This is a genomic window from Psychrobacillus sp. MER TA 171 (assembly GCF_023713305.1).
In the GTDB taxonomy this organism is placed as follows: domain Bacteria; phylum Bacillota; class Bacilli; order Bacillales_A; family Planococcaceae; genus Psychrobacillus.
In genome coordinates this window covers 1-57671 of the sequence record NZ_JAMAWN010000005.1, presented here as the reverse complement: position 1 = coordinate 57671, position 57671 = coordinate 1, and the positions used below count along the sequence as shown (strand labels likewise).

The following is a 57671-nucleotide window of genomic DNA, read 5'->3' as shown; positions in this document are numbered from 1 at the left end:
TACTTCATTTTTAGTTAAAGGCTTCGATAGGATTAGCTGTTTCTCTAATATTTCTTTCGTGTATGTACTGTTGTTTGGATCAAAGGTACCCACTCGCTAACCTCCAATTTCGTAACTTTTTATACCTATTTTAACATAAATATACTTCTACTCTCAGAGTTCAACAAAAAGGAGCAACACCTATTTTGGTGCTGCTCCTTTTTCATTTATTTAATTCTTTTAGTTATTCTCTAAAAGTTTTTTGGCTGTCTGCAAGGTTTTGACTCGTTTCCGCAAGGTTTTAGCCCATCTCTGCAAGGTTAGCTATTCTCCGCAAGGTTGTGACTCATTTCCGCAAGATTTGGGGTCATCTCTGCAAGATTCTGACTCGTTTCCGCAAGGTTTAGAGTCATCTCCGCAAGGTTCTAGCTCATCTCTGCAAGGTTAGCTATTCTCCGCAAGGTTGTGACTCATTTCCGCAAGATTTGGGATCATCTCTGCAAGATTCTGACTCGTTTCCGCAAGGTTTGGAATCGTCTCTGCAAGGTGATCAGCCTTTATCCTCGCAGCTCGGCTCCTGCTTGCTCAGCTAATGCTTTTAGAACTTTGTTATGTGCATTAACTACTTCTTCATCCGTTAATGTACGCTCTGGATCGAAATACGTTAGAGAGAATGCAACTGATTTTTTGCCTGGTTCCATTTTTTCTCCTTCATATAAATCGAATAAATGTACACCCTTAAGCAATTTCCCACCTGATTGTTGAATAATTGCTTGCAGCTCTCCAGTAGCTTTTTCCTGATCCACTACTAATGCGATATCGCGAGTAATAGAAGGGAATTTAGAAACTGGTGAATAATACAATGTTCCAGCATCTTTGTTTAATACCTTCATTAAATTCAGTTCGAATACATACGTATCCTTTAAGTCACGTGCTTTTTGTTCCGCCGGGTGTAATTGACCAATAATACCGATCTCTTCCCCTGCCAATTGGATAGTAGCAGTTCTTCCTGGATGCATTCCTTCCATTACTGTACGTTCAAAGGTTAACTCACTTGTATGACCAAGTAAATCCATTAAACCTTCTACAATTCCTTTTAAAACAAAGAAATCTACTGACTTTTTCTCTCCTTGCCAGCTATGCTCAACCCATTTACCAGCAATAACGCCTGCTAAATGCTCTTGCTCATGAGGTAATCCAGATGCTGTTTCTCCTAAGAAAACAGAACCAATTTCATACAATGCAACGGTATCTGCTTGGCGAGCAGTGTTATACGTTACAGCCTCTAGCAAATGAGGGATTAAGCTTTGACGTAGCGTGCTACGCTCCTCACTCATTGGCATTAATAGTTCCGTTACAGGAGCAGTTTCTAAAGCAAACTTTTGTGCTACTTCTTTAGAAGTTAATGAGTACGTAATTGCTTGGTAAAGTCCTGCACCTTCCATAAAACCACGCACTTGGCGACGTTTTGCTTGGTAGGATGTTAAACCACCTGGTTTAGACTCTTCCACAGGTAACGTCATTGGAATCTCATCATAACCATACATACGAGCTATTTCTTCCACGATGTCCTCCGGAATTTTAATATCCTGACGTCTAGTAGGTGCTTTAATATATAAATATCCATTAGCTGCTTGGAATTCAAATTTCAAACGAGACAGAATAGATGTCATATCCTCTAAAGATATCTTCATTCCTAAACGACTGTTAATGAAGTCTGGAGAAACGATAACTTCAGCTGGAGATTTATCTAACTTATCTACAACTACGGAACCAGCTAGTACTTCACCATTTGCAAGCTCTGCTAATAGGCTTGCTGCACGCTCTGCTGCCATATTTACACGATTTGGATCCACACCTTTTTCGAAGCGAGCACTTGCATCACTACGTAGGTTATGGTCTTTCGATGTTTGACGTACAGATCCAGCTGCAAAGTAAGCTGACTCGATTACAACGGTTGTCGTGCCTTCATGAACCTCTGAATTAGCCCCACCCATTACTCCAGCAATAGCAACCGGCTCTTTACCGTTAGTTATTACTAAATGGTTAGATTTAAGTGTTCGTTCTTGGTCATCGAGTGTAACCATCTTTTCTCCTTCAGCTGCAAGGCGAACAACGATTTCCTTTGTTGCTAAACGGTCATAGTCAAATGCATGAAGTGGTTGACCAAATTCCATTAATACATAGTTAGTAACATCTACTACGTTATTATGAGGACGAATTCCAGCAGCCATCAGACGATTCTGTAGCCATAATGGAGATTCTTTTACTTGTACGTTTTTAACAACCTTAGCAATATACAGAGGATTTTCTTCTATTGCATCCACACGAAGCTTCAAATAGTCCTCTGCCTTTTCATTGCTTTCTGTATAAGCAGCCTCAGGATATTTCATATCCTCTGAAAGAATAGCCCCTACCTCATAAGCAACTCCTAGCATACTTAGTGCATCCGAGCGGTTTGGTGTTAAACCTAGCTCTAGCACTACATCGTCCAGGCCTAATAAAGGAAGTGCACTTTCACCTGGTACAGCTGTTTCAGGAAGAACATAAATCCCTTCTGCATACGCTTTAGCTACTAGGCGACCTTCAATACCTAGCTCTTGAAGAGAACAGATCATTCCATTAGATACTTCTCCGCGTAGCTTTGCTTTTTTAATTTTAATGCCACCTGGTAGCACAGCTCCAGGACGTGCAACGATTACCTTTTGACCAGCGTCAACGTTCGGAGCACCACAAATAATTTGAGTGATTTCATCTCCTACATCCACCTGACAGATGTTTAGCTTATCTGCTTCTGGATGCTTCACTTTTTCCTTTACATAACCGACTACCACATTTGTCATGCCTAGAGAGCGATCAATCACTGCATCTACTTCTATTCCTGAACGAGTAATTTTCTCACCTAAGTCTTTCGGGTCCAACCCTTGTGTGTTTACATATTCTGATAACCATTTCGTTGATACTAACATGTCATTTCCTCCTTACACTTCTGTTCGGTGGAATTGCGATAAGAAACGCACATCATTTGTATAGAAATGACGAATATCTTCCACTCCATATTTCAACATTGCAATACGCTCTGGTCCCATACCAAACGCAAAACCAGAAAGCTTTTTAGAATCATAACCAGCCATCTCAAGAACATTAGGATGAACCATACCTGCTCCTAGGATTTCAATCCAACCTGTTTTCTTACATACGTTACAACCACTTCCTCCACATTTGAAGCAAGAGATATCCATCTCTACAGAGGGCTCTGTGAATGGGAAGAAACTTGGACGCAGTCGAATTTCACGATCTTCTCCGAACATTTTTTTCGCGAATAAAGATAAAGTACCTTTTAAATCACTCATACGAATATTTTCACCGATGACTAAACCTTCGATTTGAGTGAACTGATGAGAATGGGTAGCATCATCATTATCACGACGATATACCTTACCAGGACAAATGATCTTAATTGGTTGCCCTTCTTTTGCTTCCATCGTGCGCGCTTGAACTGGAGAGGTATGCGTACGCAATAGAATATCCTCTGAAATATAGAAGGAATCCTGCATATCACGAGCTGGATGTCCTTTAGGTAAATTCAACGCTTCAAAATTGTAATAATCCTTTTCTACCTCAGGACCTTCTGCAATTTCATAGCCCATGCTTAAAAATAAGTCTTCAATTTCTTCTACTACACGAGTTAACGGATGGTGATTCCCCGTCTTCACTGGTCTCCCAGGTAGAGTTACATCGATAGACTCTTTTGCAAGCTGTTCTTGAATCGCTTGCTCTTGAAGTAATGTCATGCGTGCTTCTAGGACAGCAGTTACTTCCTCACGCACTACATTGACAAGTGCCCCCATCTTCGGACGTTCCTCGGCTGGGAGTTTACCCATACCCTTTAGTAAATCCGTAATCGGTCCTTTTTTCCCTAAATACGCTACTCTCACATCATTTAATTCTTTTGTGTTTTGTGAAGCTTCAATTTTTTGTAATGCTTCTTCTTTTAACTGTTGAAGTTGTGCTTCCATTTGAAAAATCCCTCCTAATTGACAAAATAAAAAATCCCCGCCCCTATAAAAGGGACGAGGACTAATTTCGCGGTACCACCCTGATTATTGCACAACTAAACGTGCAATCACTCAATTCGACTAACGGCTCTACACCGGCACACCTTTACAGTAAACACTGGTCCCGGTGGCAGCTAACGGGGTGAACTTCTATATGAATTCTCCATTTACGCTTCCAGTCTAGGCGCAAAATCCCTACATTCGAATAATCATATATACTTTTCCCGATGACAGCTTTTCTTATTTATCAAATTATTATCTATTATACGGACTTTTAAACATTTCATCAAGGGTATTTATCTCAATGTAAGCCCATAAAGAAGAATTCCTGTTGCGACTGCGACATTTAAAGATTCCGCTTGGCCCAATAAAGGAACAATAATATTTTGGTCCGTTTGTTCTAAAAGACTTGCTTGTATACCGCTACCTTCGTTTCCTACTATTAATGCAAACGCATCACTTTTCTCTACTTCATGAAACGGCGTTGAATTTTCAAATGCCGTTCCATATACTTTTACATTTTTCTCTTTTAGCTGATCGACCCAATAGCTTAAGTCACCTTTTAAAATAGGTATGTGGAAATGAGAGCCTTGAGCAGAGCGAAGCGTTTTAGAATTGTATGCATCAGCTGATCCCTTTCCAAGAATAACAGCGTCTATCCCTGCAGCATCAGCCGTACGGATCATCGTTCCAATATTCCCAGGGTCTTGAACCGCATCGATTAATAAAAATTTACTCCAATTTTCTTGTTCATCTGCTTGAGCGGCACTTTGCTTACAATGTGCAAAAATGCCTTGGGTATGCTCTGTTTCTGCAAGCTCTTTTTTAATAACATCATTAATTTCAACTATTTCTAGATTGTCTACATCCCAACTGGCAGGAATTTCACTTGTATCACTTAACATGATCGTTAAGACAAGTTCTTTTTGTTTGATTGCTTCTTCTACTAAGTGATAGCCTTCAATGATAAATTCACCAGTTTTATCTCTCTCTTTTCGAACACTGAGTAATTTTTTCCAATGCTTCACTAAAGAGTTTTGAGGAGATTCGATTCGTTTCATATTGTGTACCGCCTTTTTCTAAAATGCTGCAAAACAAATAGTTTAGCATCTTTTCTTTGTAGAAGATTATATCATGTTCCTCGATTAGTTCATATGTTCATATTTATCTTCCGTCAATTCAAAAAAATTATGTATAGTTGACGAGACATGGGGAAAGATGAAGACAAGGAGTGATGAAAATGGATTTTCAAATTCGAGAAGCAATAGCAGCTAACCTAAAGGGTAATTCAGCTACTGATATTAAAGAAGTGGTAGAAGATGCAATTAACCGAGGAGAAGAACATTTACTACCTGGTCTAGGCGTAATTTTTGAAAAATGGTGGAAATCGGCTGATGAATCCAGCAAACAAGCAATGCTAAATAATGTTTCTACTGCATTTGCTCAATAAGTATTGGCTAACGGAGACCGTAGATACTACGGTCTCTTTATTAATTCGATTTTAGTACCATGACCAGAGCTTGGTGAGCTTGTGTCCAGGGCATCATACCAAACTTTCACCTTGTCCCCAACCTCTATATTAGAGATTTGTTCGTCAAATCCAAAGGAAGAAGATTGAATAGATTTAGATGTAACTTCCTCCTTTGTTAGAATTCTATCTATTCCTGGTTGCTCTTCATAAATAAAAACATGAGCATCAGACACCTCTGCTACTATCCCTTCCCTCACAAATCGATCTTCCTGACTTTCTTCTTTACAACCCCATAAACTAACAACGGATACAAGTATTATAAGAAACCCCAAATATCGAATCACTGTTAACCTCCCAACATTATTCATACTCTTCTAGAATTTCTACAACTTCTATTTTTCCATCCACTAACATCTCGGGTAGTCCACTGATTACATTACCTTTCCAATACTCTCTTGCCTGCTCTATTTTCTTTGCAAAAGATATACCATCTTCCTTTGGCAAAAAGCTAGCATCTCCCTCAAAGGATTTCCCAAAAACTCGAAGTTTAACAAGCTGTAAGACCTGCCGATTATAGGAATTAAATAAGTCTACCCATTTGAGGGCATCCTCTAAGCTTTTTGTAGCATATAGACAGGATAATCTAGATGGGTAATTCGGATATTCCTCTAATCTAACCATTTCTACTATCGTTTCGCGGATTGCTCTAGTCGTTTGATCCAAATATTTAAGGCCAACCTCTGCATCCTCTTTAGTTAAGTTCACCCCTTCATTTGTATATTGGTTTTGAAAAATTCGAACAAAGTCTTCTCCCTTGGAATTTAATTGTTCTTTTTCAAAAAAGAAGTGATATAACGTATTCTTTTGGTTCTCACTAAAATCAATTATCTGTCCTACTCTCATCTTGTTTCGTGTAACAATATGATATACAACTAGTTCATTCTTCGTCATTTTTTTCTCCTTTTATTAATAAAATAGAAGACAAAACGTTTCAATTCACTAAACTACTAAATTATTTTATTTATTAGATAATTTGTTCTTGATTTATATAATATACTGTATATAATTACTCTATGAGTTTGAATAATTAGAAAAATCATAAAAGTTATACATCTAAATTATAGCAAAGAGGCGAAGCGAATGAAGATTTTAATGGAAAATATTGTGGAAGCATTGCAAGAACACTTAGAGCAAGATCAGATTTCCACCAACCAAACTATCCGAGAATTACATGGAAAAGATGAATCCTACCATTCTATTAGCTTGCCAGACATTGTCGTTTTCCCTAAAAACTCGGCAGATGTCAGCAATATCATGAAGACTGCTAATAAACTTGGAGTTCCAGTCGTACCGTTTGGTCGTGGCACGAGTTTAGAAGGGCATGTGATTCCCTATGATAATGGAATAACTATCGATTTTTCTTTAATGGATAAAATATTGGAAATAAGAGAACAGGATTTACTTGTGATAGTCCAGCCAGGTGTAACGAGAACACAGCTGAACATGGAGTTAAAAAAGTATGGTTTATTCTTTTCGGTAGACCCTGGTGCTGATGCTACTCTTGGTGGAATGGCCGCTACAAATGCGAGTGGGACTACAACTGTAAAGTACGGAGTTATGAGAGATCAAGTTCGAGACCTAGAAGTAGTGCTTGCGGATGGAACAATCATACATACAGGAAACTTGGCAGCTAAATCTGCCTCTGGATTTCACTTGAATGGGTTGTTTGTTGGTTCGGAAGGTACATTAGGCTGTTTTACAGAACTGACTTTAAGGGTGTATGGCATCCCGGAATTCACGACTGCTGCTAGAGCAACATTCCCTACTGTCAAACATGCAGTGGAGGCAGTAACCTCTATTTTACAGGCAGGTATACCGATTGCTCGCGTAGAGCTAGTAGATGAAAGCTCTATTCGTCAGGTAAATCAATTTAGTGAAACTAACTACGCTGAAAAGCCAACTCTTTTTTTAGAATTCCATGGCAATGAAGCTGGACTTGCTCAAGATGTAGAATTTACTCAAGAAATTGTGAAAGACCATGGCAGCGAGGATATTCAATTTGAAACAGATAACGCTGCTCGAAACAAGCTTTGGGATGCAAGACATAATCTAGCCTATGCTTACATTCATGGAAACGTAGGAAAGAAGCTCATGGTGACCGATGTTTGTGTTCCTATTTCCGAGCTAGCTGACGCTGTCATATTTGCACGTAAGGAACTTGATGCTATTGGGTTGATAGGAGGCCTTACAGGTCATGTCGGTGATGGAAATTTCCATGCCCTTATCATGATTGATATGAACAACCCAGAGGAAATACAAAAGGCTGTAACCTATAACGAAAAAATTGTACGTTACGCGTTAGAGCGCAAAGGTACTTGTACAGGTGAGCACGGGGTGGGTGTAGGAAAACAAAAGTACCAAGCCGAAGAACATGGGGAGGCACTTCGAGTTATGGAAAAGATTAAGGTTGCTTTAGATCCCAACAATATTTTAAATCCAAACAAAATTGTAAAACTTGAAAGAGAAGGTGAGTAATATGAAAACATTAGAGAAAATCAGTAGCTTCGCCGGTAAATATTTCGCTTTCCTAGTTATCATCATTGCAGTAATTGCTTTCTTAATACCAGAGGCATTCTTACCTTTTCGTAGCTATATAACCTTACTGCTTGGAGTAGTTATGTTTGGTATGGGACTTACGCTTAAAGCAGTTGATTTTAAGCTAATAATCACTAATCCTAAACCAGTATTAATTGGTGTAGCAGCTCAGTTTATCATAATGCCTTTAACTGCTTTTGCAATAGCCTACATTCTTCAGCTACCTAATGAATTAGCTGCCGGCCTTGTACTCCTAGGCTCTGTACCAGGTGGAACCGCATCGAATGTAATGGTTTACTTAGCGAAAGGAAATGTACCACTTTCTATTACAATGACGTCCTTCTCTACTCTCTTGGCGCCTTTAATGACACCAGTTTTACTTTTATGGTTAGCTGGGCAATGGATGCCAGTAAATGTGATGGATATGTTTATGTCCATTGTACAAGTAATTATCGTTCCGATTGTTCTTGGTCTACTTATTAAAAAATTATTACCGACAGTTGTAGAAAAAAGCGCCAATATTGTACCGTTGATCTCTGTATTGGCTATCATTATCATTGTATCTGCAGTAGTCGCAGGTAATGTTAATAACATCGCTTCTGCAGGATTATTAGTTTTTGTTGGAGTGTTCCTTCATAATGGTGCCGGCCTATTGCTTGGCTATTATACTGGAAAAATGATGAAGCTATCCAGATCTGACTGTCGCGCCATTTCAATCGAGGTTGGGATGCAAAACTCAGGTTTAGGTGTCGCACTAGCCACTGCTCATTTAGGTCCACTAGCAGCCCTACCAAGTGCCTTAGGCGCAGTGTGGCATAACATTTCAGGACCAATCATAGCAACTATTTGGGCAAAGACAGCAGGAGATCATGAGGAAGAAAAGGCTGAAGCTATCCCATTAGAAAGTAAGCCTTCACAGATTTAAAATAGGAATGGCAGTGGATGTTCACACTGCCATTCCTATTTTGATTATCCATTACTTTAGATAGATCTCGATTTGCATTATCCAATGATAGATACATAAGAGAGCACTTACTCTCTGGAAGTACAAGTATCAAAAACTATTTGTCTGGTACCTGTAATTCAAATTCATCATACATAATAGGCTCAGGATATTGGAAGGTAGCTAAGTGTGCTCTTTCTATTTCACTTGCCTTGAATACTTGCTTAAAGCTATTACCTTCTATCCTTTTCGCAAATGGAGCTTCCTCTAGCACTAAACTATTCCCTTGTTCATCCTCTAACCATATCGGATTTCTAGTAAGTCTATTATCGTAAAGAGATTCACTGTTGACATCAAAATATACAATAATCTGCTCTTCATTTGACTGAATCTCTGTAACTGTAATAGCCCCGAAATCTCCTTGACTGAACTTAAATGGGTATTTCTGTCCTTCAAGCGGAATCATAACTTTTTCTAAGGGAAAATTGTTCTCTAGTTTATAAGGAATAACTCTAAGCTTTTTAGCTCCTTCCTTAAGTGGGCTAAAGAGATATCCTACTTGTGTTTCAACCACACCATTTTCCGTTTCACCATGTGCATCTTTTCCTAATTGGTCAAGTACATTTCCACCATCATCCACAACAAAAAATTCTAAGTCAAATGGCTGAAAATCCATTTCTTCTTTAGAATTTACTTGGACAGCTAGATCTGTACCGGCCGGACCAATTTTCAATGAGTTTATTTTGACGTTCGCTCCTTCAATCATTCTAACCTCTTCTGGACGTAAAACCATCACCTGATTCGACTGTTTCACATGGAATTGGAAATTCCAATTACCGGGAATTATTCCTATAGCATCTATCCTCATGTTCAGCTCGAATTCCTCTGGCAGCTCCTCAGTTGGATTGATTTCCACCATTCCTTTATACTTTTGTGGCGTGATAAAGTCCCCTGAATAGCTAGAACTGAAATTGATTTCTCTTCCATTTACCTCTAATGTTGGTCTTTCTAATTCTCCAATTGCAAACAATGATTCTTGTGTATAACCAAAAACAAGTCTTGTTCCGTCATAAAACATTTCAGTAATAGTTAAAGTAATACCACTATCCTTGGATGATTGATCGATTATTTGTGTTAATCCTTTTTGCCCTGCTATTTGTAAACCTTCATCTTGCACATCATTAAAAAATGTGCCAATAAGTGGAACGTGAGAAGCTATTTTAGCCATTGCAGGAGAAACACTAGCTGATCCTACAAAAATGAATAACGCCACCGCAGCTGCACCTGCCGTATAGGACACTATCTTTAGTTTAGATTTTTTCTTTTTCAACTGAGGAGCAGTATTTTGTATGATTTTATCTAGTTTTTCCAGTGGCACTTGTATATTATCCATTTCCTTCTTTAAATCTGGCCATTGCTTACTCATTTACACAATCCTCCTTCATAGTTTTTCTTAAAATCATTAGTCCCCGATGGATATTTGTTTTAATTGTTCCTTCTGGACATTCCAAAATTTCCGCTATTTGCTTAATGGAATAATCCTGATAATACCGCAACACTATTACCGACTTATATTTTTCATCTAGCTCCATAACAGCTTTTAACAAATCGATCCATCGGCACTACCCTACTCTTCTTTTTTATAAGATCTAAGGCAGTATTTATTAGGATGCGAGTCAACCAAGTTGAAAAATAACGTTCATCCTTCAGATTTTTAATGGAAATCAGCGCCTTATAAATAGTTTCCTGAAAAACCTCTAATGCATCCTCTTCATTTTTTACATACATAAACGCTATTTTATATAGCTTTACCTTTTGCTCTTCCATTAGCTCCTGGAATGCTTTATGACTCCCTTTCATGGCTTTTTGTACTTTCTTAATATCCGACAACTGAGTAATCCCCCTTTCGTTCTATACGTTAGATAAACAAGATATGTAAAACGTTTCATTTTTTTATTTTTATGTTATTGAAGCATAAATAGCATTTTACAAATTTAACCCAAACATTTTCTATGTATTGATTGTAGTTCTAGGCGGAGCCACAAGTAGAGGGATGAGTAAGACAAATAAGACATTCACAACCACGCTTGTTGTGCTGTGGTGATGGCTTTTCGCTCACACTGCTGAAAGCGTCCGCCAGAGCGGAAAACAATTTTTACCTCTATTCTTAGAAAGTATATAAGTGTCTTTACTCTCTTTTTATCGTTCGTGTTTATCTTCTTATAAGAATAAAATAGAATTCACCTACTGATGAGGATATAGTTATGCAGGTAAAGATACTGATTTTCAATAGATTTGAGGAGTTCCTGCTGTATAGATTGGAGATGAGAAAGAAGATATATCTGTACTGACCTATATTGGGGTATGGTTGTACATCACTTAGGTTTTAATTTTTGCCCAATAAAATAAAAAGCGATCCCAGCGTCTCCCGGAATCGCTTTTCCTATGTAGCGATGAGGTCATCCTTCTAGATAAGCAACATCGCATATATATATAAACTGTAGGACACACCCTGTCGTTACAGCCTATTCAAAAATTTTAAGCCATCAAAGAAGCAAGTACGGCTTTTTGTGCATGCAAGCGATTTTCTGCCTGCTGGAATATATAAGAGTTAGGTCCATCTATAACAGATGTGGCAACCTCTTCTTCTCGGTGAGCCGGCAGACAATGGAGGAACATGTAATCTGCTTTCGCATTAGCTACTAAATTGTCATTGATTTGGTATTCCTTAAATTCCTCAAGACGCTTAACCGCTTCCTCCTCCTGTCCCATAGAGGTCCAAACATCAGTATAAATTACATCTGCATTCACTGCAGCTTCTAGTGGATCATTAGAAACAAACAAGGAACCTTCGTTTGCAAGAGCAATTGCCTTTGCCTTTGCCATAATCTCTTCATTCGGCTCATAGCCAACTGGCGTTGCTACAGCAATGTGCATGCCCATGTATGCAGCAGCAATCACTAAGGAATGTGCAACATTGTTACCATCACCAATAAAAGCCAGCTTCAGCCCTTTCGTATGACCTTTCACTTCTTGTACTGTTAATATATCTGCTAACGCCTGACATGGATGGTAGAGGTCTGTTAGGCCGTTTATAACAGGTATACTTGCATGCTCCGCAAGCTCTTTAACCATAGCGTGTGAATTAGCACGAATCATAATGCCATCTAGATAACCCGAGAGGACATGTGCTGTATCATAGACAGATTCCCCACGACCAATCTGCAAATCTCTAGCGTTCATGAACATACCATTTCCGCCTAGCTGCTTCATCCCCACCTCAAACGAAATCCTTGTACGAGTAGAGTGCTTTTCAAATATCATTCCTAATGTCTTCCCTTCTAACAATGGAGGACATTTACCAGCCTTTGTTAAAGACTTTAAGTTTGTTGCTAGTTCTAGTAATTCAATCACTTCTTCCTTAGAGTAATCCAATAGTGTTAAAAGATCCTTTCCTTTTAAACTATCAACTAATTTAAGATTTACCCACTCCAATAATTTCATATTCATAATCCCCTTTACCCGTATCTTCTGTAATTGTTATTATAAGTATGAATATTTATAAAGTCAAGAGAATTTATATACATTTTTATACATGAAAAAACTAATGAGGAATACTGCTGTATTCTTCATTAGTTTTGTTTAATTAGTTAAAAGTTATATTGTTTACTGTATCACGATCAAGCTTTTTAATAACTTCAACAATCAATTTAACTGTATTCTCGTAATCATCTCTATGCAGAATTCCTGCATGTGAATGAATATAACGAGTAGCGACACCGATTGACAAGCAAGGTACACCATTTAAGGAAATATGCATTGAACCTGCATCTGTTCCCCCACCAGCAATTGTTTCAAATTGATAAGGGATATTGTTTGCTTCTGCTGTATCCACTACAAAATCGCGTAATCCTTTATGGGATACCATAGATGCATCAAATAGGACGATTTGAGGGCCATCTCCCATTTTACTAGATGATTCTTTTGGAGTGATTCCTGGAGTATCACCAGCAATACCCACATCAACTGCAAAGCCGATATCAGGGTTAATTTTTGCTGTAGAGGTTTTAGCTCCGCGAAGACCTACTTCTTCTTGAACATTCCCGACACCATATACGATATTTGGATGATCCTGGCCTTGTAAATTTTTCAATACATCTATTGCAATAGCACAACCAATACGATTATCCCAAGCTTTTGCAAGTAGAAGTTTATCGTTGTTCATTACAGTGAATTCAAAATATGGAACGACCATATCCCCTGGTAATACTCCCCATGACATAGCTTCTTCTTTAGAGGAAGCACCAATATCAATAAACATTTCTTTAATATCGACAGGCTTTTTACGTGCTTCTGGGCTAAGAATATGTGGTGGTTTAGAACCGATAACACCTGTAATAGTTTCGCCCTTACGAGTAACGATCGTTACACGTTGAGCTAGCATTACTTGTGACCACCAGCCTCCCACTGTCTGAAAACTCAAGAATCCCTTGTCATCAATTTTGGAAATCATAAAACCAACTTCGTCTAAGTGACCTGCAACCATGATTTTAGGTCCGTTAGCATCTCCCACTTTTTCAGCGATTAAGCTACCAAGGTTGTCATATTCAATTTTGTCTGCATAAGGGGCAATATATTTTTCCATTACTTTACGCGGTTCACGCTCGTTACCGGGAATCCCTTTTGCATCTGTAAGTTCTTTTAGCATTGTTAATGTTTCATCTAATTTTGTCATTATTTCGCCCTCCTAAATATACTCACCAGTTAATTATATGATAAATTGAATGCTTATTCAAAATATATTTTTAAAATTCTAAAGATACACAAATACACCTGCATTAATCGGCACCGGCGCCGCCACCACTATCCCCGCTGCCACCTCCGTAGCTTCCTCCGCTATCTGAATATGTAGCGGAGCCTCCAGAAGAACCATCTCCAGAAAATAGATATCCTTTTGTCCATCTCCATGAATCCTCTACATATTTCATAGGGTCTGTGTCTGTTAACAGCAATCCAGCCAACGGGACAGCACGCGCTGTTTCTAGTGGATAAGACTGGCGACTTCGTTTAAACAAATAAGCTCGAATGATCCACTTATCTTCCTTGTGCAATACAGTATGATCTTGTTTGCTTAGTGCTTTTCTAAAAGCCCTTATAGAATCCTTAGCTCTGACTGCATTCATCGATAAAATATTTCTTGGTACAGTAAAATATAAAACAATAAATGCAAGTAACAAATCATTCGTTTGGTGAAGTAATGCTTCATCTACTAAATTTACGCTAGCAAAAAACATGAAACCCATATATAAGAATAATAATCGTTTTGATTTTTTCTTCCACCATAGCATTCCGATATATATAAGAGATACTGTTATGATGCATACAATTCCCCAGATGCTTCTTAAGTCTGCATAATATGCAATAGAAAATAGTATAGCCAATATAATGGTCGCTATACTTAAAATCATAAGTGGGATACGGTTATTTAAGGCACCAGCCTCGATCATCTCTGATTCAACTGCTAGCTCCCATTGCTTCTGCTTTTCTTTAAATATTTTTTTCCGCTGAGCAAAATAGCCATTTTGCCTTTTCTCATCTCTTGCTGCTCCAGCAACATCGTGTAAGTTAAACGTCCATTTGTTTGATCCATTTTTTACTCCAAATAGCCAATCTATCATTGTATTTTCGAAATTGGCATTCACTAGACTTCGATTCACCAGTTGAAACTCTAATGTCTCTCTAGGAGCCTTTGTATCATTTTGAAAACGAACTGCCGCTTTTCCTTTGCTTACCTTTACTGCTCCTTTTTCTACTAATGAAAATAACCCTGCCAAAAAGCTTTTTTTATGAGTATTGCCAATTTGATCAACAAAAAACATATATAAAGCATCCGTCTCTATCACATTTTTTTCAGAGTCAACCCTCCAAAAATGTCTCTGTGGTAATAAAACAATTAATAAGACAGCGACAATAAGCATTCCCATCATAACTTTTGGGATGAGACTCTTTACCATTTCATTGTAATCTAAACGACTCAGCATCTGATTAAATTGTTTTTGCTCTAAAGCAATGGCCCCACTTAAAGTTTGTGCGGACTTAATTTTCGGCATTGCTGTCATTACGGAAGAAGGAAAATAGAAACTAGTCTCCGTAGTAGAATACGCCTCCGATTTAGGAGTCACAAATCGTATACCATATTGGTTTTTTTCTCGATTTCCTGCATGTCGATCAAACATAAATCCATCGAAAGTATCAGGATTTAGTGGTTTCGGAAGTATAAAATCTATTATCACATTCTCGTAAGCTTGATCATGTGCATCCCCGCTAAAGTACGTCACCTTTACCTCACTGTAATTGTCATATGTCTTAACAGCATTCTTTAAGGTATAAGCATAGAAGTAAGATACCTTCTCATTAGTTTTCTTGATGTTTGTTCGAAAATGGCCTTCCTCAAAGGAGACAGTTAATGGAATCATCGATTCTGCTCCCACAAAGCCTGGCTCCATGTCTAAGCTAGTAAGCTCATAGGAATAAAAATCTACTACCCGCTCATTGTATGTATCAGGAAATTCTCTATAAAGGTTATGAAAGGAACCATTAAAAGTATAGGTAAATACCTCATTAACTAATAAGTCACCGTTTGGTTGAATCCATGACTTTATATGTACTTTGTCAATGCTATAAGACTTTGCTTCTCCTATAGGGCTAAAGGAAAGGAAAGCTACCATGAATAACAAGAATGTAATAATAAACTTTTTCATATGACAACCTCCCACTACTTCCAAGATAACTATCGTACGGAAAGTAAAACAAATAAGTTTCAGCTTTAATAAATAAGCTACTACATTTAAAGGCCATAAATAGGTAGGAACACTATAGATTTTCTTTTATTTCGCATATAGAGTTCTCCAAAATCCAAAAAAATACCTCGAAGAATTCATATTCGGGGTATTTTTTATTGTTAAGGAAATTATAAAACTCGGAACCTGTGGATAAATTGATGTCTAGCTCCACCGCCTTGCCCCTCGGGGTCAAATGGATAAAAGCTCCGGTGGCTGAGGAACTGCCTCCTCGCTTTTCTCCATTTGCCTGTCGGGGCAGACATAGGCGCTTGCGCTTTTCTTGTTTAAGCTCTACTTCCCAGATGAACCAAAGCCCCCTCTTCCTCTATCAGATTCGGTTAAGCTTTCCGTTTGCTCTATTTTCACTTGTAAAACTGGAGCTATAATCATTTGAGCGATCCTCATATGTTTTTCTACTGTAAAGTCTTCTAAACCATGATTTATTAATATGACTCTAACTTCTCCCCTGTAGCCCTCATCTATCGTTCCAGGACTATTTAAAACGGTGATGGAATGCTTTAACGCCAAACCACTTCTTGGTCTAACCTGTGCTTCTGTTCCTTTGGGCAGTTCCATCTCAATTCCTGTTCTGATTAATGCTGATTTTCCAGCTTGTATTACCTTTTCTTCAATTGAATACAAATCCATTCCTGCATCGCCTTCATTTGCTCGGTTCGGTACCATTGCATCTTCATGAATTAATTTTACTTTTAACGTTTGTTCCATTTAAATCCTTCTTTCCTTTGTATAGATTTATATGTATTGTGAAAAAATATATTTATTTTCTTTCAAAAAAAATAAATTATTTTGAAACCAAACTACTTCTTCTATCGTATAGCAGGTATCATGTATTTTACAAGGAGGACATTTTAATGGTCCATATTATACGATTACTAATAATTATACTTATTATATATGTATTCTATAGAATATTACGCTATTTATTTGATCCGAGGCGAAAGCTGGACGAAGCAAACGAAAAAGAACAATATTATTTCTATGACGATATAAAAAATGTACGCAAAAATTTCTTTATTACGTATAAAGGTGCCATGTTTGAGGGCGAAAAATATCTTGGTACTACTGATCAGGCTTTCGAGGTAGTATCTATTTTCATTTGGATTAAAGATCCTTCTAAACTACAGGGATTCACAAAAGAGGACTTTTATTTCCTGCAAAATGAAATACGAATGAATTACCCGAACGCTAAAATAAATTGGAAGAGTCCAATTGAACAGTTGATGAAGGAACAGGATTAAAAGCATTTCATTTTTGAAATAATGTCGGTAGATTAAGTAATCAGGACTAAACTACCTTGTAAAAAAATAACTCGACTTTGCTGGTTGCTATCAATCAACAAAGTTGAGTTATTTTAGAGTTAAATCAAAAATTAAATAATGTTGTAATCGCAAAATACACTACGATTCCCAGAATAAATATACCTGCCAATTTCTTAATAGATAATCCCCCTTTTCATCACGAACAACAGTTAAGCTAATCGGACAATTTCTGAAATGACGGTTTGAGCGTCTTCGGTATTCTTAATCACGTATAAATAATCCGCTTCCTCTTCAGATGGATCAGTAACCTCTTCTCCATTTTGACGCATCAAGACTTCCTCAAAATTTAAGGCAGTTCTTAAAATAGAAGTACTTCTCTCACTATTCTTCACTCTTTCTAATAATACCTCTTCTGGTATATCAAAGTTCAAGACAATTGTCGTAAAGCCAAGACTCTTATAATACTCTAAAAATCTTACTCTACCACCAATACCTCTATTAGAGTTACATAAAATTAGATGGCAATCCGTTTCATTTACTGCATAATCAACAATCATTTGGGTTAGTCCATATTTTAAATTATTGGTTGCAGTCTTAGGTAATAAGCTTTTATAATGAGTATTCAGAAATTCCGCATGATTGTCCTGATCAATCACGACTGAGTTTGGTAGATGCACTTCTAATGCCTTGGCAAATGTAGTTTTTCCACTATGTGTTTTTCCAACGGTCATTATAACAATTCTTTTTTTCATATGATTGACTCTTTATCTAATGAGATAAATAAGTTCTCGACGTTAAAAAATGTACTAAGAGGCTCTTTTCTCCCTGCCTCATGCCATTGATTGTATCGTTTAAAGACTTCCAAAGGATTATTATTCGCTTGTTCTTCCACTAGGTATTGGATGGTTAAAAAGCTTCTACAATAATCAAACATGATGCTAGTTATATCTTTAGAATAAGAGTCAGTTCCAAATTGATCTATACTTCTACTTCCAAACTTTTCATTGAAATAGGCCACAACTGCACTTTCTACTTTAGTGATTGTTTCAAACGATTCAGGGGTCATTAAATTTTTTCGAGCAATATAGTCGCACATTCCTTCTTCAAACCAAATACTTTCTCTTTCTTCATCAAACTCATCTGGGAACAAATCGATATGGTGAACCATTTCATGGCCAGCTATTGTCAGAATATCCTCCTCTTTAAAATTCCGATAAAAATCCTTTATAACCTCATTTTCCACGTTCCCATATATATTCATAAAAAAATTTCGCCATTCCATAATATCTGGAGTCATATAGACTAAGTGCCGATTTGTATACGCTGGAATGGGAACATCTGAAAAGACACTGGTTGCTATGTCCCCTGGAGTCCAAATGAATCCTCTCGGAGAATCATTTAATTCATATTCTTTTTCTAATAAGGCTTTAAATTCATTCAGTTTAACTTTAAAGGATTCTATGATTTCTAGATATTTAACTGCTTCATATGGCGTTTCAAATGCATAAATATGCTTCATTTCATCCATCACTCCATTTTATTGTTAATTGAATCAATCATTAATATGATTTTTATAAGAATGTAGAATTGATTTCAGCTATGGCGACGTCTTCTCTATCTCACTACGCGCGTTGCCGCTTATTGCTGCAATCCATAGTTAAATTATATATTAATTTAATTAAAAATTCATATTTTTGTAAAAACCTATATCTCTAGTTATACTTTTCTACCAGCTCTGCGCTCTTTTTTCTGGTTTTTATTATTTTTTCCAATAAAAAAAGAGCCTAACAATCTAGGCTCGTCCCAAGGCTTCTATCATTTCTTACACTCAAAGGAATAATCACTTGTTAAGTTATTATGTATTACCAAAGCCGAAGCTCCCTCTGCTTCAGTGCAACCGCTAGTGAGTAAGTTAATTTCCTTTGTATGAAAATAACTAGATGTAACAATTATTAAAAGGAGTCCTGTTATAGTCACTCCTATTAGACCTATCATAGGTAGCAAATATTTATTGTATTTAGTCATCTTCTCAGTCCTCTCATTAGTTTTATACGATTTACTAAGTGAAAGGTTTCAGGATTATATTTTCTACCACTGAATCTAGAATACTATGGGACTATTATCCGTTAATAGCCAAACTATTAGAAAGACATACACGATCATTAGCATAAGAAAGCCTACACGAAAGCTAGTATGCAATGTTTTATGACGAAATAACTGCATTCCCAAATAAGCACCTATGCCTCCACCAAAGATTGCAAAAGTCCATAATGTTTTTTCCGATATTCGTTGTCCCCTCTTCTTTGCTTGGGACTTATCATAGCCCATCAAAAGGAACGCTGACACCGACATTAATAAAATAAAAATAAGAATCACATTAACCATAATAATCCTCCTTAGAAAAGCATAAGCCCCTATCTCTGCCCCGACAGGCAAATGGGGGAATACGAGGAGGCAGCTCCTCAGCCACCGTAGTATTTTCCCATTTGACCCCGAGGGGCAAGGGGCTGAAGCTAGACAACAAGAAAAGCGTAAGCCCTATGTCTGCCCCGACAGGCAAACTAAATTAGATTGTAAAAAAAGGCTGATAGAAAATCTATCAGCCTTTTCATGTAACTTATTTGTTGATTGCTTTTTTAGCTAAATCAGCGATTTGTGTAAATGCTGCTGCATCAGTTACTGCTAATTCAGCTAACATTTTACGGTTTACTTCGATTTCAGCTAATTTCAATCCGTGCATTAAACGGCTGTAAGAAAGTCCGTTCATACGAGCTGCCGCATTGATACGTGTGATCCATAGTTTACGGAATTCACGTTTCTTTTGACGACGGTCACGGTATGCATACATTAAAGATTTCATAACCTGTTGGTTTGCTACTTTATATAATGTATGTTTAGAACCGTAATAACCTTTAGCTAATTTTAATACCTTTTTACGACGCTTGCGCGTCACTGTTCCGCCTTTTACGCGTGGCATGTTCATTACCTCCTGCTATTCTTTCGAATAATTTGATTTCGTTTAAATTATTTCATGTAAGTAAGTAAAGTTTTGATACGTTTGTAATCGCCTGAAGAAGCTACTTTAGTTTTACGTAGTTTACGTTTAGCTTTAGTAGATTTGTTAGCGAATAAGTGGCTTCCAAAAGCACGGTCATGTTTTAATTTACCTGTACCCGTTTTTTTGAAACGCTTTGCAGCTCCACGGTGAGTTTTCATTTTCGGCATGTCGAATTCCTCCTAAACAATTGTACTCTATTACTGTTTTTCGTTCTTCGGTGCAAGCACCAAGAACATACTGCGGCCGTCCATTTTCGGTTTTGACTCGATAGTGGATACTTCCGCACAAGCTTCTGCAAATCTATCTAAAACTCGTTGTCCGATCTCTTTATGAGTAATGGCACGACCTTTAAAGCGAATAGATGCTTTCACTTTGTCTCCTTTTTCAAGGAACTTGATCGCGTTTTTCAATTTCGTTTGGAAATCATGCTCATCGATAGTCGGGCTCAAGCGAACCTCTTTCATTACGATAACTTTTTGATTTTTACGAACTTCACGATCTTTCTTTTGCTGCTCAAATTTGAATTTACCATAGTCCATGATACGAGCGACCGGTGGCTTGGCTTGAGGAGCCACAAGGACAAGATCCAAATTTACACGACCTGCTATTTCAAGTGCTTCGTTACGTGTTTTTAAACCTAATTGATCACCATTTTGATCAATAACGCGTAGTTCGCGTGCTCGAATGCCATCGTTCACATACATGTCTTTGCTAATAATGATCCACCTCCAGATAGTGTCGCGAATACATGGTTTGGGCATAAATTCCGTAGAAACGAATCAGTCACGCCGTTTTCGATCCAATAAAAAAGCGAGCAGACATCTGTTAATGTCTGCCCGCCGATATGAGAAATATGTAGCAACTACATATTACAGTCGATCGTGTGCTTACCAGTCAACAACCAATGTGTCGAGCAGGTGAGAAGCGGGCAGCCTCTTCTTATACCACAAACTTGTATTCAATAACCTAAATAACTATACCATCCACAAAACTATTTGTCAACAATATAATTATATAATTAATTATGTGCTACTTCTTCTTGCAGACGAGCTAAAAATTCGTCGAACGGAATACTTTCGGATTTTTGCTCTCCATATTTACGAACGTTTACATTACCTGATTCTAACTCTTTATCTCCTAGCACTAGCATATAAGGAATCTTTTGCATTTGTGCTTCGCGAATCTTGTAGCCAAGCTTTTCTTCACGGTCATCCATTTCTACACGGAACCCAGCTGCAACTAATTGCTCTTCAATTTGCTTAGCATACTCGAAATGTACTTCATTAGAAACTGGAATAATCTCAACTTGCACTGGTGCCAACCAAGTCGGGAAAGCTCCTTTGTATTCTTCTATTAGGAATGCAACAAAACGTTCCATAGTAGAAACTACTCCACGGTGAATAACGACAGGACGATGTGGTTTTCCATCTTCCCCTACATATGTTAGATCAAAGCGCTCTGGTAGTAAGAAGTCTAATTGAACTGTTGATAATGTTTCTTCCTTACCAATAGCAGTTTTTACTTGAACATCTAGTTTTGGACCGTAGAATGCAGCTTCGTCTTCTGCTTCAATATAATCTAATCCTAATTCATCCATAGCTTCTTTTAGCATGCTTTGAGCTTTTTCCCACATTACATCATCATCAAAGTACTTTTCTTTATTGTTAGGATCTCTGTAAGATAAACGGAATGAGTAATCTTTCAAGTCAAAGTCTTTATAGACAGAGATGATTAATTCAACAACCTTTTGGAATTCCAATTTAATTTGATCTGGACGTACAAATAAATGGGCATCGTTCAACGTCATCCCACGTACACGTTGAAGTCCTGATACTGCTCCAGACATTTCATAGCGGTGCATTGTTCCTAGCTCCGCGATTCGTAGAGGAAGGTTACGATAAGAATGCATACCGTTTTTGAATATCATCATATGGTGAGGACAGTTCATTGGACGTAATACTAGTGTTTCGTTATCCATCTCCATAGGAGGGAACATAGAGTCTTGGTAATGCTCCCAATGTCCTGATGTCTCATAAAGTTCTTTAGACCCTAAAACTGGTGTGTAAACGTGTTTGTAACCAAGCTTTAGCTCCTTGTCTACGATATAACGCTCAATTACGCGTCGGATAGTTGCACCGTTTGGTAACCATAGAGGTAAACCTTGTCCAACCTTTAAAGAGTTAGTGAAAAGCTCTAGCTCCTTACCAATTTTACGATGGTCACGTTCTTTTGCCTCTTCCAACATTTTAAGATGCGCTTGAAGGTCCTCTTTTTTAAAGAAGGCAGTTCCGTAAATACGTTGAAGCATTTTATTGTCACTGTTACCTCTCCAATATGCTCCTGCAATGCTTAGCAGTTTAAACTCTTTTAGCTTTCCTGTAGAAGGAACATGAACACCACGGCAAAGGTCAAAGAAATCTCCTTGCTCGTAAATCGAAACTTGTTCTCCAGCTGGTATCGCTTCAAGCAGCTCTACTTTATACTCATCATCCTGAAACTTTTCAAAAGCTTCTTCACGAGAAACGTCATGACGAATAATTTCGATGTTTTCATTAATAATTTTTTTCATTTCTTTTTCTATTAAAGGTAAGTCATCAGCTGTTATTGGTTCTGGTGAGTCAATATCATAGTAGAAACCATTTTCAATGACTGGTCCAATTCCTAGCTTAACATCTTTAAATAGACGCTTTACAGCTTGTGCCAGTAAGTGAGCTGAACTATGACGCAGAATTTCTAACGCTTCATCTGACTCAGGAGTAATAATCGCAATCTCTCCATCCTCAGTAATCGGTGTTTTAAGATCGATCAGCTGACCGCTTAATTTACCTGCTAAAGCTTTTTTTCGAAGCCCTGGACTAATAGATTGTGCTATTTCTTCTGTAGTTGTTGATGAAGGAAACTCTTTTACTGCTCCATCTGGAAATTGTAACTTAATAACATCTGCCACTTTGAACACTCCTTAATAATTTTGGATTAAGTATCAGCCTAAAATCGCTCTTCCCTTGAGCAGATTAGCTGGTTTAGGTAAGACGATTATTTTAGACAAAATAAAAAACCCCGTCCCGGTAAAGGGACGAGGTTTAAATCGTGGTTCCACCCTTCTTCTATCTATACGAATATAGACGAAGCTTTGCATCGGTTAACGGACCGGTGACCGGCAAGCTGCTACTACAATTTCACAGCTGCTGCTCGGAGGTGGTAAATCGATTGCCGGTACTTAAGAAGCTTTCAGCCAAGGCTTCTCTCTCTAAAAAGTCGTACAAACTGATTATTATCCTCTTCAACGCATCTACTTGTTCTTATGAAAATGATTATACGCCACGACTTTAGCATTTGCAAGTAGTTATTTATGCTCTCTCCAGTTCTTCCCTTGAAGAGCAACTGGGATAGTCAGCGCTTTGATCCGTTCCATAATACGTCCTGCTTTTACTACCTCTTTTTCTCCTCGTTGAGTATAAGAAAGATGATGCTGTAATTCATCATAGTTAAAGTTAGAAGACATAAAGGTTGGAAGCTGTTCTGACATCCTGTAGTGGAGAATAGTTCCTATAATTTCATCACGCGTCCAGCTAGACATTGTTTCTGCACCAATATCGTCTAGCATAAGCACAGGTGCTTTTTTTACAAACTCTACTTTTTCAGGAAGAGATTGATCTTGTATAGCCTGTTTCATTTCGCGAAGAAATTCAGGGACGTATACAACTACTGAATGAATATGTCTAGCTGCTAGTTCGTTTGCTAGTGCGCCCAATAAGTAGGACTTACCGACTCCAAACTTTCCGTAAATATAAAGTCCTTTTGCAGGTAATTTATTTGTTCTTTCCCATTCATTTAAGAAGTCCTTAGCAGCTCGAACTGCTACAACACGACTATCATCTTGTAAGTCTAAGCTTGAGAGACTAGCCTCCATCACCTCTTTAGGCATATGAATACTGTCTATCATAGAGGTCACTTTTTTACGCTCATCCTCTATAACCCCTCGTTTACACCTTACATACTCAACATCTATTAGGCTTCGGTCTAACACTAGCTTCGGCTCATAGCCCTTCATAAAATTCGCACATTCGTCTAAGGAAGGACAGCCCTTGCAATCATGAGACTGTGATTTATATTCATATAACTTACTCAAGCTCCGATTGATTACCTGTTTAGATATTTCATCTGAGTTTTCCTCTATAAATGCTTGTATATTTGGTTCCTCTAATACTTCCTGCTGCAGCTCATCCAATCGAGAAGTAAATTCAGGAGTGACTACTCTTTTGAGCGTTTCATTAATCCGTTCCATTTCCTTCACCTACCTTTTCATCATTCCTAGTTCTTCTAATAGCTTTTGTCTTTCAGCATCTATATCTTGTATGCCATTCGTTTCTTTTCCTGTACGCTTTAACTCGTCATCTTTTTTATAAAACCAATCTGGCACCTTTTCTTCTCTAGTCGGTTTTTTCGAATATGTCTTTTGCTTAGATCCTTCGCTTTTCCATTTCATGTACTGCTCGTGCTCGTTTCTTGCTAATTCCATAGCTTCCTTAGCTGTCTTAACGTCCTTACGCATCCAGTGAGAAGCAATCTTTTCAGCATAATTCTTCGTCAGCTTCATGTCTGTACGAAGAAGCACATACTGTAACAGAACATTAACTACCCCGATCGGCATTTTATAATGCGTGACAAAATAATTGGCTAACTGAACGTCTGCAAGTATAGGTTCTTTCCCATTAGCAATATCCTTCAAGACCTTTGCAGGAGCAGTCGTTTCCAAATATTGAATCAGCTCTTCTTCTTTGGTTAGTTTCTTTTCGTCTGTTTGTACTACTTTCGAAGCTGGTTCTATTTTTTGAATAACTGGGGCAGTGCGAGAGACCGTTAGCTTATAATACTCTGCACAAGCTTTTTTCAATCTAGCATCCGAAAGACGAAGTTCATCATCCAAAGCTAGAATAACGACCTTTTGCATTTCTACTGGCGATAGATTATACAAAAATGCAAGCTTTGCAATTACTTCCTTAGCTTCTGTTGTCATGGCAGACTTCGGAACTAGTTGCTCAGATAGGCCATCTTGCAGCAAGGAGAAATCGAAATCCTCGTAATAGAAAGGTACAGAACTATTTCGTGTCTTTGACTGGAAATTTTCTTCCGTTGATGCAGGTAAACCTGTTTTAGTAGTTGGTTTAAAAACATCCACAAAGGTTCTTGAGACGTCTGTATACTCATGTTGCCAGTTAGACGTTTGAATGTAACGGCTTCTAAGCTGTTTATATGCACTTTCCCCAATTTTGTTTAGTAGGAACATGGATAACAAAGGATCCTTTAGAAAAGATTCCGCATCTAGAGGAGCTTCAAGTTCATAGCAGAAGCTGCGTCCATCTCCATTGGGCTTTTGCCAAGTGCGCAGCAGACCAATTGCTTCTAATGCTATTCTCGCTTGAAAAACTTTTCCCAATGATAAGCCAAGAACATTTAATAAATGATAATGTGTCCATTGGTTTTCACTTTGCATTTCTCCATCAGCCCATAACGTCAAATAAAGGCTCATGCTTTCTGCTCCGACTAGTGGCTGATAAAATAACGTTAGCAGCTGACGATCATAATCAGAAAAAGAATACGGCAAGCGAATCATATATGTATCTGTCGAGTGTAGCTCCTTATATAACATCACTTGTTTACCTACTCCTTAAATAATTGCTTATAATGAAGGATTCTTTTTTAAGATTTCCTTTAACTCATCAATGAAAACATTTATGTCTTTAAACTGGCGATATACGGAAGCGAATCTTACATAGGCAACCTCATCAATCTCAGCAAGCTTGTCCATGACCTTTTCGCCAACTTCCTCTGATTTAACTTCAGAGTTACCTGTTCTTCTTAGTTCCTTTTCAATATAAAACACAACTTCCTCTAATTGGTCAAGTGCAACAGGTCTCTTCTCACATGCACGTATTAGCCCTCGCAATATTTTCTCTCGGCTGAATTCTTCACGAGATCCATCTTTCTTTACGACAATTAAAGGAGTTTCCTCTACCTTTTCAAAGGTCGTGAAGCGAAACCCACAATCCTCACACTCTCTCCTTCTTCTAATTGCCTTATTATCATCTATCGGTCTGGAATCGACCACTTTAGTGCCATTAAATTGGCATGCTGGGCATTTCATAGAACCTCTCCTAAACGTTTGCTTTAATTTTGTATACCTATTATAACAACTTTTCCTCATAAAATCGAAAAAGCAGAGGAATAAATTCCTCTGCTCACTCAGTTTTGTTCATGTTTCATTACACTTGAACTGTCATGCGTTCTTTGGGTGCCTTGACTGGACCCATTCCACGTGGCATTTCGAGCGTTTCGCGTGTTCCAGCATTAAGAGCATCTGCAATATAGTTAGCCGCGATTGATGGATCTAAATCACCACAAGTATACACATCAATGCTTGCATAACCGTGCTCTGGAAAGCTGTGAATCGTTAGATGCGACTCGGAAATTATAACGACTCCACTTACACCTTGTGGTGCAAATTTGTGAAATGCAACTTCTCTAACTTCTGCACCTGATTTTAGTGCAGCATCAACAAATGTTTGTTCGATAAATTGCATATCGTTAAGTTTGTCGAAATCGCACTCCCATAGTTCTGCAATAATGTGACGTCCCATTGTCTCCAATGTCCGTTTCCCCCTTTGATAAGTTTTATTTTTAACATCAAAGTTGACTACCACGGGGGAAAGTTAGTCCTAAGAGGTCCTAACCCTTTAAGTAGTCTATGTACTAGAAGTACACGATTTCCATTATAAAACATTTTAACTAATAGTGCAATATAAAAAAACCTCTTTCTAGTAATACTAGAAAGAGGTAGGTATTATGTTAATATTAGGAAAAAATATTCATTAGTAAAGCATAATGTCAGACTCAATTAAATTAAGTAATAAGTTATTCCGATATTACAATCCACTTGCAACTTTTTTAGCTAAGTCTACCACTCTTGCAGAATAACCCCATTCATTATCATACCAAGCAAGTACTTTAACTTTTGTTTTACCCATTACCATAGTAGTCAGTCCATCTACAGTACTAGAATTAGTAGTTGTATTGAAATCAATCGAAACCAATGGCTCATGCGTAATTCCCAAAATGCCCTTCATAGAGCCCTCTGCTGCTTTTTGGAACGCAGCATTTACTTCTTCCGCTGTCACTTCTTGTTGAACATCCACAACTAAATCTACTAAAGAAACATTAGGAGTAGGAACGCGTAAAGCCATTCCATGAATCTTTCCTTCTAGCTCTGGCAATACAAGTGAAAGGGCTTTCGCTGCACCGGTCGAAGTAGGAATAATAGATTGCCCACATGAACGCGCACGTCTTAAATCTTTATGGGGATTATCTAAATTATTTTGGTCATTTGTATAGGCATGAACTGTAGTCATTAAACCGTTTTCAATACCAAAGGCATCGTTCAATACTTTTACTACTGGTGCCAAACAATTAGTTGTACAGCTTGCATTTGAGATGATTTGGTGATTTACTACGTCTAGCTTTTCATCGTTTACACCAATGACAATCGTTGCGTCCTCATTTTTGGCAGGCGCTGTAATAACAACCTTCTTAGCCCCAGCTTTTATATGACCAGAAGCTTTTTCTCCATCATTAAATTTACCAGTAGATTCAATTACGATATCTACATTCAATTCTTTCCATGGAAGCTTTTCTGGCTCACGCTCGTTGACGATCTGTACATGTTTACCATTTACGATTAGAGCATTATCCCCAATCTCAATTTCTCCAGAGAAAGTTCCATGTGTAGAATCATATCTTATTAGGTGAGCTAAAGTTTCTAATGGGTATCTAGCATTAATAGCTACTACATTAAGTTCCTCTTGTACGATCGCTTGGCGAAATACCATTCTTCCGATTCTTCCAAAACCATTGATTGCAATTGAAGCTGACATATAATAAGTCCTCCTATAACGTGTGATACTTTTTCTTTTATATTCATGCATTAGTATAACACAATTTTAGAATTATGTAGCCTTAAAATACCCTGTTTTTAAATTCGTTATTTTCAAATAATTATTACTTCCAAGCTCTAAGAATTTTTTCTAGCTGCTCCCTAGTTGACTCCAAAGTGCCGTTATTATAAATGACAGCATCTGCGCCTTTCTCCTTAATAGACAAAGGCAACTGAGATTGAATTCTTGCTTTTGCTTCCTCTTTGGAATAATTATTTCTAGCCATTAGCCTGTTCAGTTGAGTTTCTTCTGACACAGTAACGACAATAATTTTATCCACGTAAGATTGTAGCTTACTTTCAAAAAGCAATGGGATATCCATTATAATAACCGGATGACCTGCTAGTAACATTTCCTCTTTTTGTCTCATCATTTCCGCTCGAATGGCTGGATGCATAATATCATTCAGCTGCTTTCTTTGGGCGGGTGAAGAAAAAATTATTTCACCTAGCTTCGGACGATTTAGTTCACCATCCGCATTAAGTATCTCGTCTCCAAAAACCTCCGTTATTGCCTGAAGAGCATCTGCTCCTTTTTCCACAACGATTCTTGCTACAAGATCTGCATCAATAATGGGATATCCCATTTCCTTCAGCATATTTGACACCGTACTTTTGCCGCTAGCGATACTTCCAGTCAATCCAATGATCATGATGAATCCTCCGTTACTTTTGGCACGAACCACAATAGGTAGATGTTCGGCCAGCTATTGTTTTTTGCTTGGTAGCTTTCCCACAGATTGGGCAGCTTTTTTTGCTATACATTTGTAATCTATGCTGCATCGTTCCTGCTCCACCATTAATAGAACGATAATCTGAAATAGTACTTCCACCATTTTCAATGCTGTCTAACAGTACTTTCACTATTTCCTGAAACAGTTGAATTTTTCTTGCTTTACTTATTCTTTTTACTGTCCGTGCAGGATGTATTCTAAGATTAAATAATGCCTCTGTGGCATATATGTTGCCACAGCCTGAAACGACATGACCATCCATGATGAATTCCTTGATAGCTTTGTTTTCATAGCGCGGCAAGAGACTCATCTGTAGAAAATGCTCTAATGCTCCATCGTCAAAAGGCTCGGGAGCCATCAAAAGTAAAGGTGGGTAGTCTGCTTCACTTTCTAGCAGACGTAGCTCGCCAAAGCGACGTATGTCCGCATATACAAGCATATCTCCTTCTTCAAAATGAAGAGTAACATGACTATGCTTTTTAAACTTTTCCTCTAAGATGTCATCCAAGGTCCTTACATAGAACCAAGCACCTGACATGCCCAAATGCGAAACGAGTAGAAATGGTTCTCCGTTTTGGTTTTTCAAATGAAAATAAATATATTTCGAGCGCCGTTCAATTCGAGCGATCACCATACCAGGAAGAGCAGCCTGGAATGACTCCACGTCTGCTCCCTTGATAATAGCTTCCTTTCCGACTTGCTTTGATTTTATGATGGTTGGAGAAACATCCACTGATTGAATCAATTTACCTGTGACAACAGGCTGAAGTCCTCGAACAACGCCTTCCACCTCTGGTAATTCTGGCATACATAAAACTCCTTACTTTGTATCGTACCAAGATGATCCAAACGCATACTCCACTTTAAGAGGAACGTTTAGCTCAATCGCAGACTCCATTACCTCAGGAACGATCTTCTCGAGCAGTGCAATCTCTTCTGGAGGAGCCTCGAATATTAGCTCATCATGTACTTGAAGAAGCATCTTGGTTTGCATGTTTTCTTTTTTAAGTCTTGCCGCCATATCAATCATCGCTTTTTTAATGATATCTGCTGCGCTTCCTTGTATAGGTGTATTCATAGCTGTGCGTTCAGCGAAGCTTCTCAAATTAAAATTAGAGCTAGTTATTTCCGGCAAATATCTTCTGCGATTCAAAATGGTCGTAACGAAGCCTTTTTGCTTAGCTGTTTGAATACTGTCATCCATATATTCCTTTACTCCAGGGAAGCTTTTCAAATACTTCTCGATAAAAATAGCAGCTTCTTTACGAGTAATATCTAAGCTTTGAGATAGACCGTAATCACTAATTCCATAAACGATACCAAAGTTAACTGCTTTTGCTGCTCGGCGCATATTAGAATCAACAGCGTCAGCCTCGACATGGAATACATCCATAGCTGTTTTAGTATGGATGTCCATATTATTCTTAAAGGCTTCCATCAGGTTTGCATCCTCTGCCATATGGGCAAGCACTCGTAGCTCTATTTGAGAATAATCGGCTGCAAACATAACCCATTCAGGATTACTTGGTACAAACGCTTTACGAATTTTTCTACCTTCCTCAAGACGGATTGGAATGTTTTGTAGGTTAGGGTTGATAGAGCTTAAACGTCCAGTTGTTGTAAGCGCCTGCTGATACCTAGTATGAATTTTCCCATCATCCTCATGGATCTCTTTTAAAAGTCCTTCGATATAGGTTGAATTTAACTTTCCTAATTGACGGTACATTAAAATTTGTTCAATGATTTCATGCTCACTAGCTAGTTTCTCTAATACATCAGCTGCTGTAGAATAGCCAGTCTTTGTTTTCTTAATAGGTGGCAGCCCAAGCTTTTCAAAAAGAATGACGCCAAGCTGCTTTGGTGAGTTAATATTAAAGGCTTCTCCTGCTAAAGCATGGATATCCCCTTCAATTTGCTTTAGCTTGATTTCTAAATCATGGCCCATTTCAACAAGTACTTGCTTATCCACCTTTACTCCATCTGATTCCATTGTCCCTAGAATAGATGCTAGTGGTAATTCCAGCTCCTTGTATAGCTTAAATTGTTCATTTTCTTTTAATTTCTTTTCAAGTATAGGTTTTAAATGCCATAAAGCCAGTGCCTTTCTAGTGGCATGCTCCGCAAGCTTCTCTTGCTCGGGAACAGACTTTTTGGCTCCTTTTCCGTAAATCTGCTCATTGCTTAACACGTTGTAATAACCATATTCTTTACCGATCGTTGCCACATCATCTGCTGACAAGGATGCATTATCTATATAGGCTGCCAGTGTTAGGTCAAACTCCACCCCAGCAATGCTTACTCCATGTTTTCTGCTTACTGCTTGCGTTGCTTTTGAATCCACCACATATTTTGTTTTGGACTCATCCTCTAGCCAAGCACAAAATTCTTTTGATTGGAAAGCTGTTTCTCCAGGGATAAAATAAGATGTTTCCCCATCTGACAACGCAATGCCCAATAAATCCGCTCTATGGTACTGTTCATCATATAGTTCTAAGTGCAGAGACATTTCATCTACTAAGAAACTAGAGTTCACGTTCTCTACAATTTCAAAAGTCGTTTCCGTGGTAGAATGCTCCTCTGCCACATACTCCGTTTTTTCCAATAAAGTTTTAAAGGATAGCTCCTTCCATATGGAAATGACGTCATCCATGTTTGGACCACTATAAGTGATATCCTCAAGTGACACATCGATAGGAGCGTTTATTTCAATAGTTGCAAGCTCCTTGCTCATTTTCGCCTGTTCCTCATTGGCTATAAGCTTTTCCTTTAGCTTAGCACCACTAACTGAATCGAGTGCTTGATATAGTTGCTCAACAGATCCATGCTCTTTTAAAAGTTTAATGGCTGTTTTTTCACCAACGCCTGGAACTCCCGGGATATTATCAGAGGAATCCCCCATTAATCCCTTCATATCGATGATTTGAAGTGGTGTAAGTCCGTATTTTTCTTGAACGTGCTCGGGTGTATATTTCTCTATGTCTGTAATTCCTTTTCTCGTAATATACACAGTAGTCGAATCTGTAGCTAGCTGAGTTAAATCCTTGTCTCCTGACACAATGACAACCTGCTGTCCCTTCTTTTCAGCCTGTCGACTTAGCGTCCCTATAATATCATCTGCCTCATACATTTCCAGCTCATATCGTTTAATACCATAAGCATCTATAAGCTTGCGTAAATATGGAAATTGCTCTGAAAGCTCGGGTGGAGTTTTCTGTCTCCCTCCCTTATATTCTTCAAAAGTTGAATGGCGGAAGGTAGTTTTCCCTGCATCAAATGCCACGAGCATATGTGTAGGATTCTCTTCATCCATTATTTTTTGAAGCATCATCGTAAAGCCGTAAACAGCATTTGTATGTATTCCATGTTCATTTGTTAATAAAGGAAGGGCAAAGAATGCACGATAAGCTAAACTATTCCCATCTAATAATAGAATTTTTTCAGATGACATGAATCATTCACTCCTTAGTTATATTGTTTTACATTTACTAGTATTTAAAATATTTTTTATTGGCGATGTTAAAGGTTAGGGTTGATTTATAATCCAAAGAAATCTTAGATCAGAGAGTAGAATTGATTTCCGCCCCAGCCGGACGCTTTCCTCGGGGTGAGCGATAAGCCACCACCCATCGCTAGCGCGCGTGGTTGTGGTGTCTTATCTGTCTCACTCATCCCGTAGGAGTCGCCGTCTGGCGCTCCAATCAATAAATGGGAACAGCTTTAGCATTGATCGCTAAAAAATTTACTCGCATAAATAAAGCAGAAAAACTGTCACCAATCCCAATTTCATCATCTATTTATGTTCTTAATAGCCATTTGAAAGTTCCTGTGCGCATGTTTATAGTCACAATAAAAAAATTGTTATTCTAAATCAACCAATAACTTTAACAAAGCTTTTTTATTAAATAAAATAAAATCGTCATTCCCTATATCTTACCACGACAGTAAGGGGAATGACGATTCATATACTATTCTAAGTATCCAGAAAGGATATTGGCATAAGGTGAATCGGACGGAATAACAATCATCGTATCTTCACCGATAGTCTTCTTATAGGATTCTAACGTTCTATATAAAGAATAGAATTCAGGGTCCTTTGAAAAGCTCGTATTATAAATTCTTGCAGCCTCCGCATCCCCTTCAGCTCTTAGAAGAGCAGCTTCTTTTTTAGCTTCTGCTATCATTTTCGTAACTGTACTATCCGTTTCCGCTTCAATTCTTCTCTTATCAGCATCACCAGTAGACAAAAACTTTTGAGCAACACTTTCACGATCGGAAATCATCTCGTTATATACAGACTGCTCATTTTCTTCTGGCAGGTCGGTTCTTTTAATACGGACATCTACTACTTCTATTCCATATTTATCTTTAGATAGAAGTTCATTTACTTCTTTAGTAATCTGGTCATTTAAACTACCACGCGATGAATTTTCATCATTAATGATTTCACTATAATTTAATTGACCAAGCTCTGAACGCACTACTGAATAAATAAATTCCTCCATACGCGAGCTTGCATTCACTATGTTACCTGCATTAGAAATCATGTCCTTTGGATTGACTACTCTCCAAACTGCATAATTATCGATAATTATACGTCGCTTATCCATTGTATTGATCTCTGCCTCAGATAAATTATGATTCATTTGGTATTTTGGTATGGTCGTTACACTTTGTATAAATGGTATTTTCATATGCAGGCCAGGAGAATCTTTAATACTTTTAATCTCACCGAACTGACGAATAACTCTATATTCCCCCTCCTTGACTACATATATATTAGCGAGGGCAATTACTGCAAGTACAAAGACTACAAAAATTGAAATGAACGATTTAGTATGCTTTTTATAATCAATGGGAGTCTTTTCTTTTTTAGGTTTGTTAGGCACAGCTTTAAACTTAGACTCTAAATTTGCAAAAGGGTTATTGTTATCTGACATTATTGTCCACTCCCTTCTTCAGGCTTTTTCTCAGTAGTAGTGCTAGGCGGTGGTGCACTTTGTTTAGAGGACTCTATTTGTTGAAGTGGTAAATACTTCATCGTCCCACCTTCATCATTCATTATATAAATTTTAGCATTAGGCAAAACAGCTTCCAATGTTTCCATCACTAATCGCTGTCTAGTGATTTCCTTATTATTTCGATATTCGGCATATAGCTTATCAAATAAGGCAACATCTCCTCTTGCCTGTTCAATACGTGCTGTTTGGTAGCCTATAGCCTCTGATTTAATAGCATCCACTTCACCTTCAGCTACACTAACCTTTTCATTTACATATTTTTCTGCCTGGTTTACTTTTGTATTTTTAGTTTCTTCCGCATCCGTTACCGCTGTAAACGCAGCCCTAACTTCTGCATTCGGAAGCTCTACGTCTTGTAGCTTTACCGTCAACACAGTAATACCAATTTCATATTTATTAATCAATGAAGCAAGCAACTCATTTGTATCTGCTTCAATTTGAGCCTTACCTGAAGTTAAAGCATCATCAATTTTCGAATTTCCGATTACTGAACGAATAGATGCTGAGGTTGCATCATGTAACATTTCCTTTGGATTTTCAGAATTAAACAAGTACGCTTTAGGATCTGTGATTTTATACTGAACAACCAAGTCTGTTAAAACGATATTGTCGTCTCCAGTAATCATTTTAGTATCCTTGTCATAAGAAGTGATTTCCCCATTCGCGTCTTGCTTATAACCAAACTGTAAACTGAAGGTTTCTTTTGATAGCTTTTCTACCTTCTGTATTGGCCAAGGAAACTTAAATTTCAACCCTGATTCTGTTATTGGATCGCTTGCATCTCCAAATGTAATCACTATTGCTTGTTCGGATTCATCTACTGTATACCAAGATGTAAATACTGCGGATAGAAGAACAATGCCAACAATAGATACAGCGATAATAGTTAACAATCTTTTTGTACTCATATTTTTCCCCCTTCTCTATGTATAGTTACTTTACGGACCTGATGAAGGAAAGTTTCAAAAATTTCAAAACTGACTATTTCTTTTTGGCTCGGCTTAGATAAGGGGTGTTTTTGTAGAGCGGTATTAGAAATAATTAGGTTAAGTTAAAGAAGGAATAATCCATTATGGATGGAATTTAATATATAGTAAAATTTTTTAAACAATCAAGGGGATCATATGGAATCTAAATTAATTATTATTAGAGGAAACTCTGGGAGTGGAAAAACTACAACTGCCAAAATACTTCAAAACCATTTGGGAAGTGGGACGCTTTTAGTTTCTCAGGATGATGTTCGACGAAATATGCTGAACATTCATGATCAAAAAGGCAATCTCTCGGTGGATTTGATACAGCACATCACTGAATACGGTAAAGATAAATGTGAATTTGTTATATTAGAAGGAATCTTGAGTAAAAAAAGGTATGGTGAAATGCTTCATAACCTAATAGATTTTTACAATGGGAAAGCATATATCTATTATTTTGATATACCATTTGAGGAAACAGTAAAACGCCATAACATACGTTCGAAAAAGTCGAAATTTGGGGAAGATTCGTTACGAAATTGGTGGACTCCGAACGATTCACTTGGAACGGATGGCGAGACAATACTAACGACCGGTATGTCTCAAGACTCGGTGATGAAATCAATTTTAAATCATTTGCAAAAATAATTAGAGATGATTTGCTACAGTTCATGTATGGATATATTGAGAGATAAGCCATATATCATTTCAAAAGTTGTTGTGCCTATATAGATCAATAGTTAATCTAAACCGTGTAGAGACATTATATAGTGACAAATTTTATTTGTAGGGTGATAAATATGATCGGAATAAGCATTGCAACGAAGTGGGAATACGAAGCGACCTTGGAATACTTTAGCATAAAAAATAACGAACGTTTCAGTTACCCATACGGTGATTATTTCATAAGAACAATTAAATCAAATTTAGAAATCATATACTGATTGCCACCAACACCATTTACTTTTCTTACACCTGTACTATAAAAAACAAGTTCAGTATCTTTAACTAAAGTGATCGTTGCCGGAACATGCGCAGGAATAGATGAGAGGTACAGTAATTTGGATATTTTTGTACCCAATAAAGCCGTTCAATATGATTGTACAGTAAAAGAAATTGAGCCATTTATTAAACAATCCTTCATAGTCGATATTGATTTATCTAGATATGGAGGAGATGATTTTTATACAGGAACAATTGGCACTGCTGATAAAGCAGTAGTTATGTGGGAGGACTATTTAGAACTTAAAGAAAACGAAATAACAATAGCCGATACAGAAGCGAGTGCAATTGCTTATATCTGTAAGAAGAATGATGTTGAATGTATTATTATTAAAGGAATATCTGATTTTCCAACAGATGAAAGTAACACTGATAAACTCCAATCGAACATAGAACAAATTAATGTTTATTTAGAAAACACACCCAAGGTTATGAACAAAATATTTGGAAACTATTTAAAAAGATTTATTTAAATAAATTTCAAGTTTCTTAAAACTTCTTTGCAAGGGAAACGTATTTAAATAAATTGGCAGGTTAGTTTGGAGGGAGATTTATGCTCTATGATAACATCAGTCAGTTCTTAATAAACTTATTCATTTGGTGGGGTTTCCTACTCATCTTTCAAAGATTGAACAATCGATATCCCAAAAATAACACTTGGAAAAAGGATATTTTAGCAACTTTCGCACAAAGCATGGTAATCTTACTTGTTTTGTTTCCTGTTTTATCTTTCATTTTATAATCGTGTGTTAGATATACTTTGATAATTTTGGTGAAGTTGCTTGTTCAAATGAGGAGCATTTTAATAGATGAAATTAAAGTAAGCTTAAAGATAATGTTTGTAGCAAGCAATTTATAATCTTTTCTTTTGGGACACCCCTCCTATGATTGTAGCGGCAGGCAGCGACTCCTGTGGGATGAGTGAGACAGATAAGACATCACAACCACGCGCGTTAGCGATGGGTGATGGCTTATCGCTCACCCCACGGAAAGCGTCCGCCTAGAGCGGAAATCTGCCTCACTACCTCCTACTTTTCATTTAAACCTAGTACTAGACTGAAATCCATAGCCATAATTAAAAGGCCAGCAATAAATGCTAGCCTTTTAAAGTATTTCATTTGGAAAAGGGGGTCTACCTAAACTCTATCAAAGCAATGTAAATGGCATGTGAATTTCTTGTAAAAATTTACTTACCACTGATTATTTTTGTACTTTTTATAATAATTCACCTGACGAGCCATCAAATATAACTTACGTTTGAAATGCTTGTCCCCTTTATAAAACAACGGGTTACCCCACTTACCTTCCCCTAACAGCAAACGAATTTCCTGCTGGATAGATAGATTATCCACAAATTTCTTCAACACTATTTTAGGAACAACCGTAAATAGGTAATGTTCATTTAATAGCGTCAAAGGCTTTTCTTTGTTATAAATAACGTCATCCACAATATATCGTGCCATGTTATGTCCCAGTGCAGTTACATAATAGCTTGATCTACCTTGTCTAATATTTACTTCAAAAACTTTATATTTTCCGTCTCGCTCATCGTATTTTAAGTCGAAGTTAGCAAAGCCAACGTATCCAACTGCCTCTAAGAAGTGTTGAAGTTTTTTCATTAACTCTTCATCGTAACGAGTAATAAGAGCAGTATAATTTCCTATTGCAGTCACTGTATGCTCTTGTAAAACTACTTGAGCAAGTGTACTTAGCTGTGCCTGCCCTTTTGAGCTAACATAAAATACAGAATCCCACATGTAAGTATCGTCTCCAGGAATATAATCCTGGATGATCAAATCTTCCTTATAGCCGCTCTCATTTACTTTGCGAATAACTTCATCTAATTCTTGCTGAGACTCTACTCGATATACTTTTTGTTGACCAGCAAATTTATGCTTATAATATTCTACGCCGTTACTAGGCTTAATGATTAACGGGAAAAGCACCTCTTCAGTAAAAGGTTGTTTTTTAGAGCATGAGTAGAAATATGTTTTAGGTGTGTCGATTCCATGCTCTTCACAAAGCTTATAAAAGTTCGATTTTACTAAAAGGTTGTTCATAAGATCCTCGGTCATATAGTTAAACACATACATTTCTTTTAAAACGTCTGCATTCTCAATGATTAAACGAACATAAAAATCATTTGTGCCGATTAATAGTAACTGCTTATCTGCTGTTTTATATTTTTTTGCTACTTCTGTCAAAACGGATACGAAAGCAGATTGGTCCCATAAGTTTGAGTGTATTTCAATATGTTCAATGACACTGCTTAATTTAGTGAAGGACATTTCTTCTTTACCTACTAAAATTGGTTTAATACCATACTCCTCGTGAAAGGAAATGGACATATTGTATGCGTTCATATCTGTCCCAATTATAATAGGGATAAAGGGTTGATTATTCATGATGGACCTCCATTAACTTTTCGTGAGTGGAATATACACAGTAAAAGCTGTACCTTTTCCAATCTCACTTTCAACTTTTATTAAACCATGATGAGCTTCTACGATATGCTTGACGATTGCCAAGCCTAATCCTGTACCACCTGAATTACGACTTCTTGCACGGTCCACTCGATAAAAACGTTCAAATATGCGTTCTACCTCTTCTTCCTTAATACCAATTCCTTGGTCCTTAATTGTAAAGTAACCATATTTTTTGTCTTTTCCTATATTCACCGTGATGAAGGTATTTTCGGATGAGTAGGTAATAGCATTGGTCAATAAATTCATCATAATTTGCATAATTCGGTTGGAATCTCCCAGTACCTCTACCTTCTCATCTAAGGTTAGAGTTAATTCCATATTTTTTTCTTCCAATAAATGATTAGTCATTTCCATGCTTTGCATGAGTACATCATATAGTCTTACTTTACTTAACTTAATTTCATACCCTGCTTGTTCTACTGTTGATAGGTCTAATAAATCATTAATAAGCATTTGAAGACGATTGCTTTCCTTGTATATGATTTCTAAAAATGATAATAACGTATCTTCTTTTTTATAGGCACCATATAAAAGGGTTTCAGAAAATCCTTTAATGGAAGTCACAGGAGTTTTTAATTCGTGTGAAACATTCGCAACAAAGTCTTTTCTTACCTGCTCCAGTTTGATCAATTCAGTGACATCATGAAATACTACGACAATCCCAAGCCATCTTCCATGCTCCCCAATTACAGGGGCACCGTATGCTACGAGGTGGTATGTACTTAAATTACGCTGTATTTCAATTTGTTCCTTGCTTAGCATTTCCGTCAAAAACAGCTTTTCTATAAACGTTTCTATTTGTTCGGGTAATCCAATTTTACGAAATTGTTTTCCGTCTACTTGTTCAAAGCTTAGCTGCAACTGGTTAAGAAACGAGCGATTGACTATACTCACTACTCCGCTGCGGTCTATCATGATTAATCCGCTTCCCATATTCTCAATGAGCGTTTTTAATCGTTCTTTTTCGGTTTCACGCATGATAGATATATCCTGAAGATTTCTAGCTAATATATTAATCGAATTTGTAAGCTTGGACATTCCTGAAAAACCATCCTCAAAAGCTCGTATTCGATAATTTCCTCTAGCTAGCTCCATTGCAGTTTCCGTTAAGTGCTCAACTGGCTGCGAGTATCTTTTCATTATATTAAAGCTAATGATTAAAGCAATTAGATAAGCTAATATAAGGATAAACGCTAATGCAATCCATAAATTCATTTGAATAAAATTCACATCTTCTTCTAACAAAGAAGCATTTAAATGATTAATGATTTCTTGTCTTTCCTCGGAAGTGATATTTGTTGTACTTATATAACTTTCGATATCCTCAATTTTCCCATCAATACTCGTACTAGTAGTACGCTCGATAAAAATAGGAAATATTTGAGCCAATACTAAACCGACTCCAAGTAGAATTAGTCCGATTAAAATAGAATAAATACGAAATATTCTATTGTGAAAACTCATATTGACTTTGGCTCCTCAAACTTGTATCCAAGCCCTCTAATGGTTTTAATATACATAGGCTTACGGCTATTTTCTTCAATTTTATCTCTAAGATGACTAATGTGAACATCTACAATCCTAGTATCACCCGCAAAATCGTAATTCCATACTGAGCTTAACAGCTGATCACGAGTTAACACTCTATTTTTGTTTTCAATTAAATACACTAGCAGCTCAAATTCTTTTGGGGTAAATTCTAAGGGCTGGTCATTCAAAAGAACTTCAAAGCGATCAGGAAATATTTTTAAACCGCCAAAGGTATAGTTGTCATCCGCATTTTTCTTTTGATGCTCGGATGTTAATACACTTCTACGAATCATCGCCTTTACTCTCGCAGTAACCTCTCGAGGGCTAAATGGCTTTGTCATATAGTCATCTGCTCCTAGTTCGAGTCCAAGTACTTTATCAAACTCTTCCCCTTTGGCTGTCAGCATGATTATTGGTGTTTGTATCTTTCTTAGCCTTAGCTCCTTACACACTTCCATACCATCTAGATACGGTAACATCCAGTCCAGAACGATTACATCTGGCTTTTCCTCCACAGCATAATTCAAGCCTTCACGCCCATCAGCAGCAGTAATAACTTGAAAACCAGCTTCCTCTAAATTATATTTCAATAAAGTTACAATCGAACTTTCATCATCTACTACTAATACTTTTTTCATTATCCTAGCCTCCATAGTCGATTTGAAACCCCCATTCCAAATCAGCCAACTAAACCGATACTTATTATAGTATGTTAAGGTTGTAAAGTGGGAGGAGCTACAAGAAACTTACCTTGTAAAACTGTTTCCTTTTCCTCGTTACGGCCTTCAACTTCTATACTAACTTCATTTTTATGTACATTAATATCGGTAATTACAAACGTAAATGTTATTAAGGAATAATGGTACGCAGGTACAGGAAACGTAATCTCTTGCCTATAAACATGAGAACCTGGACCAGGAAGATATTTGGATATTGCAGAAGTTACAATACCAGTCAACATAATCGTAGGTACAATTGGTTTTTCATATTCTGTTTTGGAAGCAAAATCATGTTGAATATAAAGAGGATTGTTATCATTTGTCAATCCTAAGTATAGTAGTATATCTTTATCCTCGATTTTCTCTGTGATAGACAGTTTTTCCCCGATGATTAAATCTTGTATACTCTTTCCGATTCTAGACATTCTCCCTAGCAATTATGTTTCAACTCCCTACATTTAAGTTACCTATATCTTATCAATAATTATTAGAGGAACGCAACAAACGATACTACTATATTCACGTATGGCTGAATACACTCTTTTCAACAGACGTTCCTCTGAAGGAAATGTTGCATTAGGTTTCGTCCATTAAACAAAAAGTGTTTCTTATTAATTGAGAATGCGCCATTTGTTAAACTGACTAAGTTTAACTGCATAACAAAAAATGAGTGAGAAATTAATCTCACTCATTAGATCAGACTATTAAGCTAAAACCTTCATTACTGCTTTTACTGCATCAGCAGATTTACTTAACAGATTTTTTTCTTCTTCCGTCAGATCAAGTTCTATAATCTTCTCAATGCCACCTGCTCCTAGAACGGTTGGAACTCCAAGGTAAATACCTTCCATACCATATTCCCCTTCTAAGTATGCAATGGATGGAAGAACACGTTTTTGATCCTTTAGGATAGCCTCTGCCATTTCTACAAGTGAAGCAGCCGGTGCATAGTATGCAGAACCATTGCCTAAAAGGTTAACAATTTCTGCTCCACCTTTACGAGTTCGATCCACAATAGCCTCCAGGCGATCTTTATCCATTAGTTTTTCTAAAGGTATGCCGCCAGCATATGAGTATCTTACAAGTGGAACCATGTCATCGCCATGACCTCCAAGAACAAAACCAGTTACGTCTTTAACAGATAGGTTTAATTCCTGTGCAACAAATGTACGGAAACGGGCAGTATCTAAAACTCCCGATTGACCGATCACTCTTTCCTTCGGTAGACCGGATTCCTTAAAGACAGTGTATGTCATTGCGTCAACTGGGTTGGTTAATACTAAAATCGTTGTGTTTGGAGAATATTTTATAATTTCTCCAGTAACAGCCTTCATTACTTTTTGGTTTGTCTGAACTAAATCGTCACGGCTCATGCCAGGCTTACGTGCAATACCTGCAGTAATAATTACTAAATCCGAATTCTTCGTATCCTCGTAATTAGAAGTACCAATGATATTAGCATCGAATCCTTGAACTGGTCCAGCTTCCGCCATATCCAAAGCTTTGCCTTTAGTAGGGTTTTCAGCTTGTGGTATATCCACTAATACGATATCTCCCAACTCTTTTTGTGCCAATAGGAACGCTGTAGTAGCACCTGTAAACCCGCTACCGATAACTGAGATTTTATTACGTTTCATTGTCATGTCGTAACTCTCCTTTTGTCCAAAATTGGAAAAGAGAGGAATTAATCCTCTCTCTCGTTAAACCAAATTTCATAACTTCCGATTAAAGATTTTTAATCAATTCGTCAGCAAACTCTGAACATTTAACTTCTTTAGCGCCATCCATTAGACGAGCAAAGTCGTAAGTTACTACTTTAGATTCAATTGTTTTTTCCATGGAATCCATGATAAGTTTAGCAGCTTCGTTCCAGCCAAGGTGTTCAAGCATTAATACACCTGAAAGGATTACTGAAGATGGGTTAACTTTATCTAAACCAGCATATTTTGGAGCTGTACCGTGAGTAGCTTCAAAAATAGCATGTCCAGTTACGTAGTTGATGTTAGCTCCAGGAGCGATACCGATACCACCAACTTGTGCAGCAAGTGCATCAGAGATATAATCTCCATTTAAGTTCATAGTAGCAACTACATCGAACTCTTTTGGACGAGTTAAGATTTGTTGTAAGAAGATATCAGCGATTGAATCCTTAACTAGGATCTTACCAGCTGCAATTGCATCCGATTGAGCTTTGTCAGCTGCTTCAGTACCTTGTTCTTCTTTAATTTGATCGTATTGGTTCCAAGTGAATACTTTGTCACCAAATTCTTGTTCAGCCACTTCATAGCCCCAAGTTTTGAAAGCTCCTTCAGTGAACTTCATGATATTTCCTTTGTGTACTAATGTTAAAGAAGTACGACCTTCTTTAATAATGTAGTTTAATGCAGCACGCACTAAACGTTTAGTACCTTCTTCAGAAATTGGTTTAATACCGATACCTGAAGTTTCTGGGAAACGGATGTTTTTAACACCGAATTCTGTTTGTAAGAACTCGATTAGTTTTTTAGCATTGTCTGTACCTTTTGCATATTCAATACCAGCATAGATATCTTCTGTGTTTTCACGGAAAATAACCATATCAGTGTCTTCAGGACGTTTAACTGGAGATGGTACACCAGTGAAATAACGAACTGGACGTAGGCAAGTGTATAGGTCTAATTCTTGACGTAGAGCTACGTTTAATGAACGAATTCCTCCACCGATTGGTGTTGTTAAAGGTCCTTTAATAGCGATTAAGTACTCATTGATTACGTCTAAAGTTTCTTGTGGTAACCATTCACCAGTTTGGTCGAATGCTTTTTGTCCTGCAAGTACTTCTTTCCATTCAATTTTCTTTTCGCCGTTATAAGCTTTTTCTACTGCAGATTCTAATACGCGTGAAGCTGCTGCCCAGATATCAGGACCTGTTCCGTCACCTTCGATAAATGGAATGATTGCTGTGTTTGGTACGTTAAGTACACCGTTTTCTACTGTAATTTTACCAGATGTCATTATTATTTCCTCCTACTATCATAATCATAGGGCCAATAACACACCATGTGTTTTAGCCCTAATCTTTACAAACAATTGATATTATCGTTCTTCGATTGGAACGTATTTTTGCATACCAGGTCCAACGTATTCTGCACGTGGACGGATTAAGCGGTTGTCTGAATATTGCTCAAGAATATGAGCTACCCATCCAGATACACGAGAAACTGCAAAAATAGGTGTAAATAAATCATGATCAATATTTAATGAATGATACACAGATGCTGAATAGAAATCTACATTTGGTGGTAAGTTCTTTTGACCAGTTACGATTTCTTCAATGCGTACAGACATATCATATAATTTTGACTCTCCGCGAAGAGCTGTTAGTTTTTTAGACATTTCACGTAAGTGTTTTGCACGAGGATCACCTTTTCTATAAACGCGGTGACCGAAGCCCATGATTTTCACTTTGTTGTCTAATTTATCTTGAACATAGCTATCTACGTTTTCAAGAGTATCAATTTCAGTTAACATTTTCATTACTTGTTCGTTTGCTCCACCATGAAGTGGCCCTTTAAGAGCACCGATAGCTGAAACAACACCTGAGTAAATATCAGAAAGAGTTGCTACACAAACACGTGCAGTGAATGTTGATGCATTTAATTCATGGTCTGCATGAAGTACTAATGCTTTGTTAAAAGCTTCTACTTCAATTTCTTCTGGCATTTCACCAGATAGCATATATAAGAAGTTTGCAGCGTAGCCTAAATCAGATTTAGGAGCTACTGGCTCTAATCCTTTACGTACACGAGAAAATGCAGTTACTAAAGTAGACATTTTAGCTTGTAACTGGATAGCTTTAAGGTAGTTTGCTTCCTCGGACATATCCTCTGCAGAATCATCATATAATGCTAGCATAGATACAGCTGTTCTAAGAGCAGTCATTGGATGAACTTTATCAATAGGATATGTTTTGAAATGATTTAAAACTTCTTGAGGTACTGCCATGTTATCAGCAAGTTGCTGTTTTAGCTCTGCTAGTTCTGAAGCATTAGGCAGACGTTTATGCCATAAAAGGTAAACTACCTCTTCAAAACTTGCATTGTTCGTTAAATCATCAATATCATAGCCGACGTATGTAAGGGTGTCATCAATAATAGAGCTTATTGCTGACTGTGTCGCTACGATTCCTTCTAAACCACGAGTTGACGTCATTAGTAATCTCCCCTTCTACAGAAAAACTGCATTATCTACTTGTCTCGTAAATAGAGTTTTACCTGTATTTAATATGTACCTTTAAATTGCTTACTCTCGTATTATAATCAATTTTGGCTATTTTGTGAATGAAAACGCTTAAAATTATTAAAAAATAACTTTTCAATCAATTTATACTGAGAAAAGAATGGATGAATATAGTTAGTTTTCAAATAAACAAGAAAGATATTATATCTTATTGGATGCCAATTGGAATCATTGGATTAATCCTTTTCATTGCTTACCCTTTAACGTTATCTATCCTGTGCGGTTATCTATTATTTCCAACGTCTAATTTCTTTCACAAGAAACTCAGGCTGCCAATTATAGTGAGCGTACTATTAACAGAGGTAATTATATTAAGTAGCTTTTTACTTTTCGTATATTTCATCTTTCAATCATTAGTCACGCTTATACCTCTTCTGCATGAGCATCTTTTATATTTACCTTTTGATGACTTGCAAAAGCATCCTATATTTCTAATGTTTGAAGACAAGTTCCAAGAGCTATTAAACACCATTTTAAATAATTTATTGGTGAATCTTACTCATCTGCCTACCTATGTTTTTGAAGTACTTCTTTTTAGCATTGGACTTTTTTTTTCGTTGTATGAGTCTACAAAGAATAGACTTTGGTTCCTGATCTATTTCCCAGTGAAAACAAGAGAATTCTTTCATAAAGTAGTCATGAAGTCTTCGGAGGTAGTTAATAGCTTTTTGGGCGTGGAAATGAAGTTATTGTTAATTACATTTATTTTACTTTCTATAGGCTTTAGCGTGCTTGGTCTACATAACCCGATAAAAAATGCTTTTTTAATTTCTTTAGTAGATAGCATACCTTTTCTTGGGACTGGCATAATTTTAATACCTATGAGTATTTATTTCTTCCTGCTAGACGCGAAACTATTTGGCAGTATTATTTTATTGCTTTATATTTTTGTGCAGCTTACAAGACATATAGTAGACAATTTACTTTGGTCGGCTTCTATGCAGATTAAAGCTGTCCATGTATTCTTTTTAAGTGCTGCGGCAGTATTAATATTTGGCTTTGTTGGTATTCTTTTCAGCCCATTCATCTATTTAATAGCTAACAAATGGGGAGGGTCTATGAAGACTTCATCACGATGACTTGACCATTTTTCATCTTTTTCTTAACCCATCTATAAAACAAAGGTTTGAACAGCTTACGCGTTGGAGAGAACAGCAATAAAAACCCAAGAATATCAGAGACAAACCCTGGTAGTATTACTAAAATAGCACCAATGAAAATACAAATCCCATTAATCGCTGATTCACCCGGTGCTTGGTAGTTTTTCACACTATCCGAAACCTCACGGAAAGCTTTCATCCCTTGACGCTTTGCTACAAGCCCACCAATAATTCCAGTGGCCATGATTAGTAAAAGTGTATTGAAAGCTCCTAATGACTTGCCTGCTAAAAGTAAAATATATAACTCAATTGCAGGAACTACTACAAACAAACCTATTATCCATTTCATAAAGACACCGTCCTTCTATACTAAGTATAAAACAAGTGCCTCACTTTATGTGAGGCACTTGTCTTGAGAATATATAAATTCTTAGAATATCATATTAAATAATGCTAGCTTGCCCATTGTAGATTACTCCACTTTCAGCATCTAACGTTAATTCTTGACCATTCTCTATAAGCTTCGTTGCATCGTGTACACCAACTATTACAGGAATTCCAAAGCTTAAACCAACAACAGCGGCATGACTTGTTAAGCCACCCTCTTCTGTGATCAAGCCTTTGCAATTTTCAATAGCAGGAACCATATCTTTGTCAGAGCCAATGGTTACGATAATACTCTCACTTGTATCCTGACCTTCTAGTTCCTTTGCGTTATTAACAACGATTGCTTTACCAAAGGCAGTTTTCTTTCCGATCCCTTGCCCCTTTGCTACCATGTCTCCAATAACATGAACTTTCATTAAGTTAGTAGTACCTGCTTGTCCAACTGGAACTCCTGCAGTGATTACTACTAAATCTCCGTGTGTCACATAATGCTGTAAGATACTTTCCTCTACAGCAATTTCAAGTACCTCATCCGTAGAATATGCTTTCTTACCAACTATCGGATATACTCCCCACACTAATGTCAGTAATCTAGATGGCTTTACAGTAGATGTCACTGCAATAATAGGCACACCAGGTCTAAATTTAGAAATCATTTTAGCTGTATGTCCACTTTCTGTCGGAGCAATAACCGCTTTAACCTTTAAGTTAATGGCAGTATGAGCAACCGCTTGCCCTATTGCATCTGTTAGATTAACTTCTCTTGCCTTGCTTAGCTTGTTAACAATAGCACGATAATCAATTGCATTTTCGGTACGTTTTGCGATTTTATCCATCGTCTGAACTGCTTCAAGTGGATATAGCCCTGCAGCTGTCTCACCAGAAAGCATAATCGCATCTGTACCGTCAAAGATTGCATTTGCCACGTCACTTGCCTCTGCACGTGTAGGACGAGGATTTCTTTGCATGGAGTCTAACATTTGTGTTGCAGTAATAACCGGCTTACCTGCTTCGTTACATTTTTGAATAAGTGATTTCTGTACTAATGGAACTTCCTCAGCAGGAATCTCTACTCCAAGATCTCCCCTTGCAACCATTAAGCCATCAGAAACTTGAAGGATTTCATCAATATTATCGACACCCTCTTGGTTTTCAATTTTAGGTATGATTTGAATATGAGATCCATTATTATTTTCTAAAAGCTCACGGATTTCCTGTACATCTTTAGCTCTACGAACAAAAGAAGCAGCAACGAAATCCACATCCTGTTCAATACCAAAGAGAATATCTTTTGCATCTTTTTCTGTAATACCTGGTAATTGCACAGAAACTCCTGGTACGTTAACACCCTTGTTGTTTTTTAAAGTTCCAGCGTTTTGTACATACGTATGAATAATTCCATTTTCTAGATCTATTCCCTTCACGATAAGCTCGATCAGCCCATCATCAAGTAATATAATAGACCCTTCCTGTACATCCTCTATTAACTTTTCATAGGAAATAGAGAAACGCTCATTATTGCCCAGCACTTCTGTCATAGAGATATCAATGGATTGCCCAGATGCAAGCTCAATCGCATCATTTTCCATCTTATGTGTACGAATCTCAGGGCCTTTTGTATCCAGTAAGATTCCAACGATTTTGTCTAATCTTTTAGCTACTTTTTTAATACGTTCAATTCTTCCAGCATGTTCTTCATGGCTACCATGAGAAAAGTTTAAGCGAGCAACATTCATGCCGGCCTCAATTAGCTTTTCTAATGTTTCCTCTGATTCACTTGCTGGTCCAATTGTACAAACTATTTTAGTTTTTCTCATACATCTAATCCTTCCTGTTGCTGTAATTTATGTAATCTTAAATAGACAACTCTTTAGATAAGCGATACATATCTAAATCGAATTCTTCCGTTTTTTCAAATGCTTCTGTCATATCATAGTCTACCACTTGATGATTTTGGATTCCAATTGCACGGCCTCCAGTACCAGCCATTAACACTTCTACAGCTTTTGCCCCAAATAAACTAGCCAACACACGATCTCGTCCTGTAGGAGAACCACCGCGTTGAATGTGCCCTAGCACTGAAACTCTCGTCTCAATATTAGCATGCTCCTTAAGTTTTGCAGCAAAATCCTGCCCACTCATTACACCTTCTGCTACTACAATAATACTATGTTTCTTCCCACGTGCAGTTCCACTTTCTAAACGTTCCACTACCTCTGTAATATCCATCTCTACCTCAGGAACAATAATGGTTTCTGCTCCTCCTGCAAGCCCAGCCCATAAAGCTAAGTCTCCAGCATCTCTTCCCATGACTTCAATGATAAAGGTGCGATCATGTGAAGTGGCAGTGTCTCTAATTTTATCAATACATTCAATTACTGTATTAAGCGCAGTATCAAAACCTAATGTATAATCAGTTCCTGGAATATCATTATCGATAGTACCTGGAATCCCAACACATGGGAACCCGTTCTTTGTAAGCGTCATAGATCCACGGTAGGATCCGTCTCCCCCAATAATTACGAGTCCATCAATTTCATTAGCCTTCAACTGTTCAATTGCCTTTAATTGGCCTTCTTCTGTTCTAAATTCTGGACATCTCGCAGAGTAAAGCTTTGTTCCACCTCTTTGGATGATGTCACCAACAGAACCCAGATCCAGCTTTTCCATTTTTCCTTCTATTAATCCTTGATAGCCATGTAAAATACCGACAACTTCAATACCTTCAAATATGGCTTTTCTTACAACTGCTCGAATTGCAGCATTCATACCTGGAGCGTCTCCGCCACTAGTTAATACACCAATACGTTTCATCTCTCTATCCCCTCCAAACTTACCTCTATTAACTATAAGTGTAACATGAGAAACTTTCAAAAAAAATGCGTCTATAAAGACGCATTTTCTTTAAATTGACCAATTTGCTTAAATTTTTTGTAGCGTGTTTCTACTAATTCTTCTGGTGAGAGCATGGATAGTTCTCTTAATGAGCTAACAAGCACGTCCTTCATGTACTCTGCTTGCTTTTCAATATCTTTATGTGCTCCTCCATGAACCTCTCTTATAATTGTATCAATTATATTCATTTTTTTTAAGTCTGGAGCGGTAATTTTCATCGCTTCTGCTGCTTCCTTCGCGAGCGAGGCATCCTTCCAAAGAATAGACGCAGCTCCCTCCGGTGAGATAACAGAGTAGGTAGAGTTTTCAAGCATATGAATATGGTTAGACAAACCTAACGCTAACGCTCCTCCGCTTCCTCCTTCTCCGATAACAACGCTAATCACAGGTACCTTTAGGCCAGCCATCTCTACTAAATTTCTAGCAATTGCTTCACTTTGCCCTCTTTCTTCAGCAGCCTTACCTGGATAGGCACCCTTTGTATCTATAAAACAAATGATCGGACGATTAAACTTTTCTGCTTGTTTCATCAAACGAAGTGCCTTGCGATAACCTTCAGGGTGAGGCATACCGAAATTCCGTTTTATATTTTCCTTTGTATCTATTCCTCGCTGATGCCCAATTATAGTAATTGGATTTCCGTTCAATAGCGCTATTCCTGCTATAATAGCAGCATCATCGCCGTACGAACGATCTCCATGAAGCTCTATGAAATTAGTAAACAACCGTTGTATATAATCTCTAGTAGTAGGTCGGCCTGGATGGCGAGCTACTTGAACTCTATCCCATGGCTCCATATTCTCATATATATCCACTTCTAGTTTTCTTAGTCTCTCTTCCAGCTTTTCAATCTCAATAGACATATCTACTTCTGCTGTTGCAGTGTACTCTTTAATTTCTTCTATTTTATTTTTAAGCTGTACGATTGGCTCCTCAAATGGAAGTACCTTTACCATACGACTACCTCCTTTTGGACATGTAAGTTAACTAGATTCGCTACCGTGTCTCTCATTTCTTGTCGGTGTACAACTGCATCCAGCTGTCCATGCTCCATTAAAAATTCAGCTGTTTGAAAATCGTCTGGCAGCTTCTCACGAACGGTTTGTTCAATGACTCGTCTTCCAGCAAATCCGATAAGTGCACGTGGTTCTGCTAGATTAATATCTCCGACTGAGGCAAAGCTTGCGGAGACTCCTCCAGTAGTTGGGTGAGTTAAAATAGAAATATATAATAAACCATGATCGCTATGTCTTCTTAAAGCAACAGATGTCTTTGCCATCTGCATTAAAGACAATACGCCTTCTTGCATTCTTGCTCCACCGCTCGCTGTATAAATGATAAAAGGAACTTTCAGCTCCGTTGCTTTTTCAATTGCTCTCGTAATTTTTTCGCCGACTACTGATCCCATAGATCCCATACGGAAATGGGAGTCCATTACTGCCACTACAACCGTATGTTCCTTCAGTTTCCCAATGCCAGTTAAAACCGCCTCATTCAAGCCTGTTTTGTTAGAATCTGATTTAACCTTTTCCGTGTAGCTAGGAAAATTTAATGGATTTACTGTTTCTAAATGATCATCCATTGAAACAAAGGTGTCTTCATCTAGAAAAATATCAATACGTTCTTGAGCTGTCATTTTCATATGATGTTCACAGGAAGGACAAACCTTTAAGTTTTTCATAAGATCCTTGGTGAAAACATTCTTCCTACACTCCGGACATTTAACCATAATTCCTTCAGGAACATCATGTGCTTTCTCCGATGGTATAGTCGCATATTTTCTTTTTTGGTTCTTTCTAAATATATCTCGAATGCTCATTTAAACATCTCCCCTGTTTAGTAACAATAGCCAATCCTCAAAAAAAGAAATTCCTTTTTTCTCATCTCCTAGCTTTATACATTCTAGCAATTGAGTCCAAATTCCTTTCTCTTCTAAAGTCATGTAGCTACGATAAGGCTCTTCACCATATTGCTTCAATAAAAACCAAATTTTCAAGCCAAGGCGATTGTCCGATAAGATTAGGATTTCTCTAATAATGTCTTCTCTTTGCACTTCTTCCAACTGCAATTTTTCTATAAAAGCATCCCAAATTAAAAGTTTATGTAGCTTTTCGGAAAGACATACCTTTCTAATAGCATCTTTTTCAAGTGCCTCTCTTGTGATATGGACATCTTCCTTTGGCTTAGCCTCCTGCAGAATAAAGGTCGATAGCACTTCTACCAGTTTATGTTTTCGATAATCTGAAAGAAAAGTTCCTTCTCCCCTTCTAGTCTCTATTAAGCCTAGTAATTCCATGCTTCGAAGTGCTTCTCTTACGGAAGATCTTCCAACTTGTAGTCGTTCTGCAAGCTCTCTTTCCGAAGGTAATTTTCCACCAATAGGTACTTTTTCATCATGAATAAGCTGTCTCAGTTGTTTTACAATTTCCAGAAACATTTTTCTTGAGGCCTTATCTGAATTCAAACTACATCACTCTTCCATAAATTACAAAGTGGTCAGACCACTTATAAATAATAGGATACATAAAATCTTCCATTACGTAAAGAAAAAACATTAATTACTTTATTTATCAAAGATTATTTGAGTGCAGAAACAAATGTTGTGGCAACTAATTCACCAAACGTCGGCAAAAATAAAAGTATCTCATTGATTAACAGATATGGTGACACGTATACCCTACGTCTGTTTAAAATCAGCTCACGTCAACTGGATATTTATGTTAAAATTAAATCGAGTTTGTGAAGTAGAAATTGAGTAATTGAGCGTTTTTTCTTTTAAGGAAAAGTTCTTTATAGGTATGAAAAAGAGTGAGATTCATTGAAGGGGGAATATATATATATGAAACTTAGTCAAATTATATCTTTTACAATCAGTGTATTCTTTTCAATAGTTTTACTTATTTTGTGTTTTTTGAGGAAACTATTATTGACTACCTATACACCAGTCACTTATAGCATGGAAGAGTTGAAATCATTCATTTTTTTAGCAGCATTAACAACTTTTTTTTTCGTATTAACCCTGATATTTGCGTCAAAAATACAATTGATAGTAATGACGGTTATTTACTGGATTTTATTTGTTCCTAATTTCATAGCATATATTAAAAGAAATATTAATTTCCCAGATTATGAAATGCTTAAATTCCTGGATGAAACGATGTTAGTAATATATTTATTTCCTTGTATTTTAGGAATTATTTTATTAGTAATCAATAAATCAGATAAAAAAATGGCTATCCGATAAGAATATTCTAGTTAATCAGGAAGGGTGCAAGGACAATGAATAGATTTGTATTACCACACATGTATTTGTTTTTTGGAATCATATTATTTATTTTGGCGCAGTTCACCGTTCCAGCAGGAAGCTTTTATTGGCTTACATTTTTCCTTTCAATAATATGCATTGTTATTGGGTTGATATGGAATGTCATTTTGTTATTTAAAAAGAGAAGTTAATCGAATAGCATAAGTACCGGACGCGTGTGACACTTTTCCCTTTAACAATAGCCTTATGAACAACAAAAAAATAAGCCATCACCGTCGCTATGCGCACGTGGTGATGGCTTATCTTTCTCACACTAGGTAACCATATCCAAAATCTTTGAACATATTAGTAATCAACAGGTAGAGATATTCTTCGCAATTATTTGTACTCTACCATTTCTAGTCTCTTTCTTACCTTCTATAAAAAGAATAGCTTGTTCTTTTAGAAGGGTATTAAATTTAGCAAAATCATCCGGAAATAAAGTAATAGAAACTGTCCCGGTATCATCTTGGACGGTGACAAAAGCCATTGCTTCTCCTTTTTTTGTCCGAATCCTTCTAATATCCTCCACCATTCCAATAACCTTCACATAAGAATCCTTCGAAGACTGTTGAATATCCCAAATATGCTGGATGTTATTATCCATCTTTTTCTTAGAGACTGTTGGATGCTCTGAAAAATATTGACCAAGCACTTCTTTTTCAAATTCTAACTTTGACATGATTGGTAACGGATCCATTTTAATATATTTTGATTTTCCGAAAGGAGAAGAGTCTCCTTCAAATAAATCCGTTTCCTCTGTAGGACTGACAAGCTCCGCATATTTTACGGCAGCATCTATAGTTGCTAATAACGTAGAACGCTCCACTCCAAATTCATCTAACGCTCCAGCCTTTACAAGTGGCTCGATATTTTTTCTAGTAAAGAAAACAGCAGACAAATCAGAAGCCATGTCAAAAATATCTTCCCATTTCGTTGTCCGTTTATGCCTTTGCTGTAGAAGCTTTTGCGTGAATGGATACGAGATCCCCTTTATCGCCTGAAGGCCAAAGCGAATTCCATTGTTCTCTACACTAAAGGATGATTGACTTTTAAAAATAGAAGGAGGTAACACAGCAATACCTCTTTGTTTCATCTCGATTACAAGCTGATTAATCTTTTCCTGATTCCCTATCGCAGTACTTAAGAGAGCACCGTAAAATTCTAATGGATAGTGAGCCTTTAAATACGCCATTTGATAAGAAATAACGCTATATGCAACAGCATGGCTTTTCGGGAACCCATAATCTGCAAAACGGACGATTAAATCATAAACAGAAGTGGCTGCCTGGTCCTCATGACCGAGCTGTTTGGCTTTTTGGACGAAGTGATGACGTTCCTTTTCTAAAACTTCTCTATTTTTTTTACTAACGGCTCTTCTAAGCAAGTCAGCCTCGCCAAATGTAAAGCCAGCCATTTTGGAGGCAATTTGCATGATCTGTTCCTGATACACAATAATTCCATATGTTTCTCTTAATATAGGCTCTAAAACTGGGTGCTCGTAAGTAATAGGTGCCTGTCCAAGCTTACGTTTTGCATATAGAGGGATGCTATCCATCGGGCCAGGTCTGTATAGTGCATTAACTGCTACAATGTCTTCAAATCTAGTCGGTCTAATTTGTTTTAATGCATTACGCATACCAGCTGACTCTAACTGGAATACTCCCGTTGTATCGCCTTTTTGAAGAAGGCTAAACGTCTGTTCGTCATTTAATGGTATATCCTTTAAAGAAATAGAAGACTTCTTACCATGAATCGATTTAAGAATTCGCTCAATTATTGTTAAATTTCGCAATCCTAAAAAGTCCATCTTTAATAAGCCTTTTTCCTCCACTTCCTTCATTGGCCATTGCGTTAAATAAATCTCATCATGCCCCTTTTGAATTGGGACAGTATTTACTAAAGGTTGTGGGGATAACACTATTCCTGCGGCATGGGTAGATGCATTTCTTGGTAGTCCCTCTAATTTTAGAGCAACTTCAAACCACTTTTTACGCATATCTTCTGTTTGGATAAATTCTCTTAGTTTAGGTGACTGGTCGTAAGCCTCCTTTAAAGTAATTCCTAGTTTGGAAGGTATAAACGAGGAAATGGCGTTCATGGTGCTAGCCTCAAATCCAAATACTCTTGCTACTTCACGGGCAGCTGCTTTCGCTGACAAGGTACCAAATGTAATAATTTGAGAAACATGATTTTGTCCATACTTTTCCGCTACATAGCGAACTACTTCCATTCTTTTTGAGTCAGCAAAGTCAATATCTATATCGGGCATCGTGATACGTTCAGGGTTTAAGAATCGTTCAAATAGGAGTCCATATTGGAGAGGATCTACATCTGTAATATATAAAGTATAAGCTACAAGGGAGCTGGCAGAGGAACCCCTTCCCGGTCCTGTTAAAATATTGGAACGCTTTGCATACTTCATGAAATCCTGGACGATTAAGAAGTAATCTTCATATTGCATCTGACTTATAACGTCTATTTCATATTGCAAACGGTCTAAATAAGCTTGGGTATAAAGTGGAACTCGCTCTTTTAGTCCTTCCTTGCAAAGAGATACTAAATAATCCTTGGCATTCACATCTACTGGCAAAGGATATTTCGGCATTATATGCTTTTTCTTATCGAATACAACCATACAACGCTCTAACATTGTTTTTGTATTAGAAATCCACTCTGGGACATCTGCGAACCATTCATTCCATTCCTCGTAAGAAAGTACGTGAGCGTCTGGCTTTGGTTTTTTTCTTTGAAAATCTGTCATCTTTACGGACTGGTCCATTGCATGCAGCACTTCAAAAGCAAACGCATCCTCTTTATCTACATACCGACACTCGTGATAAACAGTAAGCGCAATATCTAGTTCTTCAGCTGTTTCTCTAACAAAACTCTCTTCCTCCGTCGGTTTTCCGCTAGGACGCTCTATCCCAATGAATAAGCAACTCGGTTTAAATATGGCCATTAGTTCTATCAGATTATCTTTTGAGAGCAAGGAATCCGCTTTATACACAGCTATTAATCCTTCTCTGTATGCACTCAGCCATTTCTTTGGTAGTAAATCTAGCTCTCTCGTTTCCATTGCACTAGAAATTTTTAAGATGTTTTCATAGCCTTTATTATTCTCCGCATAAACTACTAAAGACACCGGACCATTGTCTAGCTGCACCTTGATGGTTAGCCCAATAACCGGCTGTATTTCATTTTTTATAAGCGTATGCCAAAAAGGCAACACACCATACAACATACTGTTTGTAATGGCTGCCACCTTTGCATTATTTTTTTTCAGCTTTTCAATGAGCTGCTCCAATTGAATTGTACTTTTCAGCATATCCGCTGAGGTTACAATTTGGGAATATACTGTTTGCATTCATAACACCTCAATTTACAGCTTTTTTTAAGTCTTCTAAAACTTTGTCCGCTTCCTCCCATGAATAAGCAGTAGCTCCAGCAGCCAAAGGATGTCCACCGCCACCATACTTTTTAGCCACTCCATTAATAACTGGACCCTTGGAACGTAATCGAACGCGGATTTCCTTTTCGTCTTCTATAAAGAAAACCCAACATTTCATCCCTTTCACGTCTGACAAGGCACTTACCAATAAGGAAGCCTCAGATTCTGACACTTGGTATTTTTGCAGAAGTTCTCTTGTTAACTTCATATGTCCTACGCCATTTTCCATTTCAAAATTAGCGTAAATATAGCCTTTTAACTGAAGCATGTTGCTCTCTACTTCATACATACCATTAAATAGTTCTGTTCGATCAAAACCGTAGGAGATTAGTTTGCCTGCATAAAGCATTGTTTGCTCAGTCGTGCTTTGGAACATAAATCTTCCGGTGTCCCCTACAATTCCTGCGTATAATAGGCGGGCAATAGTCGAATCCATTTTCCATCCCTTATATTCCTCCCCATCGAAGAAGAGCTCACAAATCATTTCACTTACAGAACTTGCCTCTGTATTTACCCATAATAGGTCTCCGTATGCATCTTCGTTCGGATGGTGATCTATTTTGATCAAAAATTCACCTAAATTATATCGACTGTCATCTATTCTCTCCGTATTGGCTGTATCCGTAACGATTACTAGAGCATCCTTAAAGTCCTCGTCTGTAACAGTATCAGGCTTTGCTAGGAAGTCTAGGGTGCTATCGTGTGTGCCTGTTGCCCATATCTTCTTGTTCGGGTAATTTAAAGCAAGTAATTCCTTTAAGCCAATTTGGGAGCCATAGGCATCAGGATCTGGCCTCACATGGCGATGTATAATAATCTTGTCATAGCTCTCGATTGTGTCAATGATTTGTCTTTTCATAATTTTTCCTCCATAGAGACGCATTACTATTCGCCTTTTTTTAAGTTTACCTTTACAATAAAAATAGCATTACTTTTATTGGAGGTACATCATGATATTAAATGGAATATTAGTTTTAGGTATTATCGTCTCGTTTGTATGGTATTTTTATTTTAAAACAAAACAGCTTCGTGCAACACTTCCTATTCGCAAAAAATGGTATACCGCGAAGGCTTCCGTTTGTCTTGGAGCGTTTATATTGTTTTTCGGCTTTAACTTTATGTTGATTTATCAATCAACACTCACTTATGTAGTATCTATCATCTTTGTATTAATCGGCGGGTATTTTATGTACCATCATTATAAAGCAGCCAAACACTACGGTCAGTTTGTACAAGAAGAGCTTAGTTTAAATCAATGATGCGGCAAAATGCCGCATCTTTTTTATTTAGGCTATGTTAAAGAGTAGGGTTGATTTATGATGCAAAGAAATCTTAAATCAGAGAGTAAAATTGATTTCCGCCCCAGCCGGACGCTTTCCACGGGGTAAGCGATAAGCCCTCACCCATCGCTATCGCGCGTGGTTGTGAGGTCTTATCTGTCTCACTCATCCCGTAGCATAGCTATCAAGTTAAGAAAAATTTACGTCATTCACTCTCATATGAACTGGTATTTTTGAAAATTAGACCATATGAAATTAACACTTTTTGGTTTAACCAAAAAATGTAAGTTTAATTTCTTTCTA

53 protein-coding genes, 2 pseudogenes and 2 other annotated features (1 of these 57 running past the window's edge) are annotated in these 57671 nt (G+C 37.3%); of the genes and pseudogenes, 10 read left to right on the top strand and 45 right to left on the bottom strand.

Translation table 11 applies throughout. The features are described from left to right. The 4 genes from M3627_RS06700 to M3627_RS06685 all read right to left on the bottom strand — a co-directional run. Positions 1 to 93, bottom strand: the 5' end (the start) of a protein-coding gene (locus M3627_RS06700) for a hypothetical protein (protein ID WP_251553388.1). 411 nt of this gene lie to the left of the window's left edge; 93 of the gene's 504 nt are visible here — the first part of the coding sequence; its start codon is at positions 91 to 93; the stop codon falls past the left edge of the window. A 443-nt stretch (positions 94 to 536) separates the two neighbouring features. After that, positions 537 to 2948: a phenylalanine--tRNA ligase subunit beta gene (gene pheT / locus M3627_RS06695; protein WP_251553387.1), complete on the bottom strand. Its 2412-nt coding sequence runs from the start codon at positions 2946 to 2948 to the stop codon at positions 537 to 539. Between the two features lie 12 nt (positions 2949 to 2960). Continuing rightward, on the bottom strand, positions 2961 to 3998 hold the full coding sequence (gene pheS, locus M3627_RS06690; RefSeq protein ID WP_169360282.1) for a phenylalanine--tRNA ligase subunit alpha: 1038 nt from the start codon (positions 3996 to 3998) through the stop codon (positions 2961 to 2963). A 47-nt stretch (positions 3999 to 4045) separates the two neighbouring features. Then, positions 4046 to 4278 (bottom strand) — a binding site (T-box leader). A gap of 55 nt (positions 4279 to 4333) precedes the next feature. Beyond that, positions 4334 to 5098, bottom strand: a complete 765-nt coding sequence (locus M3627_RS06685; RefSeq protein WP_251553386.1) for a TrmH family RNA methyltransferase — start codon at positions 5096 to 5098, stop codon at positions 4334 to 4336. A 179-nt stretch (positions 5099 to 5277) separates the two neighbouring features. Here M3627_RS06685 and sspI point away from each other — a divergent pair, with 179 nt between their 5' ends. Continuing rightward, a complete protein-coding gene (gene sspI, locus M3627_RS06680; protein WP_169360284.1) occupies positions 5278 to 5487 on the top strand; it encodes a small acid-soluble spore protein SspI in 210 nt (69 codons plus the stop codon). 26 nt (positions 5488 to 5513) lie between these two features. On the opposite strand, the gene M3627_RS06675 is transcribed toward sspI, so the two are convergent. Further along, the gene (locus tag M3627_RS06675; protein ID WP_251553385.1) at positions 5514 to 5852 is read right to left on the bottom strand and encodes a DUF3221 domain-containing protein; all 339 of its coding nucleotides are present in this window, start codon (positions 5850 to 5852) and stop codon (positions 5514 to 5516) included. Positions 5853 to 5868: 16 nt separating this feature from the next. After that, a complete protein-coding gene (locus M3627_RS06670; protein ID WP_251553383.1) occupies positions 5869 to 6459 on the bottom strand; it encodes a DUF2441 domain-containing protein in 591 nt (196 codons plus the stop codon). 189 nt (positions 6460 to 6648) lie between these two features. On the opposite strand from M3627_RS06670, the gene M3627_RS06665 reads away from it, so the two are divergent. Both M3627_RS06665 and M3627_RS06660 read left to right on the top strand, forming a co-directional pair. Continuing rightward, positions 6649 to 8043 (top strand): FAD-binding oxidoreductase, encoded by a 1395-nt coding sequence (locus M3627_RS06665; RefSeq protein WP_251553381.1) that lies wholly within the window; start codon positions 6649 to 6651, stop codon positions 8041 to 8043. A 1-nt stretch (position 8044) separates the two neighbouring features. After that, positions 8045 to 9028, top strand: a complete 984-nt coding sequence (locus tag M3627_RS06660; protein WP_251553380.1) for a bile acid:sodium symporter family protein — start codon at positions 8045 to 8047, stop codon at positions 9026 to 9028. Between the two features lie 136 nt (positions 9029 to 9164). Here M3627_RS06660 and M3627_RS06655 read toward each other — a convergent pair whose 3' ends face one another. The 7 genes from M3627_RS06655 to dut all read right to left on the bottom strand — a co-directional run bounded on the left by M3627_RS06655 (position 9165) and on the right by dut (position 16614). Continuing rightward, positions 9165 to 10472, bottom strand: coding sequence for a DUF4179 domain-containing protein (locus M3627_RS06655; protein WP_169360289.1), 1308 nt, complete (start codon positions 10470 to 10472; stop codon positions 9165 to 9167). After that, positions 10465 to 10638 carry an RNA polymerase sigma factor gene (locus M3627_RS21040; protein ID WP_353056456.1) on the bottom strand — a complete coding sequence of 58 codons (174 nt, stop codon included), beginning with the start codon at positions 10636 to 10638 and terminating at the stop codon, positions 10465 to 10467. The genes M3627_RS06655 and M3627_RS21040 overlap by 8 nt, the downstream gene beginning before the upstream one ends. After that, positions 10625 to 10936, bottom strand: a complete 312-nt coding sequence (locus M3627_RS21035) for a sigma-70 family RNA polymerase sigma factor (RefSeq protein WP_353056455.1) — start codon at positions 10934 to 10936, stop codon at positions 10625 to 10627. Before M3627_RS21035 ends, M3627_RS21040 begins: the two co-directional genes overlap by 14 nt. Positions 10937 to 11584: 648 nt before the next feature. Continuing rightward, positions 11585 to 12550, bottom strand: a complete 966-nt coding sequence (gene argF, locus M3627_RS06645; protein WP_251553379.1) for an ornithine carbamoyltransferase — start codon at positions 12548 to 12550, stop codon at positions 11585 to 11587. Between the two features lie 142 nt (positions 12551 to 12692). Then, positions 12693 to 13781, bottom strand: a complete 1089-nt coding sequence (locus M3627_RS06640) for a M42 family metallopeptidase (RefSeq protein ID WP_251553378.1) — start codon at positions 13779 to 13781, stop codon at positions 12693 to 12695. Positions 13782 to 13884: 103 nt separating this feature from the next. After that, positions 13885 to 15807 carry a DUF2207 domain-containing protein gene (locus M3627_RS06635; protein ID WP_251553377.1) on the bottom strand — a complete coding sequence of 641 codons (1923 nt, stop codon included), beginning with the start codon at positions 15805 to 15807 and terminating at the stop codon, positions 13885 to 13887. A gap of 372 nt (positions 15808 to 16179) precedes the next feature. Then, positions 16180 to 16614, bottom strand: a complete 435-nt coding sequence (gene dut, locus M3627_RS06630; RefSeq protein WP_169360294.1) for a dUTP diphosphatase — start codon at positions 16612 to 16614, stop codon at positions 16180 to 16182. A gap of 146 nt (positions 16615 to 16760) precedes the next feature. Between dut and M3627_RS06625 the strand changes: the two genes are divergently transcribed. Next, positions 16761 to 17147 carry a sigma-w pathway protein ysdB gene (locus M3627_RS06625; protein WP_251553376.1) on the top strand — a complete coding sequence of 129 codons (387 nt, stop codon included), beginning with the start codon at positions 16761 to 16763 and terminating at the stop codon, positions 17145 to 17147. 230 nt (positions 17148 to 17377) lie between these two features. On the opposite strand, the gene M3627_RS06620 is transcribed toward M3627_RS06625, so the two are convergent. From M3627_RS06620 to hflK, 17 genes are all read right to left on the bottom strand, one after another. Further along, entirely contained in the window at positions 17378 to 17920 is a 543-nt protein-coding gene (locus M3627_RS06620; RefSeq protein WP_251553375.1) for an AAA family ATPase, read from the bottom strand. Continuing rightward, positions 17917 to 18687 carry a hypothetical protein gene (locus M3627_RS06615; RefSeq protein WP_251553374.1) on the bottom strand — a complete coding sequence of 257 codons (771 nt, stop codon included), beginning with the start codon at positions 18685 to 18687 and terminating at the stop codon, positions 17917 to 17919. Before M3627_RS06615 ends, M3627_RS06620 begins: the two co-directional genes overlap by 4 nt. 581 nt (positions 18688 to 19268) lie before the next feature. After that, entirely contained in the window at positions 19269 to 19553 is a 285-nt protein-coding gene (locus M3627_RS06610) for a DUF1294 domain-containing protein (protein ID WP_251553373.1), read from the bottom strand. Positions 19554 to 19785: 232 nt separating this feature from the next. Continuing rightward, positions 19786 to 20145 (bottom strand): 50S ribosomal protein L20, encoded by a 360-nt coding sequence (rplT, locus tag M3627_RS06605; RefSeq protein WP_169360298.1) that lies wholly within the window; start codon positions 20143 to 20145, stop codon positions 19786 to 19788. A gap of 47 nt (positions 20146 to 20192) precedes the next feature. Beyond that, entirely contained in the window at positions 20193 to 20393 is a 201-nt protein-coding gene (gene rpmI, locus M3627_RS06600) for a 50S ribosomal protein L35 (RefSeq protein ID WP_053588661.1), read from the bottom strand. 30 nt (positions 20394 to 20423) lie between these two features. Continuing rightward, a complete protein-coding gene (gene infC, locus M3627_RS06595) occupies positions 20424 to 20945 on the bottom strand; it encodes a translation initiation factor IF-3 (RefSeq protein WP_251553479.1) in 522 nt (173 codons plus the stop codon). 299 nt (positions 20946 to 21244) lie between these two features. Further along, positions 21245 to 23173, bottom strand: a complete 1929-nt coding sequence (thrS, locus tag M3627_RS06590) for a threonine--tRNA ligase (protein WP_251553372.1) — start codon at positions 23171 to 23173, stop codon at positions 21245 to 21247. 119 nt (positions 23174 to 23292) lie between these two features. Then, positions 23293 to 23519, bottom strand: a binding site (T-box leader). 50 nt (positions 23520 to 23569) lie between these two features. Then, positions 23570 to 24511, bottom strand: a complete 942-nt coding sequence (dnaI, locus tag M3627_RS06585) for a primosomal protein DnaI (protein WP_169360300.1) — start codon at positions 24509 to 24511, stop codon at positions 23570 to 23572. A 9-nt stretch (positions 24512 to 24520) separates the two neighbouring features. Then, positions 24521 to 25876, bottom strand: a complete 1356-nt coding sequence (locus M3627_RS06580) for a replication initiation and membrane attachment family protein (protein WP_169360329.1) — start codon at positions 25874 to 25876, stop codon at positions 24521 to 24523. Between the two features lie 30 nt (positions 25877 to 25906). Continuing rightward, a complete protein-coding gene (gene nrdR / locus M3627_RS06575) occupies positions 25907 to 26371 on the bottom strand; it encodes a transcriptional regulator NrdR (protein ID WP_169360301.1) in 465 nt (154 codons plus the stop codon). Positions 26372 to 26489: 118 nt separating this feature from the next. Continuing rightward, the gene (gene speD / locus M3627_RS06570) at positions 26490 to 26873 is read right to left on the bottom strand and encodes an adenosylmethionine decarboxylase (RefSeq protein ID WP_169360302.1); all 384 of its coding nucleotides are present in this window, start codon (positions 26871 to 26873) and stop codon (positions 26490 to 26492) included. 276 nt (positions 26874 to 27149) lie between these two features. Then, on the bottom strand, positions 27150 to 28154 hold the full coding sequence (locus M3627_RS06565) for a glyceraldehyde-3-phosphate dehydrogenase (RefSeq protein WP_169360303.1): 1005 nt from the start codon (positions 28152 to 28154) through the stop codon (positions 27150 to 27152). Positions 28155 to 28278: 124 nt separating this feature from the next. After that, positions 28279 to 28866, bottom strand: coding sequence for a dephospho-CoA kinase (gene coaE, locus M3627_RS06560; protein ID WP_251553371.1), 588 nt, complete (start codon positions 28864 to 28866; stop codon positions 28279 to 28281). A 13-nt stretch (positions 28867 to 28879) separates the two neighbouring features. Beyond that, entirely contained in the window at positions 28880 to 29755 is an 876-nt protein-coding gene (gene mutM / locus M3627_RS06555; protein ID WP_251553370.1) for a bifunctional DNA-formamidopyrimidine glycosylase/DNA-(apurinic or apyrimidinic site) lyase, read from the bottom strand. Between the two features lie 12 nt (positions 29756 to 29767). After that, entirely contained in the window at positions 29768 to 32395 is a 2628-nt protein-coding gene (gene polA / locus M3627_RS06550) for a DNA polymerase I (RefSeq protein ID WP_251553369.1), read from the bottom strand. Positions 32396 to 32912: 517 nt separating this feature from the next. Further along, the gene (hflC, locus tag M3627_RS06545) at positions 32913 to 33884 is read right to left on the bottom strand and encodes a protease modulator HflC (RefSeq protein ID WP_251553368.1); all 972 of its coding nucleotides are present in this window, start codon (positions 33882 to 33884) and stop codon (positions 32913 to 32915) included. Continuing rightward, a complete protein-coding gene (gene hflK / locus M3627_RS06540; protein ID WP_251553367.1) occupies positions 33884 to 34873 on the bottom strand; it encodes an FtsH protease activity modulator HflK in 990 nt (329 codons plus the stop codon). Before hflK ends, hflC begins: the two co-directional genes overlap by 1 nt. A 216-nt stretch (positions 34874 to 35089) precedes the next feature. Between hflK and M3627_RS06535 the strand changes: the two genes are divergently transcribed. The 3 genes and pseudogenes from M3627_RS06535 to M3627_RS06530 all read left to right on the top strand — a co-directional run. Next, a complete protein-coding gene (locus tag M3627_RS06535; protein ID WP_251553366.1) occupies positions 35090 to 35587 on the top strand; it encodes a kinase in 498 nt (165 codons plus the stop codon). A 152-nt stretch (positions 35588 to 35739) separates the two neighbouring features. Then, positions 35740 to 35860, top strand: a pseudogene (locus M3627_RS21180) (5'-methylthioadenosine/S-adenosylhomocysteine nucleosidase family protein); the annotation flags it as partial. A gap of 80 nt (positions 35861 to 35940) precedes the next feature. Then, positions 35941 to 36414 (top strand): annotated as a pseudogene (locus tag M3627_RS06530) (5'-methylthioadenosine/S-adenosylhomocysteine nucleosidase family protein); the annotation flags it as partial. Between the two features lie 717 nt (positions 36415 to 37131). Here the strand turns inward: M3627_RS06530 and M3627_RS06525 are convergent. The 7 genes from M3627_RS06525 to citZ form a co-directional block, all read right to left on the bottom strand. After that, positions 37132 to 38346, bottom strand: coding sequence for a carboxylate--amine ligase (locus M3627_RS06525; protein WP_169360311.1), 1215 nt, complete (start codon positions 38344 to 38346; stop codon positions 37132 to 37134). 12 nt (positions 38347 to 38358) lie between these two features. Continuing rightward, a complete protein-coding gene (pnpS, locus tag M3627_RS06520) occupies positions 38359 to 39891 on the bottom strand; it encodes a two-component system histidine kinase PnpS (RefSeq protein WP_251553364.1) in 1533 nt (510 codons plus the stop codon). Continuing rightward, entirely contained in the window at positions 39888 to 40598 is a 711-nt protein-coding gene (locus tag M3627_RS06515) for a response regulator transcription factor (protein ID WP_169360330.1), read from the bottom strand. The genes pnpS and M3627_RS06515 overlap by 4 nt, the downstream gene beginning before the upstream one ends. A 71-nt stretch (positions 40599 to 40669) precedes the next feature. Then, positions 40670 to 41101: a MaoC/PaaZ C-terminal domain-containing protein gene (locus M3627_RS06510; protein ID WP_169360313.1), complete on the bottom strand. Its 432-nt coding sequence runs from the start codon at positions 41099 to 41101 to the stop codon at positions 40670 to 40672. A gap of 279 nt (positions 41102 to 41380) precedes the next feature. Continuing rightward, on the bottom strand, positions 41381 to 42319 hold the full coding sequence (mdh, locus tag M3627_RS06505; protein WP_169360314.1) for a malate dehydrogenase: 939 nt from the start codon (positions 42317 to 42319) through the stop codon (positions 41381 to 41383). 82 nt (positions 42320 to 42401) lie between these two features. After that, on the bottom strand, positions 42402 to 43667 hold the full coding sequence (gene icd / locus M3627_RS06500; protein ID WP_251553363.1) for an NADP-dependent isocitrate dehydrogenase: 1266 nt from the start codon (positions 43665 to 43667) through the stop codon (positions 42402 to 42404). An 81-nt stretch (positions 43668 to 43748) separates the two neighbouring features. After that, a complete protein-coding gene (gene citZ / locus M3627_RS06495) occupies positions 43749 to 44864 on the bottom strand; it encodes a citrate synthase (RefSeq protein WP_169360316.1) in 1116 nt (371 codons plus the stop codon). A gap of 191 nt (positions 44865 to 45055) precedes the next feature. Here citZ and M3627_RS06490 point away from each other — a divergent pair, with 191 nt between their 5' ends. Next, the gene (locus M3627_RS06490) at positions 45056 to 46030 is read left to right on the top strand and encodes an AI-2E family transporter (protein ID WP_353056454.1); all 975 of its coding nucleotides are present in this window, start codon (positions 45056 to 45058) and stop codon (positions 46028 to 46030) included. Here the strand turns inward: M3627_RS06490 and M3627_RS06485 are convergent. From M3627_RS06485 to M3627_RS06460, 6 genes are all read right to left on the bottom strand, one after another. Continuing rightward, positions 46008 to 46400, bottom strand: a complete 393-nt coding sequence (locus M3627_RS06485; protein WP_251553362.1) for an FxsA family protein — start codon at positions 46398 to 46400, stop codon at positions 46008 to 46010. The two genes, M3627_RS06490 and M3627_RS06485, sit on opposite strands and share 23 nt — an antisense overlap. 94 nt (positions 46401 to 46494) lie before the next feature. Beyond that, entirely contained in the window at positions 46495 to 48255 is a 1761-nt protein-coding gene (gene pyk, locus M3627_RS06480; protein WP_251553361.1) for a pyruvate kinase, read from the bottom strand. A gap of 37 nt (positions 48256 to 48292) precedes the next feature. Beyond that, entirely contained in the window at positions 48293 to 49252 is a 960-nt protein-coding gene (gene pfkA, locus M3627_RS06475; RefSeq protein ID WP_251553360.1) for a 6-phosphofructokinase, read from the bottom strand. 71 nt (positions 49253 to 49323) lie between these two features. After that, positions 49324 to 50289 (bottom strand): acetyl-CoA carboxylase carboxyl transferase subunit alpha, encoded by a 966-nt coding sequence (gene accA, locus M3627_RS06470; protein ID WP_251553359.1) that lies wholly within the window; start codon positions 50287 to 50289, stop codon positions 49324 to 49326. Next, positions 50283 to 51152 carry an acetyl-CoA carboxylase, carboxyltransferase subunit beta gene (gene accD / locus M3627_RS06465; protein WP_169360322.1) on the bottom strand — a complete coding sequence of 290 codons (870 nt, stop codon included), beginning with the start codon at positions 51150 to 51152 and terminating at the stop codon, positions 50283 to 50285. The genes accA and accD overlap by 7 nt, the downstream gene beginning before the upstream one ends. Beyond that, positions 51153 to 51797: a FadR/GntR family transcriptional regulator gene (locus M3627_RS06460; RefSeq protein WP_481900289.1), complete on the bottom strand. Its 645-nt coding sequence runs from the start codon at positions 51795 to 51797 to the stop codon at positions 51153 to 51155. Positions 51798 to 52289: 492 nt separating this feature from the next. Here M3627_RS06460 and M3627_RS06455 point away from each other — a divergent pair, with 492 nt between their 5' ends. Beyond that, positions 52290 to 52577, top strand: coding sequence for a hypothetical protein (locus tag M3627_RS06455; protein ID WP_251553358.1), 288 nt, complete (start codon positions 52290 to 52292; stop codon positions 52575 to 52577). A gap of 373 nt (positions 52578 to 52950) precedes the next feature. On the opposite strand, the gene dnaE is transcribed toward M3627_RS06455, so the two are convergent. Next, complete coding sequence (gene dnaE / locus M3627_RS06450) at positions 52951 to 56004, bottom strand: DNA polymerase III subunit alpha (RefSeq protein WP_251553357.1); 3054 nt, start codon at positions 56002 to 56004, stop codon at positions 52951 to 52953. A 10-nt stretch (positions 56005 to 56014) separates the two neighbouring features. Next, positions 56015 to 56947: a DHH family phosphoesterase gene (locus M3627_RS06445; RefSeq protein WP_251553356.1), complete on the bottom strand. Its 933-nt coding sequence runs from the start codon at positions 56945 to 56947 to the stop codon at positions 56015 to 56017. Between the two features lie 91 nt (positions 56948 to 57038). On the opposite strand from M3627_RS06445, the gene M3627_RS06440 reads away from it, so the two are divergent. Continuing rightward, positions 57039 to 57347, top strand: a complete 309-nt coding sequence (locus M3627_RS06440) for a YtpI family protein (RefSeq protein ID WP_169360326.1) — start codon at positions 57039 to 57041, stop codon at positions 57345 to 57347. The last annotated feature ends 324 nt before the right edge of the window (positions 57348 to 57671 follow it).

What these genes read in the sequence shown, in the direction of transcription:
- pheT (WP_251553387.1), bottom strand. Translation starts at nt 2,948, where the DNA reads ATGTTAGTATCAACGAAATGGTTATCAGAATATGTAAACACACAAGGG.
- pheS (WP_169360282.1), bottom strand. Translation starts at nt 3,998, where the DNA reads ATGGAAGCACAACTTCAACAGTTAAAAGAAGAAGCATTACAAAAAATT.
- M3627_RS06685 (WP_251553386.1), bottom strand. Translation starts at nt 5,098, where the DNA reads ATGAAACGAATCGAATCTCCTCAAAACTCTTTAGTGAAGCATTGGAAA.
- sspI (WP_169360284.1), top strand. Translation starts at nt 5,278, where the DNA reads ATGGATTTTCAAATTCGAGAAGCAATAGCAGCTAACCTAAAGGGTAAT.
- M3627_RS06670 (WP_251553383.1), bottom strand. Translation starts at nt 6,459, where the DNA reads ATGACGAAGAATGAACTAGTTGTATATCATATTGTTACACGAAACAAG.
- M3627_RS06665 (WP_251553381.1), top strand. Translation starts at nt 6,649, where the DNA reads ATGAAGATTTTAATGGAAAATATTGTGGAAGCATTGCAAGAACACTTA.
- M3627_RS06660 (WP_251553380.1), top strand. Translation starts at nt 8,045, where the DNA reads ATGAAAACATTAGAGAAAATCAGTAGCTTCGCCGGTAAATATTTCGCT.
- M3627_RS06655 (WP_169360289.1), bottom strand. Translation starts at nt 10,472, where the DNA reads ATGAGTAAGCAATGGCCAGATTTAAAGAAGGAAATGGATAATATACAA.
- M3627_RS21040 (WP_353056456.1), bottom strand. Translation starts at nt 10,638, where the DNA reads ATGGAGCTAGATGAAAAATATAAGTCGGTAATAGTGTTGCGGTATTAT.
- argF (WP_251553379.1), bottom strand. Translation starts at nt 12,550, where the DNA reads ATGAAATTATTGGAGTGGGTAAATCTTAAATTAGTTGATAGTTTAAAA.
- M3627_RS06640 (WP_251553378.1), bottom strand. Translation starts at nt 13,781, where the DNA reads ATGACAAAATTAGATGAAACATTAACAATGCTAAAAGAACTTACAGAT.
- M3627_RS06635 (WP_251553377.1), bottom strand. Translation starts at nt 15,807, where the DNA reads ATGAAAAAGTTTATTATTACATTCTTGTTATTCATGGTAGCTTTCCTT.
- dut (WP_169360294.1), bottom strand. Translation starts at nt 16,614, where the DNA reads ATGGAACAAACGTTAAAAGTAAAATTAATTCATGAAGATGCAATGGTA.
- M3627_RS06625 (WP_251553376.1), top strand. Translation starts at nt 16,761, where the DNA reads ATGGTCCATATTATACGATTACTAATAATTATACTTATTATATATGTA.
- M3627_RS06620 (WP_251553375.1), bottom strand. Translation starts at nt 17,920, where the DNA reads ATGAAAAAAAGAATTGTTATAATGACCGTTGGAAAAACACATAGTGGA.
- M3627_RS06615 (WP_251553374.1), bottom strand. Translation starts at nt 18,687, where the DNA reads ATGAAGCATATTTATGCATTTGAAACGCCATATGAAGCAGTTAAATAT.
- M3627_RS06610 (WP_251553373.1), bottom strand. Translation starts at nt 19,553, where the DNA reads ATGGTTAATGTGATTCTTATTTTTATTTTATTAATGTCGGTGTCAGCG.
- rplT (WP_169360298.1), bottom strand. Translation starts at nt 20,145, where the DNA reads ATGCCACGCGTAAAAGGCGGAACAGTGACGCGCAAGCGTCGTAAAAAG.
- rpmI (WP_053588661.1), bottom strand. Translation starts at nt 20,393, where the DNA reads ATGCCGAAAATGAAAACTCACCGTGGAGCTGCAAAGCGTTTCAAAAAA.
- dnaI (WP_169360300.1), bottom strand. Translation starts at nt 24,511, where the DNA reads ATGGAACGGATTAATGAAACGCTCAAAAGAGTAGTCACTCCTGAATTT.
- M3627_RS06580 (WP_169360329.1), bottom strand. Translation starts at nt 25,876, where the DNA reads ATGTTATATAAGGAGCTACACTCGACAGATACATATATGATTCGCTTG.
- nrdR (WP_169360301.1), bottom strand. Translation starts at nt 26,371, where the DNA reads ATGAAATGCCCAGCATGCCAATTTAATGGCACTAAAGTGGTCGATTCC.
- M3627_RS06565 (WP_169360303.1), bottom strand. Translation starts at nt 28,154, where the DNA reads ATGTCAGCTTCAATTGCAATCAATGGTTTTGGAAGAATCGGAAGAATG.
- coaE (WP_251553371.1), bottom strand. Translation starts at nt 28,866, where the DNA reads ATGATCATTGGATTGACTGGAAGTATCGCTAGCGGCAAAAGTACGGTG.
- mutM (WP_251553370.1), bottom strand. Translation starts at nt 29,755, where the DNA reads ATGCCAGAATTACCAGAGGTGGAAGGCGTTGTTCGAGGACTTCAGCCT.
- polA (WP_251553369.1), bottom strand. Translation starts at nt 32,395, where the DNA reads ATGTCATCTGAAAAAATTCTATTATTAGATGGGAATAGTTTAGCTTAT.
- hflC (WP_251553368.1), bottom strand. Translation starts at nt 33,884, where the DNA reads ATGTCAGATAACAATAACCCTTTTGCAAATTTAGAGTCTAAGTTTAAA.
- hflK (WP_251553367.1), bottom strand. Translation starts at nt 34,873, where the DNA reads ATGAGTACAAAAAGATTGTTAACTATTATCGCTGTATCTATTGTTGGC.
- M3627_RS06535 (WP_251553366.1), top strand. Translation starts at nt 35,090, where the DNA reads ATGGAATCTAAATTAATTATTATTAGAGGAAACTCTGGGAGTGGAAAA.
- M3627_RS06525 (WP_169360311.1), bottom strand. Translation starts at nt 38,346, where the DNA reads ATGAATAATCAACCCTTTATCCCTATTATAATTGGGACAGATATGAAC.
- pnpS (WP_251553364.1), bottom strand. Translation starts at nt 39,891, where the DNA reads ATGAGTTTTCACAATAGAATATTTCGTATTTATTCTATTTTAATCGGA.
- M3627_RS06510 (WP_169360313.1), bottom strand. Translation starts at nt 41,101, where the DNA reads ATGTCTAGAATCGGAAAGAGTATACAAGATTTAATCATCGGGGAAAAA.
- mdh (WP_169360314.1), bottom strand. Translation starts at nt 42,319, where the DNA reads ATGACAATGAAACGTAATAAAATCTCAGTTATCGGTAGCGGGTTTACA.
- icd (WP_251553363.1), bottom strand. Translation starts at nt 43,667, where the DNA reads ATGACATCTGGTAAAATTACAGTAGAAAACGGTGTACTTAACGTACCA.
- citZ (WP_169360316.1), bottom strand. Translation starts at nt 44,864, where the DNA reads ATGACGTCAACTCGTGGTTTAGAAGGAATCGTAGCGACACAGTCAGCA.
- M3627_RS06490 (WP_353056454.1), top strand. Translation starts at nt 45,056, where the DNA reads ATGAATATAGTTAGTTTTCAAATAAACAAGAAAGATATTATATCTTAT.
- M3627_RS06485 (WP_251553362.1), bottom strand. Translation starts at nt 46,400, where the DNA reads ATGAAATGGATAATAGGTTTGTTTGTAGTAGTTCCTGCAATTGAGTTA.
- pyk (WP_251553361.1), bottom strand. Translation starts at nt 48,255, where the DNA reads ATGAGAAAAACTAAAATAGTTTGTACAATTGGACCAGCAAGTGAATCA.
- pfkA (WP_251553360.1), bottom strand. Translation starts at nt 49,252, where the DNA reads ATGAAACGTATTGGTGTATTAACTAGTGGCGGAGACGCTCCAGGTATG.
- accA (WP_251553359.1), bottom strand. Translation starts at nt 50,289, where the DNA reads ATGGTAAAGGTACTTCCATTTGAGGAGCCAATCGTACAGCTTAAAAAT.
- accD (WP_169360322.1), bottom strand. Translation starts at nt 51,152, where the DNA reads ATGAGCATTCGAGATATATTTAGAAAGAACCAAAAAAGAAAATATGCG.
- M3627_RS06455 (WP_251553358.1), top strand. Translation starts at nt 52,290, where the DNA reads ATGGAAGAGTTGAAATCATTCATTTTTTTAGCAGCATTAACAACTTTT.
- dnaE (WP_251553357.1), bottom strand. Translation starts at nt 56,004, where the DNA reads ATGCAAACAGTATATTCCCAAATTGTAACCTCAGCGGATATGCTGAAA.
- M3627_RS06445 (WP_251553356.1), bottom strand. Translation starts at nt 56,947, where the DNA reads ATGAAAAGACAAATCATTGACACAATCGAGAGCTATGACAAGATTATT.
- M3627_RS06440 (WP_169360326.1), top strand. Translation starts at nt 57,039, where the DNA reads ATGATATTAAATGGAATATTAGTTTTAGGTATTATCGTCTCGTTTGTA.